Source organism: Streptomyces geranii, from assembly GCF_002954775.1.
GTDB classification, from domain to species: Bacteria; Actinomycetota; Actinomycetes; order Streptomycetales; family Streptomycetaceae; genus Streptomyces; species Streptomyces geranii.
Genome location: NZ_PJME01000007.1, coordinates 1 through 57,671, shown reverse-complemented (window position 1 = coordinate 57,671; position 57,671 = coordinate 1). Strand labels below are relative to the sequence as shown.

Annotated in this window: 45 protein-coding genes (1 of these 45 running past the window's edge); 25 read left to right on the top strand and 20 right to left on the bottom strand. The window is 71.7% G+C overall.

Features of this window, described 5'->3' with window-relative positions; genetic code table 11:
• The 4 genes from CW359_RS12570 to CW359_RS12555 all read right to left on the bottom strand — a co-directional run.
• Positions 1–818: the 5' portion of a cytochrome P450 gene (locus CW359_RS12570; protein WP_105969980.1), read on the bottom strand. 436 nt of this gene lie to the left of the window's left edge; the window shows 818 of its 1,254 coding nt (coding positions 1–818); it begins with the start codon at positions 816–818; the stop codon falls past the left edge of the window.
• 123 nt (positions 819–941) lie between these two features.
• Positions 942–2,357 carry a vWA domain-containing protein gene (locus tag CW359_RS12565; RefSeq protein WP_198655193.1) on the bottom strand — a complete coding sequence of 472 codons (1,416 nt, stop codon included), beginning with the start codon at positions 2,355–2,357 and terminating at the stop codon, positions 942–944.
• Between the two features lie 53 nt (positions 2,358–2,410).
• Complete coding sequence (locus tag CW359_RS12560; RefSeq protein WP_105969979.1) at positions 2,411–3,667, bottom strand: AAA family ATPase; 1,257 nt, start codon at positions 3,665–3,667, stop codon at positions 2,411–2,413.
• 103 nt (positions 3,668–3,770) lie between these two features.
• Positions 3,771–5,273: a hypothetical protein gene (locus CW359_RS12555; RefSeq protein WP_105969978.1), complete on the bottom strand. Its 1,503-nt coding sequence runs from the start codon at positions 5,271–5,273 to the stop codon at positions 3,771–3,773.
• 291 nt (positions 5,274–5,564) lie between these two features.
• Between CW359_RS12555 and CW359_RS12550 the strand changes: the two genes are divergently transcribed.
• From CW359_RS12550 to CW359_RS12515, 8 genes are read left to right on the top strand one after another with little or no spacing between them, the layout of a single operon-like run.
• Positions 5,565–6,878, top strand: coding sequence for an extracellular solute-binding protein (locus CW359_RS12550; RefSeq protein WP_105969977.1), 1,314 nt, complete (start codon positions 5,565–5,567; stop codon positions 6,876–6,878).
• 7 nt (positions 6,879–6,885) lie between these two features.
• Positions 6,886–7,824 (top strand): carbohydrate ABC transporter permease, encoded by a 939-nt coding sequence (locus tag CW359_RS12545; RefSeq protein ID WP_105969976.1) that lies wholly within the window; start codon positions 6,886–6,888, stop codon positions 7,822–7,824.
• Complete coding sequence (locus CW359_RS12540; protein ID WP_232838365.1) at positions 7,821–8,702, top strand: carbohydrate ABC transporter permease; 882 nt, start codon at positions 7,821–7,823, stop codon at positions 8,700–8,702. Before CW359_RS12545 ends, CW359_RS12540 begins: the two co-directional genes overlap by 4 nt.
• A gap of 5 nt (positions 8,703–8,707) precedes the next feature.
• Complete coding sequence (locus CW359_RS12535) at positions 8,708–10,153, top strand: carboxylesterase family protein (RefSeq protein ID WP_105969975.1); 1,446 nt, start codon at positions 8,708–8,710, stop codon at positions 10,151–10,153.
• On the top strand, positions 10,153–11,337 hold the full coding sequence (locus tag CW359_RS12530; protein ID WP_232838364.1) for an ROK family protein: 1,185 nt from the start codon (positions 10,153–10,155) through the stop codon (positions 11,335–11,337). The genes CW359_RS12535 and CW359_RS12530 overlap by 1 nt, the downstream gene beginning before the upstream one ends.
• A gap of 49 nt (positions 11,338–11,386) precedes the next feature.
• Positions 11,387–12,931 (top strand): GMC oxidoreductase, encoded by a 1,545-nt coding sequence (locus CW359_RS12525; RefSeq protein ID WP_198655192.1) that lies wholly within the window; start codon positions 11,387–11,389, stop codon positions 12,929–12,931.
• Positions 12,932–12,960: 29 nt separating this feature from the next.
• Positions 12,961–13,569 carry a tRNA-specific adenosine deaminase gene (locus CW359_RS12520; protein WP_105969974.1) on the top strand — a complete coding sequence of 203 codons (609 nt, stop codon included), beginning with the start codon at positions 12,961–12,963 and terminating at the stop codon, positions 13,567–13,569.
• Positions 13,566–14,519, top strand: coding sequence for a sugar phosphate isomerase/epimerase family protein (locus CW359_RS12515; protein ID WP_105969973.1), 954 nt, complete (start codon positions 13,566–13,568; stop codon positions 14,517–14,519). Before CW359_RS12520 ends, CW359_RS12515 begins: the two co-directional genes overlap by 4 nt.
• A gap of 83 nt (positions 14,520–14,602) precedes the next feature.
• Here CW359_RS12515 and CW359_RS12510 read toward each other — a convergent pair whose 3' ends face one another.
• Positions 14,603–15,490: a LysR family transcriptional regulator gene (locus CW359_RS12510; protein ID WP_105969972.1), complete on the bottom strand. Its 888-nt coding sequence runs from the start codon at positions 15,488–15,490 to the stop codon at positions 14,603–14,605.
• Positions 15,491–15,583: 93 nt separating this feature from the next.
• Between CW359_RS12510 and CW359_RS12505 the strand changes: the two genes are divergently transcribed.
• The 3 genes from CW359_RS12505 to CW359_RS12495 are packed head-to-tail and all read left to right on the top strand — an operon-like array spanning position 15,584 to position 17,588.
• On the top strand, positions 15,584–16,273 hold the full coding sequence (locus CW359_RS12505) for an RraA family protein (RefSeq protein ID WP_105969971.1): 690 nt from the start codon (positions 15,584–15,586) through the stop codon (positions 16,271–16,273).
• Positions 16,270–16,953, top strand: a complete 684-nt coding sequence (locus tag CW359_RS12500; RefSeq protein WP_105969970.1) for an RraA family protein — start codon at positions 16,270–16,272, stop codon at positions 16,951–16,953. The genes CW359_RS12505 and CW359_RS12500 overlap by 4 nt, the downstream gene beginning before the upstream one ends.
• Positions 16,950–17,588 carry an RraA family protein gene (locus tag CW359_RS12495; protein WP_105969969.1) on the top strand — a complete coding sequence of 213 codons (639 nt, stop codon included), beginning with the start codon at positions 16,950–16,952 and terminating at the stop codon, positions 17,586–17,588. Before CW359_RS12500 ends, CW359_RS12495 begins: the two co-directional genes overlap by 4 nt.
• Here CW359_RS12495 and CW359_RS12490 read toward each other — a convergent pair.
• Positions 17,555–18,418: an alpha/beta fold hydrolase gene (locus CW359_RS12490; RefSeq protein ID WP_105969968.1), complete on the bottom strand. Its 864-nt coding sequence runs from the start codon at positions 18,416–18,418 to the stop codon at positions 17,555–17,557. The genes CW359_RS12495 and CW359_RS12490 overlap by 34 nt on opposite strands.
• 185 nt (positions 18,419–18,603) lie before the next feature.
• Between CW359_RS12490 and CW359_RS12485 the strand changes: the two genes are divergently transcribed.
• Positions 18,604–21,609 carry an SdrD B-like domain-containing protein gene (locus CW359_RS12485; protein WP_232838363.1) on the top strand — a complete coding sequence of 1,002 codons (3,006 nt, stop codon included), beginning with the start codon at positions 18,604–18,606 and terminating at the stop codon, positions 21,607–21,609.
• Between the two features lie 105 nt (positions 21,610–21,714).
• Positions 21,715–22,521 (top strand): hypothetical protein, encoded by an 807-nt coding sequence (locus CW359_RS12480; RefSeq protein WP_105969966.1) that lies wholly within the window; start codon positions 21,715–21,717, stop codon positions 22,519–22,521.
• A gap of 83 nt (positions 22,522–22,604) precedes the next feature.
• Here CW359_RS12480 and CW359_RS12475 read toward each other — a convergent pair whose 3' ends face one another.
• Positions 22,605–23,924, bottom strand: a complete 1,320-nt coding sequence (locus CW359_RS12475) for a right-handed parallel beta-helix repeat-containing protein (RefSeq protein ID WP_105969965.1) — start codon at positions 23,922–23,924, stop codon at positions 22,605–22,607.
• A 66-nt stretch (positions 23,925–23,990) separates the two neighbouring features.
• Here CW359_RS12475 and CW359_RS12470 point away from each other — a divergent pair, with 66 nt between their 5' ends.
• Complete coding sequence (locus tag CW359_RS12470) at positions 23,991–25,181, top strand: Dyp-type peroxidase (RefSeq protein ID WP_105969964.1); 1,191 nt, start codon at positions 23,991–23,993, stop codon at positions 25,179–25,181.
• Here the strand turns inward: CW359_RS12470 and CW359_RS12465 are convergent.
• The 3 genes from CW359_RS12465 to CW359_RS12455 all read right to left on the bottom strand — a co-directional run bounded on the left by CW359_RS12465 (position 25,096) and on the right by CW359_RS12455 (position 28,718).
• Positions 25,096–25,881: a L,D-transpeptidase gene (locus tag CW359_RS12465; protein WP_105970176.1), complete on the bottom strand. Its 786-nt coding sequence runs from the start codon at positions 25,879–25,881 to the stop codon at positions 25,096–25,098. The genes CW359_RS12470 and CW359_RS12465 overlap by 86 nt on opposite strands.
• A 292-nt stretch (positions 25,882–26,173) precedes the next feature.
• Positions 26,174–27,379 carry a cytochrome P450 gene (locus CW359_RS12460; RefSeq protein WP_232838384.1) on the bottom strand — a complete coding sequence of 402 codons (1,206 nt, stop codon included), beginning with the start codon at positions 27,377–27,379 and terminating at the stop codon, positions 26,174–26,176.
• 292 nt (positions 27,380–27,671) lie between these two features.
• Positions 27,672–28,718, bottom strand: a complete 1,047-nt coding sequence (locus CW359_RS12455; protein ID WP_105969962.1) for a DUF2278 family protein — start codon at positions 28,716–28,718, stop codon at positions 27,672–27,674.
• Between the two features lie 224 nt (positions 28,719–28,942).
• Between CW359_RS12455 and CW359_RS12450 the strand changes: the two genes are divergently transcribed.
• The 3 genes from CW359_RS12450 to eccCb all read left to right on the top strand — a co-directional run bounded on the left by CW359_RS12450 (position 28,943) and on the right by eccCb (position 34,224).
• On the top strand, positions 28,943–29,383 hold the full coding sequence (locus CW359_RS12450; RefSeq protein ID WP_105969961.1) for an SRPBCC family protein: 441 nt from the start codon (positions 28,943–28,945) through the stop codon (positions 29,381–29,383).
• A 76-nt stretch (positions 29,384–29,459) separates the two neighbouring features.
• Positions 29,460–29,969 carry a hypothetical protein gene (locus CW359_RS12445; RefSeq protein WP_105969960.1) on the top strand — a complete coding sequence of 170 codons (510 nt, stop codon included), beginning with the start codon at positions 29,460–29,462 and terminating at the stop codon, positions 29,967–29,969.
• The gene (gene eccCb / locus CW359_RS12440; protein WP_105969959.1) at positions 29,932–34,224 is read left to right on the top strand and encodes a type VII secretion protein EccCb; all 4,293 of its coding nucleotides are present in this window, start codon (positions 29,932–29,934) and stop codon (positions 34,222–34,224) included. Before CW359_RS12445 ends, eccCb begins: the two co-directional genes overlap by 38 nt.
• A 49-nt stretch (positions 34,225–34,273) precedes the next feature.
• Here eccCb and CW359_RS12435 read toward each other — a convergent pair whose 3' ends face one another.
• The 5 genes from CW359_RS12435 to CW359_RS12415 all read right to left on the bottom strand — a co-directional run bounded on the left by CW359_RS12435 (position 34,274) and on the right by CW359_RS12415 (position 41,064).
• Positions 34,274–35,458 carry an XdhC family protein gene (locus CW359_RS12435; RefSeq protein WP_105969958.1) on the bottom strand — a complete coding sequence of 395 codons (1,185 nt, stop codon included), beginning with the start codon at positions 35,456–35,458 and terminating at the stop codon, positions 34,274–34,276.
• A gap of 48 nt (positions 35,459–35,506) precedes the next feature.
• On the bottom strand, positions 35,507–36,952 hold the full coding sequence (locus CW359_RS12430; RefSeq protein WP_105969957.1) for an NCS2 family permease: 1,446 nt from the start codon (positions 36,950–36,952) through the stop codon (positions 35,507–35,509).
• Between the two features lie 233 nt (positions 36,953–37,185).
• Positions 37,186–39,585, bottom strand: coding sequence for a xanthine dehydrogenase family protein molybdopterin-binding subunit (locus CW359_RS12425; protein WP_105969956.1), 2,400 nt, complete (start codon positions 39,583–39,585; stop codon positions 37,186–37,188).
• Position 39,586: 1 nt separating this feature from the next.
• Entirely contained in the window at positions 39,587–40,174 is a 588-nt protein-coding gene (locus CW359_RS12420) for a (2Fe-2S)-binding protein (RefSeq protein WP_105969955.1), read from the bottom strand.
• On the bottom strand, positions 40,174–41,064 hold the full coding sequence (locus CW359_RS12415; RefSeq protein WP_105969954.1) for an FAD binding domain-containing protein: 891 nt from the start codon (positions 41,062–41,064) through the stop codon (positions 40,174–40,176). The genes CW359_RS12420 and CW359_RS12415 overlap by 1 nt, the downstream gene beginning before the upstream one ends.
• A gap of 274 nt (positions 41,065–41,338) precedes the next feature.
• Between CW359_RS12415 and CW359_RS12410 the strand changes: the two genes are divergently transcribed.
• Entirely contained in the window at positions 41,339–43,024 is a 1,686-nt protein-coding gene (locus CW359_RS12410; protein ID WP_105969953.1) for a PucR family transcriptional regulator, read from the top strand.
• A 216-nt stretch (positions 43,025–43,240) separates the two neighbouring features.
• Positions 43,241–44,014 (top strand): hypothetical protein, encoded by a 774-nt coding sequence (locus CW359_RS12405; protein ID WP_105970175.1) that lies wholly within the window; start codon positions 43,241–43,243, stop codon positions 44,012–44,014.
• Positions 44,015–44,113: 99 nt separating this feature from the next.
• Here the strand turns inward: CW359_RS12405 and CW359_RS12400 are convergent, their stop codons facing one another.
• A complete protein-coding gene (locus CW359_RS12400) occupies positions 44,114–44,986 on the bottom strand; it encodes a GntR family transcriptional regulator (RefSeq protein WP_232838362.1) in 873 nt (290 codons plus the stop codon).
• A gap of 269 nt (positions 44,987–45,255) precedes the next feature.
• On the opposite strand from CW359_RS12400, the gene CW359_RS12395 reads away from it, so the two are divergent.
• Complete coding sequence (locus CW359_RS12395; protein ID WP_105969951.1) at positions 45,256–46,098, top strand: (2Fe-2S)-binding protein; 843 nt, start codon at positions 45,256–45,258, stop codon at positions 46,096–46,098.
• Positions 46,099–46,455: 357 nt separating this feature from the next.
• A complete protein-coding gene (locus CW359_RS12390; protein ID WP_105969950.1) occupies positions 46,456–47,502 on the top strand; it encodes a DUF2637 domain-containing protein in 1,047 nt (348 codons plus the stop codon).
• A gap of 93 nt (positions 47,503–47,595) precedes the next feature.
• On the opposite strand, the gene CW359_RS12385 is transcribed toward CW359_RS12390, so the two are convergent.
• Positions 47,596–48,147, bottom strand: coding sequence for an ATP-binding protein (locus tag CW359_RS12385; RefSeq protein WP_105969949.1), 552 nt, complete (start codon positions 48,145–48,147; stop codon positions 47,596–47,598).
• Between the two features lie 292 nt (positions 48,148–48,439).
• Positions 48,440–49,102, bottom strand: coding sequence for a hypothetical protein (locus CW359_RS45205; RefSeq protein ID WP_157968527.1), 663 nt, complete (start codon positions 49,100–49,102; stop codon positions 48,440–48,442).
• Positions 49,103–49,338: 236 nt separating this feature from the next.
• Here CW359_RS45205 and CW359_RS12375 point away from each other — a divergent pair, with 236 nt between their 5' ends.
• Positions 49,339–50,553 (top strand): helix-turn-helix domain-containing protein, encoded by a 1,215-nt coding sequence (locus CW359_RS12375; RefSeq protein WP_232838361.1) that lies wholly within the window; start codon positions 49,339–49,341, stop codon positions 50,551–50,553.
• 44 nt (positions 50,554–50,597) lie between these two features.
• On the opposite strand, the gene CW359_RS12370 is transcribed toward CW359_RS12375, so the two are convergent.
• Positions 50,598–52,346, bottom strand: a complete 1,749-nt coding sequence (locus CW359_RS12370) for a protein phosphatase 2C domain-containing protein (protein ID WP_105969947.1) — start codon at positions 52,344–52,346, stop codon at positions 50,598–50,600.
• A gap of 351 nt (positions 52,347–52,697) precedes the next feature.
• Here CW359_RS12370 and CW359_RS12365 point away from each other — a divergent pair, with 351 nt between their 5' ends.
• Both CW359_RS12365 and CW359_RS12360 read left to right on the top strand, forming a co-directional pair.
• Entirely contained in the window at positions 52,698–53,180 is a 483-nt protein-coding gene (locus tag CW359_RS12365) for a DUF456 domain-containing protein (protein ID WP_105969946.1), read from the top strand.
• Between the two features lie 121 nt (positions 53,181–53,301).
• Positions 53,302–55,641, top strand: coding sequence for a glycosyl hydrolase family 95 catalytic domain-containing protein (locus tag CW359_RS12360; RefSeq protein WP_105969945.1), 2,340 nt, complete (start codon positions 53,302–53,304; stop codon positions 55,639–55,641).
• Between the two features lie 22 nt (positions 55,642–55,663).
• Here CW359_RS12360 and CW359_RS12355 read toward each other — a convergent pair whose 3' ends face one another.
• Positions 55,664–56,944 (bottom strand): SGNH/GDSL hydrolase family protein, encoded by a 1,281-nt coding sequence (locus CW359_RS12355; RefSeq protein WP_105969944.1) that lies wholly within the window; start codon positions 56,942–56,944, stop codon positions 55,664–55,666.
• A gap of 130 nt (positions 56,945–57,074) precedes the next feature.
• Here CW359_RS12355 and CW359_RS12350 point away from each other — a divergent pair, with 130 nt between their 5' ends.
• Complete coding sequence (locus CW359_RS12350; protein WP_105969943.1) at positions 57,075–57,455, top strand: PPOX class F420-dependent oxidoreductase; 381 nt, start codon at positions 57,075–57,077, stop codon at positions 57,453–57,455.
• Positions 57,456–57,671 lie beyond the last annotated feature (216 nt).

Genomic DNA, 57,671 nt, shown 5'->3' with positions numbered 1-57,671 from the left:
AGCTCGGGCCTGGCGCGGAGTTGGTCGGCGGCGGCCGGGTGGTGGAGCAGGGCGAGGGTGGCGTTGCCGATGAAGTGGGTGGTGGTCTCGTGGCCCGCGATGAGCAACAGGGCGCAGTTGGCGAGGAGTTCGTCGAGGTCCTGGTCGGTGTCGCCGGCTTGGGCGGTGACCATCGCGCGCAGGGTGTGCGGGGCCGGCGGGGTGTCGTCGTGCCGGGTGAGGAGTTCACGGAGGTACGCGAGCATCTCGTCCATGCTCCGCGAGGCGGCCCGGCTGCGGTCGGCGTCGAGCCGGGAGTTGCCGATGGCCTCGGCGACCGGCTCGGACCAGGCGGCGACGGCGGGGCGGTCCTTCTCCGGGACGTCGAGGAGGTCGCAGATGATGGTGAGCGGGAGGGGTTCGGCGAGGTCGGCGACGATGTCCATACGTCCGGTGGGCACCGCGTCGGCGAAGATCCGGTCGACGGCGTCGACGATCCGGGCGCGCAGCGCCGCGACCGCACGCGCGGTGAACGCCTTGCCGATCAGGGCCCGCAGCCGGGGGTGGTCGGGGGCGTCGTTGTAGAGCATCTGTCGGCTCAACACCCGGGCCAGCGGCCGGAGTTCCTCCGGAACGGCCTCGATGTCGGGATAACGCACCGAGGACAGCCCCGGCGCGTTGGCGGCGCTGCTGACCACGGCGTGCCCGGTCGCGATCCAGGCACCCGTGCGACGGTCCCAGAAGAGGTCGTCGGCGGTCCGGAGTTCGTCGTAGAAGTCGTAGAGACGCTCTTGGACTTTGGGCCGAAAGGCCGACAGAAGTGAGGAAGGGGTGCTCATCGGCCCATCCTCGCAGTGTTGTTGAGGCGGAGGACACGGAGGTCTCGGAGGTCGCGGAGGTCGCGGAGGTACGGGATGCAGCGGAGGCACCGGTGACAGCGGTGACAGCGGCTGGGCGCACCTCTAGGTACCGATGGTGACCACTCGGGCCCAGTCGGGCGGCGAGTCGGGGACGTACTCGTCGTCGCCCTCGCTCTCGCCCCAGGACCGGGCGGACGGCTCCCGGGGGAACAGGCCCACCACCGTGCGGCACGGTGGCCGGGTCTCCGGCCAGGGGGTCTGGCCGTCGGTCAGGACCACGACAACGTCGGGGCGCGGGGTGGACCGCAGGGCCGTGGCGAACCCGGTACGCAGGTCCGTACCGCCGCCGCCCATGAGGGGAATGCCCTCGGCCCGGCAGAGCGGGTGCACGATCCGGGCGGAAGCGTCGCAGGGCAGTACGGTGACGAGGTCCCGTCGACCGCCCAGGGCGCGGGAGATCGCCGTGACCTCCAGGAGGGCGCTGCCCAGTTCGGTGTCGCTGACCGATCCGGAGGTGTCGATGACCACGGAGACCCGGGGCGGTCTGCGCCGCAGGCTGGGCAGCACGATGCCGGGCAGTCCGGCGGAGCGGCGCGAGGGGCGACCGTACGAGTAGTCCTCGCCCGCGCCACCGCCGGAGGCCGCCGAGCGAACCGCCGCGCCGAGCAACTCCCGCCACGGCTGCGGCGGATGGAACGCCTCCTCCGCCCAGCGCCGCCACCCTCGTGGGGCGTCGCCCGGCCGGCCGTTGATGCCCTGCGCGACCCGGAACCGGACCGCGTCCCGCTCCTGCTCACTGAGACCGTGCGCCCCGCCCGCCCCCAGATCCCATTCCCGCCCGAGCCCGTCGGCACCGCTGCCGCAGTCCAGCCAGGACAGCCCCATCGTGTTGGCCCCGAGCCGGAACCGTCCCAGGTACTCCTCCATGAGAAGCCCCGACGGCAGCCCCGACTGCCCTGGCTGCAGGGCACCTTCGGGCCGCAGGAGCCCGTCGCCGAACACATCGTCGTTGATCTCGAAGTCGGCGGCGATATTCATCCGAAGCCGCTCTCCAGGCCCGGTCAGCCCATGCTCCCGCGCGTACCGATCACTGCGCCCATGATGATCACGCAGCAGGTGGGACACCTCATGCACCCACACCCCGGCCAGTTCCTCGACCGGGGTCCGATCCACGAACACCGGCGAGACGTAGCACCGCCAGTACCGATCGACGGCCATCGTCGGAACGTGCGACGACTCGACGGGGTGCAGGGCGAACAGGGCGGTGGCGAGGTAGGGGCGAGCCCGGACGGCTTGCAGCCGGGCGGCGAGGAGTTTGGCCAGGTCCAGGGTGGTTGGGCTTGGTGGAGGTGGTGGCGGAAGTGGCGGGGCTGGGACGGGGGCTGGGGCTGGGGCTGGCACGGGAGTTGGGGCTGAACCCGATCCCAGGCTGGAGCCGGAGCCGGAGCCCAGGCTGGAGCCGGAGCCCAGGCTGGAGCCGGAGCCCAGGCCTGAGCCGGAGCCGGAGCCGGAGCCCATGCTGGGGCCGAAACCTGCCCTTGCTCCCGCCCCCTGCCCACGCCCACGCCCGTTCATCGGCCCCCCTCCGCCCCGCTCATGCCCGCGCCTCCCGACCGCCCCGCAACGCGATCCGCCGCCCGGTCCGCCCTCCGGGAGAGGATCACCACCCCCGCCAGTCGTTCGATCTGTGCCGGGACGTCCCAGTCGTCCTGTCTCAGGGAGGCGAGTGTGGTTGCCGGGACGACCACCAGGTCCGGTGGACCGGTTTCCAGGGCCTGGACCAGTACGGTCCATGCCGCGTCCCAGCGGGGCTTGTCCGGGCGTGCTCGGACCGCCGCCACCACTCCGTCCAGTACCGCCTGGCGCAGGTCCCCGCGTTCGGGCAGGTCCGCGTTCGTCGGGTCGGCCAGCAGGGACTCCGGGTCCGGGAGGTCCAAGTGGGCCAGGCTCGCCAGGAGTTCGAGCCCCGGGCCGTCCCCGACCGCTCCCCTGACCAGCAGCGACAGCACCTCCCGGGAGGAGCCCGCGGCGGTCGCGAAGGCGATCAGGCTCAGGGTCATGTCCCAACTCCTGGGCGACGGCCAGGCACCGCCCCGGCGCGTCTCGTTGCTGGGCAACTGGTGCACGAGTTTGGGCCGTACGGTGAGCAGCGCGCACACCGCCCGGCGGGCGAACTCCACCGCCCCCGCCAGCTTTTCGGGGTCGAGCCTCGGCAAAGTGGCCCGGGGCCAGGTCCCGCCAAGGCCGCGTACGACGACCTCGTGGTCGTGGGTCCACCGGAGGTGGACGAAGCGGTTGGCGAGCGGCGGGCTCAGTTCCCAGCCGTCGGCCGCCGAGGAGCGGGGGTTGGCGGCGGCCACGATCCTTACGCCGGGCGGCAGTTGGAGCGCGCCGATCCGCCGTTCCAGGACCAGGCGAAGCAGCGCGGCCTGAACCGCCGGCGGCGCGGTGGACAGTTCGTCGAGGAACAGCAGTCCCCGGCCGGCCCGTACCAGCCGTACCGCCCAGTCCGGCGGGGCCATCGGAACACCGTGCGTCGCGGGATCGTCCCCTACGACAGGCAGCCCGGCGAAGTCGGACGGCTCATGGACACTCGCGATCACCGTGGTGAGCGGCAGGTCCAAGGCCTCCGCCAACTGCGTCAGCGCCGCGGTCTTGCCTATCCCCGGTTCACCCCACAGGAGTACAGGCAGGTCGGCGGCCACCGCCAGTGTCAGGGCCTCCAGTTGGATGTCGGGGCGGGGTTCGGTGCCGGTGTCGCGCAGCAGGGTCAGCAGCTCTGCGGCTATGTCGAGTTGAGGGGTCGTGAAGGTTGTGTCTGTGGGCATGTCTGATCACCTTTGGGGTCGCCAGGAATGTTGGTTGGCTGGGTAGGTAGGTAGTTACGTAGTTGGTTGGCCGGTCGTGCGCCGCGGCTGGTTCGCGGCGGTCCTATCGGCGGTTTCGGGCGGAGCCACGGGCGGCATCAGGGGCGGGACCTGCGCCTGGGCCTCCTCCGGTCAGGCCCGCCCTGAACAGGCCGTACGCGATCCGCCGCTCCGCCGCCCGCTCCAGTTCGTCGCGCAGAGCCCCGCCCCGCAGCACCGCCTCAGGACCCAGCAGTCCTTCTACGACGGCCAGCGCACCGGCGATGTCGCCGTGGTCGAGGCGTTCGCGGACGCCGGTGAGGCAGTCGGGGTGGCGGTGGGCCTCGTCGATGGCGCGGAGGCAGGGCATCGGCGTGCCGCTCAGTGCGGCCAGGAGTTCCTCCCGGCGGATCTCGGCCGGGTCGTGGTCCAGCGGGGCGAGCACCCCGTCGACCAGCCCGATCCGGTGCCGAGCGCCCCGGCACTCCACGAACCGGGGTTCACCCGCCCGGTTCGTGGAGTGCCGGGGCAGGTTCCAGGGCGGGTCCCCCGGCGGACGGCCCGGCACGAGTGCCGAGGCGACCAGCGGGTGCAGCCGGTCCACGTCGATCGCCCCGGCCCGGATCAGCTCCAGGTCGGGCAGCGCCCAGGTCGCCGCGTCGGGCAGCACGGGCAGGTCGGAGGCGGCACCGCCGGAGGGCGCCTTCCGGATCCGCAGCAAGGACGGCCCCCTGCCATCGGGACCCACGGCCACCTCCAGAAGCAGCCGGTGCCGGGCACCGAGCCGCACGACCACGACACCCACGCCCGCACCCACGCCCACGCCCACGCCCGTACCCGTACCGGCGCCAATGCCCGTGCCCGTGGCGACGCCCCGCCCATCTCCCCGAAGAAGCACCCAAGCCTCCTCCGTCCACCGCCCCACCGCACAGCGAAGGCCCGCCCCCGGCTCCAGCCCCTCCAGCCCCTCCAGCCCCTCCAGCAGACCTCGATCCACCTCGGGCTCGGCCGAGCCCCCACCGCCCACCCCAGCCCGAATCCCCAGCTCACCCGCCCTACTCGCATCCCACAAATGCCGATGCAGATCGAAACGGAACCGCCGACTGGGATGAGGATGAGGATGAGGATGCGCGTATCGATAGCTGTGAGCCCCGTCCCCGTCCCCGGCGCCGTCCCACAACGTGAGGCCGATCCGCTGACCCGCGTCCGCCCAGGCAGGCGGGGTTCGGGCCACCAGGTGCACAGGTCGAGCGCCGGGACCCGTGTCGTCGTACCGGGCCAGGCCGATCGTCAGCCCCGGGCGCAACAATCCGTCGGGGGCGATTCTCGGCAGGTGCCAGCGCAGCAGGTCGGGTGCCAAGTGGCGGAGATCGGCGCGGAGTCGGGCCGCGAGTTCCTGGCCGTGGGTGCGTGCGACTGACCGTAGGTTCAGGTCGATGTCGACGCCTGCGGCGGCACACGCGCCCGCCCAGTCCCCGGTCAGACGGCGCGCGGTCGCGGTCTCGATCATGGACGGCGGCACGGCGAACTCTCGTACGCGTAGCCAAAAAGAGAGGTGGGTGTTCCCGGGCGCGTTCTCGGTGAGCATCAGCACTCACCTTGCGCGGACGGGACCCCCGATCTGTCAACGGAGTCGGTAGTCATCGTGCGGGACGGTATCGAGCCCCAGCCGCGTTCCGCCACCGAATTTCCATGCCACCACTCCACGCAAATACCACCAAATAATCCCAAATAGATTTCGCTACAAGTTCCGAAATTATTCGTGACGGCCGTGCCACCGGACCGAAATACCTCACTCATACCTTTTCGCCATCAGCTCATCAGCCCATAGGCCATCAGGCCATCAGTCACCGGCACACCCCCTGCACAGGAGCCCCGAGTGTCCCTACCCTCCCGACGCGGCGCCCTCAAGCTGACCGCCGGCCTCACCCTCGCGGGCGCCTTCGCACTCGCCGGCTGTGGGCGCGGTGACGACACCGCCGCCGCTACCGCCTCCGCCAAGCCCGTGGACGACTCCCCGGCCACCGGCACCGTCACCCTCTGGGCCGCCCAGGGCGACGCCGATGTGCTCGACAAGGTCATCAAGCCCTTCAAGGCCGCGAACCCGGACGTCACCGTGAAGGTGACCCTGATCCCGAACGGCGAGTACTACACCAAGCTGCAGTCGGCGATAGCCGCGGGCAAGGGGCCCGATCTGGCGCAGTTCTTCCCCGAGTCGCAGTCGCAGTTCCTCGATCCGGCGATCCTCCGGCCCGTCCCGGACGGTCTCGTCGACAAGGGGAGCTTCTTCGAGAGCCTCTGGGCGGCCGGAGTGACGGGAGGCGTCGCGTACACGGTGCCCTGGTACGCGTACACCTACGCGCTCGTCTACCGCGCCGACCTCGCCAAGAAGGCGGGCGTCTCGGCGCCCGCCAAGTGGGACGAGACGGTGCCCTTCCTCAAGGCACTCCAGGGCGCGGGGGCCGCGCACGGTCTCGGGGCCGACATCGGCTGGGACATCTTCAACGGTCAGGACGTCGCGATGTACGCCTGGCAGGCGGGCGGTTCGCTGCTCTCCGCCGACGGGAAGTGGACGCTCGACACCCCGGCGATGGTCGACGCTTTCCAGTACAACGCCTCCTTCTTCACCTCGGGCACGGCCGACACCGGTGGGCCCACCTTCCTCGACGCGCAGCCTTACTTCGTGTCCGGGAAGACCGCCATGATGATCACCGGGCCGTGGGTCGTCGGCCAGCTCGACGCCGCCGCGAAGAAGGACGGCTGGACGGCCGCCCATGTCGCCACCGCGCAGCTGCCCGCCGGTGCCTCGGGCAGCAACTCCTTCTCCGCCGGGGGCAGTTGGGGCGTGCTCGCGGGCAGTGGCAACGCGGACGCGTCCTGGAAGCTCGTCCGGTATCTGGCGAAGCCGTCGACGCAGGTCGCGCAGTACAAGGCATACAGTTCACTGCCTGCGGTCATCTCCGCCTGGGACGACTCCGCCATCGCCGGCCAGCCGCTCCTCGACGCCTTCCTCACCCAGCTGAAGAACACCCGGGCGTTCCCCCAGGTCGACACCTGGCAGCAGGTCGCGACCCGGCTCGGCAAGGAGATGGAGGCCGTGGCCAAGGGTACGGAGACGGCCGCGAAGGCCGCCGCGAACGTCCAGGCCTACGCCGACAGCCTCGGCACGGGCACAGGCACGGGCACGAAGTGAGCCGCCGATGACGACCACGATCAGCCCGGGGGCGCCGCGCCGGACGCGCCGCTCCCGGAGCACAAGGAGTCCGCGGGGCACTCGGCGAACCGCCGTCGCCTGGCTGTTCCTCGCCCCGTTCGGCGTCGTGTTCCTGCTCTACACCGCGATCCCCACCGTCGCCGCGCTCGGTTTCAGCTTCACCGACCTCCGGGGCGCCGACCTGCGGCACCCCTTCGCCGTGAACTTCACGGGCCTGGACAACTACCTCCGGCTGTTCCAGGACGACAGCTTCGTGCAGGACATCCTCAACACCGCCGTCTTCGTCGTGGTCGGCGTACCGCTCACCATGGGCATCGGCTTCGCGCTGGCGCTCGCGCTCAACTCCGGCATCCGGCGGCTGCGCGGAGTGTTCCGTACGGTGTTCTTCGCGCCGGTCGTCACCAACGTCGTGGCGGTGGCGCTGATCTGGCAGTACGCCTTCAACGCCGACGGCACCGTCAACAAAGTGCTCGGCGCTGTCGGGTTCGCCGGGCCGAACTGGCTGGACGACCAGCACCTGGCGATGCCCGTCGTCATCCTGCTGGGCGTCTGGCGGAACTTCGGCACCGCGATGGTGCTGTTCCTCGCCGGTCTGCAGGCGATCCCGCAGGACGTCTACGAGGCCGCCGCCCTCGACGGGGCAGGCCGCCGACGGCAGTTGAGGCACATCACTCTCCCCCTCCTCCTGCCGACCACCCTCATGGTCTCCGTCCTGCTGACCGTCTTCTACCTCCAGGTCTTCGACGAGCCGTATCTCCTCACGAACGGCGGCCCGTTGGGCTCCACCGAGTCGATGGCGCTGTACACCTACCGCCAGTTCGGCTCGGGCGAGTTCGGGGTCTCCTCGGCCGCGTCCTTCGTGATGCTGCTGCTCGTGGCGCTGGTGAGCGTCGTCCAGTTCCGACTGCTGAGGTCCCGCTCATGACCGTCCTCGCCGCACCGGCGAAGGCCCGCGCCGCCACCGAAGTGGCCACCGCGCCCCGCCGGTCACTGTCCCAACCGCTGCTGTACGCCGCCCTGTTGCTCTGCGCACTGCTCACGCTGCTCCCGTTCGTGTGGGTGGCCAGCGGCTCGCTGCGCGGTCTGGACGAGATCCGCTCCGACCCCGGCGCCTGGCTCCCGCACCACGTGACCCTCGACAACTTCGCCCGGCTGTTCCGGACCGAGGGGTTCGGCCGGTTCCTGGCCAACAGTGTGGTGGTCGCGGCCCTCGTGGTTGCGGGCAACATCGTGGCCGCCTCGGCCGCCGGTTACGCGCTCGCCAAGCTCGAATTCGCGGGCAGGCGGCTCGCGTTCGGCGCGGTGATGGCGGCGATGATGGTCCCGTTCAGCACGGTGTTCGTCACCCAGTTCGTCCTCACCGTGGACCTGGGGCTCGCGGACACCCTGACCGGGATCGCGCTGCCCGGCGTGGCGTTGCCGCTGTCGGTGTTCATCATGCGGCAGTACGCGATGTCCGTCCCCGACGAACTGCTGGAGGCGGCCCGGATAGACGGCGCGGGCGAGTTCCGGATCTTCTTCCGGATCTTCCTGCCGCTGGCCGGCCCGGCGGTCGCCACCATCACGATCATGTCGTTCCTGTCCTCCTGGAACAACTTCATCTGGCCGCTCATCGTCGCTCAGAGCATGGACACCTACACCCTCCCGGTGGGCCTCGCCGCCACCAGCCAGGCAGCCGCCCACGTCACCGACTACGGCCTGCTGCTCGCGGGCGCGATCGTCGTGATGCTGCCGGTACTGCTCCTCTTCCTGTTCCTCCAGCGCTACTTCGTGCAGGGCATCTCCGGATCGGGAATGCGGTGACCCCCATGGCCGACAGCACCACACACCCGGTCACCGTGCACGCCCCCGCAGGTACGGTCGTCGGCCGGCGCACCGGCTCCGTACAGCGCTTCCTCGGCATTCCGTACGCCCAACAGCCCACCGGTGTACGGCGGTTCGCGGCGCCGGTGCGACGCGGCCGGTTCCCGGAGGCGTTCGACGCGTCCAGGCACGGGCCCACCTCGCAGCGCGTTCCGCTGTTCGCGACGACCACGATCCCGGAGCCGTCGGTACCGGGCGACGACATCCTGAACCTCTCCGTCGTGGCACCGGCTCCCGGAACCGCCACCGATCAGGCACCCTGCCCGGTCCTGGTGTGGATCCACGGCGGCGCCTTCCTCGCGGGCAGCCCGGCGAGCCCCTGGTACGACGGCCGTTCCTTCGCCCGGGACGGCGTCGTCTGCGTCACCGTCGGCTACCGCCTGGGCGTCGACGGATTCGCCCCGCTCCCCGACGCACCCGCCAACCTCGGGCTGCGCGACCTGCTGCTCGCGCTCGACTGGGTCCGGGAGAACATCGGGGCGTTCGGCGGCGATCCGGGCCGGGTCACCGTCGCCGGGCAGTCGGCCGGGGGCGGGGCGGTGCTCGCGCTGCTCTCGTCGCCGGTGTCAACGGGCCTGTTCCAGCGGGCGGTCAGCCTGTCCGGCGGCTTCTTCGAGCGCGACGCGACCATGGCCCGCGACTTCGTCGGGCGGCTCGCGGAGCGGGTGGGGGTGCCGCCCACGCGTACGGGGTTCGGCGGCCGTTCCGTGGAGCACCTCCAGACCGCCGTACTCGCCCTGCGGGACGAACTCAGCACCGGAATCCTCCCGTTGAGCCCGGTCACCGGCGACGACATCCTGCCGGTGCCGCTGCCCGAGGGCCTCGCCCGGCACGGCCTCGACGTGCCTGTGCTGCTCGGTGCGACGGGCGACGAGTTCGACTGCGGTGCCGCACCGGGGAACGCCCACCCGAGCCCGTACAGCCCGGCCGAACTGGCCGCCGCGCGGGCTGCGGGCACCCGGGTGACGGACACCCTGTTCCGCGCCGCCTGTCCCGAGGTGGCTGCCGTGCGCCGGACCGCCGACGCCGGTACGTGGCTGTACTCCTTCGAGTGGCCCTCCCCCGCGCTCGGGGGCGCCGCGCACTGCGTCGACCTCCCGTTCTTCTTCGACCTGCTCGACGCACCGGGCTGCGCGCAGGCCCTCGGGCCATACCCACCAGCGGAGTTGGCAACAGCCATGCACGCGGATCTGGTCGGCTTCGTCCACGGCAGGCAGCCCGGCTGGGCGCGGGCGACCGGCGGGCCCGGCGATCCGGCGCGCGAGTACGGCCGCCCGGGCTCGCCCCTCGTGGCCGACACGACCGGCGTCTTCGACCCCGTCGTACGCGCCGAACCACCTTCCGCACGACCGGCGTCGGGGCCAGGGACGGGGACGGTGGAGGCATGCTGATGTCCGGGACGAAGGGCATGAACGGTCCGAACGGTCTGAACGGCCTGAACGGTCTGAATCAGAGCGCCGTCCGGCGCGTCAACACCTCGGTGATCCTGCGGGCGTTGGCGGTGTCGGCCGAGCCGATGACGCTGACCGCGCTCGCCGAGCGGGCCGGTCTCTCACGCCGGACCATCGAGAGCGTCCTGGACTCGCTCGTCGAGGCGGGCTGGGTCGCGGAGTTGGAACGCGTGCCGACCAGCGGCTGTGCGGGACGCCCCGCCCGGCGCTACGAACTCCGCGCCGATCAGGCCCTGTTGGCGGCCGTGCACTTCACCACCTCGGACGCGTCCGCCGCCGTCGCCGACGTCCGGGGCCGCATCCTCGGCCGCGCGCACCGCCCGCTGCGCGCCTACCAGGACCCCCGGACGACCCTGGACGACGTGGCGGAGCTGGTGCGGGAGGCGCTCGACGACGCGGGCGGATCGGCGGACCGGCTGCGCGCCGGCGCGGTCGCGAGCGGCGGCGCCGTGGACGACGACGGCGTCATCCGGCGCCTGGTGCACACCACCCACTGGGAAGGCGTACACCTGCCGGACGAGCTGGAACGCCGCCTCCGGGTCCCCTGGTTCGCGGACAACGACTCCAACCTAGGCGCACTCGCGGAGCGTTGGCGGGGCGCGGCGGGCGACCACCAGAACGTCGTATGGGCGGTACTGGGGAACCGTACCGGTCTGGGCATTCTCATACGGGGTGAGGTGCACCGGGGGCTCGACGGCGCCGCCGGTGAGATCGTCGAGGCGGCCTCGATCCCGGCGAACTCCGTCGAGAACCACCCGGTGGCCTGGCTCACCTCGCCGGATCCCGCCCAACGCGCGGTCGCGCGCGGCCGGTTCGAGGCGGCGCGGGCGGGTGACGCGGGCGCGCTCGGTGAGGTCGACGAACTGGTGGAGCACATCACGTCGATCCTCACCACACTGTCGTGGACCGTCGCGCCCTCGCTCATCGTGCTCGGCGGCGGCCTTGAGGACGCGGCGGACGTGCTGCTGCCCCGGGTGGAGGCCGCGCTGCGCGCCGCCCGCAACCCGGCCGTCGAGCTGCGGGCCACGCTCCTGGGCCGCGACGCCCCGCTCGTCGGGGCCGTCAAGCTGGCCCTCGACCGGATGGACACCGAACTGTTCGGCCCGCTCGCGCCCAGCGCGTGAACCCCCTCCCTCTCAGCATCAACCGCGGTACAAGACATGGAGCTTCACAGTGACCGACACCCCCCACACCGATGGCCTCGTCACCGATGTCCTCGTCGTCGGCAGCGGCATCATGGGAGCCGTCGTATCCCGGCTGTTGCGGGAGTCCGATCCGGCGCTGCGCATCACGATGGTCGACGGCGGCGAGGCGATCGGCGCGGCGCCCGGTGTGCATCTGCACGACGTGGACGACCCGGTCCTGTGGGCCCGTTACAACGAGCAGGTCACCAGCGGCATCCAGGGCATGTACCTGGGCGCCGAGGTGGTGCGCGAGGTCGCCGACGGTCTCGACGGGCTGATGCCGGGCATGTTCCACGCGCTGGCCTTCGGCGAGGACGCCGAGGCGATGCCCGCGACAGCCCTCGCGTGGAACGCGGGTGGCATGGGCGTGCACTGGACGGCCGCGACGCCGTGGCCCGCCGGGGACGAGGTGTTCGACTTCGGCGACCCGGCGGGCTGGGCGGCGGACCTGGCCACCGCCCACCGGATGCTCGCGGTCACGCCCGCGCCGATCGGCCCGACCGAGGTCGGCGAACTGGTCCTCGACGTCCTGCGCCGCCGCTACGCCGACACGGCGCCGCACGACCGGCGCCCGCAGCCCATGCCCATGGCGGTCACGGCGACACCCTCGGGCGCACTGCCGCGCACCGCCCCCGGGACGATCTTCCGCCCGATCGCGAGCGGCGGGGACCCGGCGTTCACCCTGCTGACCGGCACGCTCGCGACCTCGCTCGTCATGGAGGACGGCGGCCGGGTGGCGGGGGTACGGACCCGACGGGTCTCGGACGGCACCGAGTCCGAACTCCGCGCCGAAACCGTGGTGTTGTGCGCGGACGCGCTGCGCACGCCGCAGCTCCTGTTCGCCTCGGGCATCCGCCCGGACGCCCTGGGCCGGTATCTGAACGAGCACGCGTTCGTCACCGGCCGGGTGCTGCTCGACCTCGACCGGTACGGCATCGCGCTCGACGCCCTGCCGCTGGTCCGCGTCGGCGAGTTCTGCACGGACTCGCTCTGGCTGCCGAGGAACGGCGCGGCACAGCCCTTCCACGGCCAGATCATGAACCGCACGTACGTGGACGAGGCCGGCCGCCCGCTCGCCCACAACGTGGGCCTCGCGCTGTACGTCCCCGTCGAGTCGCGCCCCGAGAACCGCCTCCTGTTCTCGGAGACGGCCACCGACCTGGCCGGACTGCCGCGCATAGGCGTCGAGTTCGAGTACTCGGCCACCGACCGGGCGCTGCTCCGCCGGGCGCTGGACGAAGTCCGGTCGATCGCTGAGGAGTTCGGCCCGTTCGACCCGGCGACCGAGTCGGCCCTGCTCCCGCCCGGCTCGTCGCTGCACGTCACCGGCACGGTCCGCGCGGGCAGGTCCGACGACGGCACCAGCGTGTGCGACCCGGACGGCAGGGTGTGGGGCTTCGACAACCTGTACCTCGCGGGCAACGGCGTGATCCCCACGGCGATGGCCGCCAACGTGACACTGACGGGCGCGGTGACGGCGGTAAGGGCGGCCCGCGCCGTCGCGGCCCACCGCACCGCGCTCACCACCCACTGAACCTCATCACCGCGCAAGGGAGTTGGACCGTGATCGAGATCGCGAAGGAATACCGGGTGGCGCTGCCGGCCTGGATCGACGACGAGTTGGCCGAGGTACCCGCCGCCGTCCCGGACCGCGACGACCGGATGCGCCTCGTGCACCGGCTCGCCGACCGCAACTGGCGTGAGGGCAACGGCGGTCCGTTCGCGGCGCTCGTCGCCGAGCAGGACACCGGCCGGATCGTCTCCGTCGGGGTGAACGTCGTGCTGGCCTCCGGTGTGTCCAGCGCGCACGCCGAGGTCGTCGCCCTCGGGCTGGCCCAAACGGCCGTCGGCGGCTGGGACCTGGGCGGCGACGGACTGCCGACGCACGAACTGGTCGTCAACTGGCGCCCGTGCGTGCAGTGTTACGGGGCCGCCATGTGGTCCGGGGTGCGCGGGCTGGTGGTCGCGGGCGAGGGACCTGAGCTGGAGGAGATCACCACGTTCGACGAGGGCCCGCTCGGTGCGGACTGGGCCGAGCAGTTCGAGACGCGTGGCATCAAGGTCGTACAGGACGTGCTGCGGGAGGAGGCGCTGGCCGTGTTCCGGAACTACCGGGACGCGGTCGACGCCGACGGGGTGGTCGTCTACAACGCGCGCGGCGGTGCGGAATGACTCCGCCGCCCGCCGGCTCCGAGGCCGAACCGCGGTTCGCCACCGACGTCGTCACCTTCTACCATCCGGCGTTCTGGGGCCTCGACACCCCGGACTCCGTAAGGGAGTCGGCCGTCACGAACCCCGGGAGATTCTGGGGGCGGATACTGGACTCACTGGCCGAGGCCGGGGTCTCCGGTATCGAGTTGACCTTCGCGCCCGGGGACATCGGCTCGGCGTTGCGGGCCTTCGGCAGTGCGCCCGGGTTTCGACGGGCCCTGGAGGCACGGGGGTTGGGTGTCGTCAGTGCGTTCGTCGCCGGGAACGACGCGCCCGACTGGCTGCGGGGCGACAACCTGCCCGCGATCGTCGCCGACGCCGAGCGACGCGCCGCCTTTCTCGCCGAGGTCGGGGCCGACCTCCTGATCGCCGGGCTGCCCATGCGGACGACGTTCGGGACGCGCCCGCCCTTCTTCGTCGACGGCGCCTACATGTCCCGGATGGCCGACATCGCCCACGCGGTCGGCGACGCGGTCGCCGGACACGGGGTGCGGCTCGCCTTCCACACGGAGTCCAACAGCACGCTCTGGTACGAGCGGGACATCGACCTGTTCATGGCACTGACCGACCCGCGCTACGTGTGGCTGTGCCCGGACTCGTGCCATATCGCACTCGGCGGCGGCGACCCGGTGGCCGTCGCTCGTCGCCACGCCCAGCGGATCGCGCTCGCGCACTGGAAGGACGCGGTGCGGCCGATCGACGTCGAACTCACCATCGACGACACGGTGTTCGCCCAGCAGCAGCCCTACATGACCGAGCTGGGCACGGGCATCGTGGACTGGCGCGGCTGGGCCGACGCGATGTCCCGTACACCCGGTGCCGGCACCGTACTCATCGAGCTGGACGAGGCGCCCGACCCGGTGGCCGCCCTGCGCGCGGGAGTCGCCGTCGCACGGCGGGCCCGGGCGTAACCCGCCTCCCGAGGCTCACCCATCCCCATCCCCATCCTCATTGCCCTCCCGCTCCGGGGCTTCTCCCATCGGCCGTTCACCAGTCAGGCGACCTTGTCCGCGATGTGCAGGAACTCCCTGGTCAAAGGCTCCTGTGCGTTGTCCCGCGACACCAGGGACAGTTCGACGAGGCCCGCGCGGTCCTTCAACTGCCGGTACGGTACCGGGGGTTCCGTCGAGGCCGCCGTGATGTTCGGGACGAGGGTCACGCCCAGACCGCAGCGCACCATCGCCAGCTGGGTCAGGATCGACTGGGCGTGGTGGCGGGCGTCGGGGGTGAGGCCGGCTCGGCGGCAGGTCGCCATGAGCTGGTCGTGGTAGTCGGGGGAGGCCTCGCGGCGCAGCCACACCCAGGGGTCGTCGGCGAAACGGGCGAGGTCGACCGGGTGCGGGGCGTCGGCCGCGAGCGGGTGGTCCGGCGGCAGGGCGATCACGAACTCGTCGTGGCGCCAGGGACGGGCCCGCAGCCCCCGGACCGGTGCGCTGGGCCGGACGACCGCGATGTCGATCTCGTGCCGGAGCAGGGCCTGTTGGGCCGAGCCGGTGTCCCATTCGGTGATCCGCAGCTCGACGAGCGGACGGGCCTGCCGGAAGGCGGCGAGGGTGCCCAGCAGGGGTTCGCTGAGCGCCGAGGTCACCACGCCGATCCGCAAGGTGCCGACCAGCCCCGCCTCGGCCTGCGTCGCGACCTCCTCCGCGTGCCGGGCGGCGGCCACCAGCGTGCGGCACTCCGCCGCGAACGCCCGGCCGGTCTCGGTGAGCGTGACCTGCCGTCCACTGCGGTCGAACAGCCGGACGCCCAGCCGCCGTTCGAGCTGGAGGATCGCCTGGCTCAGCGGCGGCTGCGACATGGCGAGCCGCTCGGCGGCCCGCCCGAAGTGCAGCGTCTCCGCGACGGCCAGGAAATAGCGGGCCTGCCGTACCTCGATCATCGTTCGCTCCACACGCCGCCAGTCGCTCCGCATATCGAAGGGAGAGGAAATCAGACCTTCAGTATATGAATCGGTCTTGTTTGACTGAGAGCCATGACGACCGCACCGCCCACCGCGCCGCCCCCTGAAGCGACCCTGTTGACCCAGTTCACAGCACTGGACACCGCCACGGTCTCCGATGCCCTGGACGCCTGCGGTCTGCCGCCGGGCCAGGGCGGCCTCCGGCCCATGTGGGGCCGCCCGCGGGTGGCCGGTTTCGCGGTCACCGTCGCGCTGGAGCCACTGGCCGACGGCCCCACCGGCGCCCACATCCACACGGAGGCCATCGCCACCGCAGGGCCGTACGACGTCATGGTCGTCGCCAACGGCGGACGTACCGATGTCTCCTCCTGGGGCGGCATCCTCAGCCTCGGCGCCTCGGTGCGCTCCGTCCGGGGCGTCGTCACGGACGGCGCCTGCCGGGACGTGGCACAGGCCCGTGACCTGCACTTCCCCGTGTTCGCCCGCGCCCGGGTGCCCGCGACCGCACGCGGACGCCTGCGCCAGCGGTCGACCGGCGAGCCCGTCGCCCTCGGCGAGGTGACGGTCCACCCCGGCGACGTGGTGCTGGCCGACGAGGACGGCGTCGTGATCGTCCCCCGCGACCGCGCCCCGCAGGTCCTGGAGACCGCACAACGCCTGGCCGACCGCGAGACGGCCATCGAGGCCGACGTACGCGCCGGAATCCCCCTCCCCCAGGCGATGCGCGACGCCCGCCTGGCCGGAACGGAGACCCCCCGATGACCCACAGCACCGGCGCCGAACCCGAGACCGGTCTCCTCCACCGCCTCCGCGCCCTGCCCACCGCGGCCGTCTCCGACGCCCTCGACCGGGCCGGCATCCCGGGTGCCGTCCACGGACTCACCCCGCTGGCGAACGGCTTCCGAGCCGTCGGCCCCGCCTTCACCGTGCGCTACGCCCCGCTCGACGACGCCACGAGCGGCGGCACGGTCGGCGACTTCCTCGACGACGTACCCCCGGGCGCGGTGATCGTCATCGACAACGGCGGACGCACCGACGTCACCGTCTGGGGCGGCATCATGACGGAGTTCGCGGCCGTACGCGGCATCTCCGGCACCGTGATCGACGGCGTCTGCCGGGACGTCTCGGCATCCCTCACGCACACCTACCCCCTCTTCACCCGGGGCCGTTTCATGCGCACCGGCAAGGACCGGGTCCGCCTGGCGGCCGTCGACGAGCCGGTCACGCTCTCCGGCATCGACATCCGCCCCGGCACCCTCGTGTGCGCCGACGCGGACGGAGTCGTCGCCGTCCCGGCGGCACACGCGGAGCGCATCGCCGAGAGCGCGGAACGCATCGAACGGGTCGAGGCGGACATCGTCGCGGCCGTACGAGCGGGCAGCACCCTGCGGTCGGCCCGCGAGCAGCTGGGCTACCACCGGCTCCAGACGAGGCGGCCATGACCGAGAACTCCAGTACGACGACACCCGACGCCGCGCGCGGCCACAGCACCGCCACGCTCTACGAGGCCTCCTCCTCGTACGCCCGCGCCTGCGACCCCGTACTCCGTGCCGCCTGGCCCGGCGCCCGGGTGGCCGGACCGGCGTTCACCGTGCAGGGCGTCGGCGGGGACAACCTCGCGCTGCACCGCGCGGTCGCCGAGGCGCCGCCCGGCAGTGTCCTGGTCGTCGATCTGCAGCGGTCCGCGCACGGCCACTGGGGCGAGATCCTCGCCGTGGCCGCTCAGCGGCGCGGGCTCCTCGGGCTGGTCGTGGACGGCGGCGTACGGGACGTCGCCGAGCAGGCGGAGCTGGGTTTCCCGGTCTTCGCACCGCACGTCACGGTGGTCGGCACCGGCAAGGAGCACCCGGGCGTACTCGGCGCACCGGTCCGGGTCGCCGGAGTGGTCGTCCGGGCCGGTGACCTGGTCGTCGGTGACGCGGACGGGGTGATCGTCGTACCGTCGGCGGCGGTACCCGCGACCCTCGACGCCTCGGACGCCCGGGTCGCCGACGAACAGCGGGCTCTCGCCGCCATCCGCGCCGGAGCGAGCACCCTGGACCTTTACGGCCTGCGCGAACGGTCCGGGATTTCCTGAGCCGATCCGCCGCCACCGCCACCGCCATGGAACCTGGCGATCCGGTCCCACATGGCCACCGGGTTGGAATACATCGGCCAATGCCCACTGCCCGGAATCTCCGCCAGTTCCACACCCCCGGCGGCCAATTCCGGCAGATAGGAAAGAGCCGCGTTCCGCTCCCCGTACATGAACATGCGGGGAAAGGGCAGAGCCAGGAACTTCTTCAGCAGGTCGCCGTGGTCGGACAGTTCGACCATCGACTCGAAGATTCCGCGTACGGCGGCGGGGCGGACCTTGTGGCGCAGGCTCGACGCGTACAGGGCGCTGCCGAGGGACGGTGCCCGGCGGGCGCGTTCGGTGAAGTCGGTGAGGAAAGTGTCCGGGTCGTCCGTCGGGTGGGCGAGGATCTGCCTGCTCAGGAAGCAGTCCTCCGGGGCGACATTGCCCTCGATGTCGACGAAACTGAGCACCCGGCCAGGTTCCTCGTGTGCCAGCATCAGCGCGGTCAGCCCGCCCATGGAATGGCCGACGAGATGGAAACGTCGAATTCCGAGACCGTCGAGCACGGCCCTGGCGGTCCTCACCAGAAACGGAATCGATATCCGCGCCGGTTCGTCGCAGACACTGTCCCCGCACCCCGGCGCATCGTACGCGACAAACGGCCGCCCCGCGAATTCGGGACGGTACGCGATATCGACGTAGTCCTCCTTCGTCGAACCGAAGCCGTGCAGAAAGACAATGGGGTCGTGACCTTCTCCGGCACGGCGGATCGCGGCGATCTCGACATCGACACCGGATTCGACACCGGAATCGACACCGTCGACCCGTAGACACAGTTTCTCGCTCATCAATTCCACGGCTACGAGTGGACCAGAGACCGCCGACAGACTCCAGGACCGATCCCGACTCCCGCCAAGACGCCCAGCATCTTGATCTGTTAATCCTCTTTTCCTCCGAATGGGCCGATTCGATCTTCTTCGCCATTCCCATACATAGCTCGATGGGGGTGTCGGCTCCACGAGACGAGGACACAGTGTTCAGAACAGCACCAGGCACCGGCACGCCGCCGGGACGGCGGAGACGGCTGGCCGGTCTGACCGGCCTGAGTCTCGCCCTGCTCGCGACCGGTTCACCGGCCGTCGCGGGCACCGCGTCCGCCGCCCCGGGCGACGGCACCGTGACCGTACGGGTCGTCACCGAGGTGGACGCGGACGGCGCGTACGACAGCGTGCTGGAGCAGGGCCTCGCGGGCGTCCGGGTCACCCTGACGGACGACGCGGGTGCCGTGCGGTACGCGACGACCGGGAGCAACGGCCTCGCCACCTTCGCGGCGACGGCACAGCTCACCGGCGGCAAGTACCGCGTCCAGGTCGCCAACCCGGACCCCGGCACCCTCTCCCCCGCCGTCGCGGGCCTGGGCACGGGCGCCGACGTCATCCGCAGCAACGTCGGCTTCGTCGACGTGTCCGGCGGTACGGACGTCACGTACACGACCGGTTTCTGGGAGCCCGGCGTCTACTGCCAGGAGAACCCGGACCTGGTCACCTGCAACCTCACCAAGGGCGACGCCCCGAACACGTACAAGGGCCTGGTGTCCTTCGGCGGGGAGTTCACCGACACCGCCCCCGGCGGGATCGTCACCCAGCTGACCGACAACACGCGGCAGCAGGCCGTGTTCGGCATCGGCGTCGACCGCACCGGCAACAAGTACCTGGGCACGCTGGTCAAGCGGCACACGGCCTACGGCCCCTTGGGCAACACGAACACGATCTACCGCCAGTTCGGCACCGAGAACGCCGTCACCCCCTTCGTCACGCTGCCAGGCACCCTCACCAGGCACGACCCCACGAACAGTTGGCTGCACGACGACGCGGTCTACTCCCGGGTCGGCCGCGAAGGCGTCGGCGACGTGGACGTCTCCGGCGACGGCAGGACGCTGTACGCGGTCAACATCGCCGAGGCCAAGCTGTACAGCGTGCCCATCGTCGGCACCGGCAACGGCGTCACGTCGGGCACTCCGGTCCCGTACGACATCCCGAGGCCGGCGGTCTGCTCCGGTGAGTGGCACCCGTACGGCATCGGTGTGCGCGGCAAGCGGGTGCTGGTGGGCGGGGTCTGCGGCGCCGAGGGGTCCGTCAGCGCGGCTCTTCCGTGGGGCGACCCGGGGCAACTCAGCGCGCACGTCTACGAGTTCGGCAACGGCGCGTTCAGTGAGATCTTCACCCACGCGCTCAACTACCCGCGTGGGTGCGCCTACCGGTTCGTCGGCGCCGCCGGTCCCTACCGCTGCACCAAGCCGTCCACCGTCGGCCAGGTCGTGAGCGCCGAGTGGGAGGCCTGGAACCAGCGGGTCCCGGGCCACGAGACGCACTCCTTCTTCTCGGCCCCGCAGCCGATGCTGACCAACATCGAGATCGCCGACAACGGCGACCTCGTGCTCGGCTACCGCGACCGCTTCGGCGACATGACTGGTACCGCCACCTACGCCCACGGCAGCACGGCGGGACCCCTGCTCACCGGCATTTCCGCCGGTGACGTACTGCGCGCCTGCAAGTCCGGGACGACGTACACGCTGGAGAGCAACGGCTCCTGCGGCGCGCTCGCCGGCAACAAGCCGGCCAACGACGAGGGTCCGGGCGGCGGCGAGTTCTACGACGACTCCGCCAGCGCCGGCCCCGCTCCCGGGACGATCGACGCCTACCACGACCAGATGACCGAGGGCGGCACGGTCCTCCAGCCGTACCGTGGCAAGGTGTGGAGCACCGCCTACGACCCGTACGGCGCCTTCCAGCAGGGTGTCCGCCGCTGGACCGCCGACACCGGGGCGATCGAGGGCAACCTGCTCGTCCAGGAGACCTGGCCCGCGACGACCGCCCTCCGCCAGAACCTCTTCGGCAAGGCCAATGGTCTCGCCGACCTTGAACTCGTGTGCGACCAGGCGCCCGTGCAGATCGGCAACCGGGTCTGGTACGACTCGAACGGCAACGGCGTCCAGGACCCGTCCGAGCCGCCCGTCCCGGGTGTCGTCGTCACGCTGACCCCGCCGACCGGTCCGGCGCTCACCGCCACGACCGACGCGAACGGCGAGTACTACCTGGGCACGGCACAGGGCCTGCTGCCGAACACCGCGTACACAGCCACTTTCGACTACCAGGGCATCAACTCCTCGGCCCTGCCCGGCTCCCCGACCCTGGCCGAGCTGAAGTGGACGCAGTCGGGCGCCGGTTCCGACCGTGCGCTGGACTCGAACGTCGACGCGAAGGGCGCCACCGGCGTGACCGTCGGCGACCCCGGTTCCGTCAACCACACGGTCGACGCGGGCCTCGTCGGCTCCGTCAACCAACTGGGCGACCACGTCTGGTACGACGCCGACGGCGACGGCATCCAGGACCCGTCCGAGCGCGGCGCCAAGGGCATCCCGGTCGAGCTGATCGACCCCGTCACCGGTGACGTGCTCAGGACGACCACGACCGACGCCAACGGGAAGTACCTGTTCACGGCACTGCCCGACGGGACGTACAAGGTCTGCTTCCGCAGCCCGCGCGGCTACCTCTGGACCAGGCCGAACGCCGGCGGCAGGGGCGACGACTCGGTCGTCGACACGGCCACCGGGTGCTCCCCCGTCGTCACCCTCGGCCCGGGCAACCGGATCGACCTCACCCTCGACGCGGGCCTGGTCAAGGAGCTGGGGCTGACCGTCGTCAAGTCCGACAAGAAGTCCGGCAAGCCGTTGCGCGGCGCGGTCTTCCAGCTCTGGCTCGACAGCAACGGCAAGTCCGGCCTCCAGCGGAGCGGCGCGGGCAGGGACCGTATGGTCGGCGACTGCGTCACCAACCGCAACGGCCGGTGCCACTTCGACGACGGCCGGATCGGCACGTACTACCTCGTCGAGAAGGACGTCCCCGAGGGCTACGTCCTGCCGAAGAACCCGGTCTTCGGCCCCTACCGGCTGACCCTGGCCAACGGCACGGGCACCGACGGGCTGGTCGTGAAGATCGCCAACGAGCGGGGTGAGCCCTGCAAGGGCAAGAAGTGCTGACGCCCTGCCCAGTGGGGTGATCGCCGCGCACCCGGCAGGGTGAGCGGGGCGGGCCGCGTACCGGTGTCGACCGGCACGCGGCCCGCCCGCATGTAGAGACGTCCCATGCGACGCATCAGCAAGGCCACGACGGAGAAGACGCGAACGGCAGGGCGGGCCCGGCGGACCTGGCGGGTCCGGTGGGCGGCGGGCGCCCTGGCGGCGGCGGTGGCGGTGGTCTGCGGGGCGCTCCTCCTCACCGGCGGCGACGGCTCCGGCCCCCGGCCCCTCTCCGCCGACGAGGCCCAGCGCATGGCCTTGGCCCGCTTCCGCACATACCGGATCAGCCCCTCGGAGATCACCGTCCGCACGACCTCGGGCGACCGCGCCGACGACGGCACGGCCGTGGTGCGCGCCGTCGTCGACCATCGGCGGCATCGGGCGGTCGGGTGGTACGAGGTGGGGGGTGCGGGGCGTTCGGACGGGAGGTTGCTCGCCTGGGACCGGAGCGGGCTGGCGGTGGCCCCCGCAGACACGGCCTCGTCCGCCACGGGTGCGCTGCGCGCGGCCGGGCGGTTGGAGGCGTCGGCGTGGACTCGGCGGGCGTTCGGGGCGGCGCCGCTGGACACCGCCCTGAAGCTGGCCCTGTCGCTGGGCGCCGACCGGCCCGACAACGCGCAACTGCTGGCGCAGGCCGGGCCGTTGCGGTTGCGGGACGAGCGGGTGGACGGGCGGCGGTACGACGTCTTCTCGGGGCCCCGGCCCAAGGTCTCCCTGGGCGCGCGGTCTCCGTTGTCGTACTGGGTGGGTGATGGCGGGGAGCTGCGGCGGGTTCGGGTGGATCTTGGGGAGGGGCGGGGCATCAGCTTGGATCTGGGTGGGGTTCGGGTGCGGGGGGTTGGTGTTCCGGGGGCGCCTTGGGGGGAGGGGTGAGGGGGTTGGGTGGCGGGTGCGGGTGCGTTGTGGCTGGTCGCGCCCACGCGGCGGAGCCGCAGATCGATACAGCCCCACGCCCCTTAAGGGGCGCTCCTCTCGACCGGCAACTGGAATGCTCCCGGAGTCACCTTGCCCGGTAGGGCTACCGCCGGGCGTGCCGGTGCTGTTCCGGCCTTGGGCATCAAGGGCTGACCGGGTGGCGCGGGTACGTCCTGGAAAGAGATGCCCGGGGGTGCCTGAACCGAGGTGGGGTAGCCCAGGGGCGCGCGGACCAGGCCCGTGTCGGGGGCCCGTCGGGCGGAGTCTCTCGTGGCCTTTCCGCAGTGGGGCAACCGGGCCGGGCTGGTGCGTGACTCCCCGTTGCCGGTGAAGCAGTTGCCCGCCGGGGTGCCGGTGGCGAGGACCAGGTCGGTGCCGTTGCCGGTGACGCGGTTGGCCCGGACCGTGTTGGTGCGGGCCGGGTAGCCCTGTACGTCGCTCAGCAGGACCCCGGCCGAGCTGTTGCCGGTGATCAGGTTGCGCTCCAGGACGTTGGCGCGACCGCCGCCCGCGCCGACCCCGATGCCGAAGCCGCCGTCGGCCTGTTCGGGACTGGCGTCGTCGTTGTTGTCGGTGAGGGTGTTGCCCGCGACGACCGCGCCGTGCTGGGGGCCGAGCGCCTCCAGGTCGTTGGAGTTGAGGGTCAGGCCGACCCGGTTGCGGCTGGCCCGGTTGCCCAGCAGGTAGAGCCGTTCGGAGGCGTTGGTGACCTCCAGGCCGACCGCGTTGTGCTCGACGGTGTTGTGCCGGACGACGGTGTCGCAGGGGCGGCACTGGCCGACGTAGATGCCGGAGTCGGCGTGGCCGGAGGCGTAGGAGCGCTCGATGATCCCGTTACGGGCGTCGAAGGCGTAGATGCCGTAGAGGGCGTTGTTGTACGCCGTGACGTAGGACGCCCGAAAGCCTTGCAGCGGGGGGAACTTGACGGTGTCGAGGGGGTCGTAGGCCGAGCCGCCCGCCCGTCCCGCCCGCAGCGCGGACTCGTCGGTCACGCCGGTGAAGAGCAGGCCGTTGGCGAGGTGGTTGCGGACGGTCAGGTTCTCCACGACGGAGCCCGCGCCGGTGACGGTGATGCCGTTGGCGCGCTCGAACTCCCCGTCGACGACCACCCGGGAGCGGTCCAGGCCGCGCAGTACGACCCGCTGCTGCTTGACGGTCACGCTCTCCCGGTAGACGCCGGGCGAGACCAGTACGAGACCGCCCGCGCGGACCCGGTCGACGGCGTCCTGAAGGGAGTCGGTGTCCTGCGGCACCCGGACGACCGCCGCGGACTCGGCACCGCCGGAGCCTCGGGGCGAGGAGCCGGCGCAGGCGGTGACGCCGGTCAGCAGGAAGGCGGCGACGAGCAGGCCGTGGGACACGGTTCGCCCGATTCGCGAAAAAGGAATGTTCAGCACGATCGCAGATGTATCGTCCCTTTCACTCTTATGACAGCACATGCCTCTTTCCCCACGCCCGACGGCGCGTCGGCCCCCGCTCGCCGGGACGTCCTGACCCGCGCCGCAGCCCTCGCCACCCTCACCGCGACCGCCTCCGGCTGCACGAGCGACCCGCGCTCGCGTCCGCCCGTCGCCGCCGGTCCGCCCGCGTTCCGTTTCCGGGGCCCGCGCCAGGCCGGGGTGACGACCCCGCAGCAGACCGCCGCACTCGTGGTGGCGTACGACCTCGCCCCGGCGGTACGGGGAGCGGGTGGCGTACGGGCCCTGCGTGAGGTCTTCGCCCGCTGGACGCGAGCGCTGGCGGACGCCCTTGACGGCGAACTCCCGCCACCAACTGCCGTACGGGCGACCGAACTTGACGGAGTGTCGGCGAGGGCGCGGCTCACCGCGACCGTGGGGATCGGGCCCCGGCTTCCCCAACTCCTCTGTGTTCCCGCGCCCGACGGCCTGCGCGAGCTGCCGCCGTTCCCCGGCGACCGGCTCGATCCCGCTTACGGCGGCGGGGATTTGGTGCTCAAGCTGGGCGCCGACGACCCGCACGTGACACGGGCCGCCGCGAGCGCGCTGACCCGGCTGGCGGGCGACACCCTGCGCCCGCGCTGGCGGCAGTCCGGCTTCCTGCCGCCGACCCCGGCCGGGCAGACCCCGCGCAATCCGCTCGGCTTCAAGGACGGCACTGAGAACCCGACGCCCGAGGAGTGCGAGCGCTGGGTGTGGTCGCGGGACGCCACCTTCCTTGTCGTACGCCGTATCCACCTCGGTGTGGCCGAGTTCGCGCGGCTCGCGACGGGGCGCCAGGAGGAGATCATCGGGCGGCACCGCGCGAGCGGGGCGCCGCTGGGCCACCGGCACGAGCACGACGACGTGGACATCTTCGCGAAGACCCCGGAGGGCCGGTACGTGATCCCGCTGGGCTCGCACGTACGGGCGGCCAGTCCGCGGCTGGACGCGGGCGCCCGGATGCTGCGCCGGGGCTACAGCTACGACGCCGGTCCGGACGACCGGGGCCTGCTGTTCCTCGCCTTCATGCGGGACCCGGCGCTGTTCGCGCGCGTCCAGCACCGGATGGCGGCGACGGACGAGCTGAGCCGCTTCACCGAGCACCGGGGTTCGGCGGTGGCGTACGTCCTTCCGGGCGCCCTGCCGGGCGAGAACCTGGGGGCACGGCTGCTGGCCTGACCGGTTCCGCCGACCCCAACTTCCGTTCCGTACCCGGCTTTACGCCCCACACGTACACGGCGTCGCTCTCGACAAGGGTGTCCCACAGCCGTCGGGCGTCGTCGAGGCGGAGGTTGACGCAGCCGTGGGAGCCGCCGGAGAACAGGTCGCCGGGGGTGCCGTGGAAGGCCTGCCCGTCGCTGAAGAACTGGGAGTAGGGCATGGGCGCGTTGTCGTACAGGTCGGAGTAGTGGTCGAGGTCGCGCCAGTACACCTGGAACCACCCGGTGCGCGTCTCGTAGCCGTCGCGCCCCGAGCGGATGGGCACCGGCGCGTACATCACCCGGCTCCCCGTCTGCACCCACATCAACTGCCTGGCCAGGTCGACGCAGGCGATGCGGTACGTGCGGACGGGGCACTTCCCGTCGGCGTTCGGGTTGGCGCCGGCCTCGACGACGAGCATCGTGCGGTAGGTCGTGAGGCCCGCGTACCCGTCGGCGGGCCGGACGGCGTTGCGGTCCTGGAAGGCGCGGATCGCCGCGCAGTCGGCGGACGACTGCCGCCCGTCCACCGCCAGCCGCAGATGCTCCTCCAGCTCGCGCTGGTAGGGGCCGGTCCCGGCCGTACAGGGCTCGGCTGCGGACAGCGACGGAGACGGCGCGGCTGTGGCGACCACCGTCGGCGCCAGCAGCCCGAGGACGATTCCCAGGGCCGCCGACAGCCCCGTACGACGGACTCGGGAACTCGCCACAGCGCCTCCTCAGCGGGCCGGCATGCCTTCTCCTCCCAGAGATACGTCACTTCGGTGGCGCGGGGCCGGTCGGACTAGTCCGTGTGGCGTACGGCGGCCGGCCAGTCGGTGCGTGGTGACTTGGGGCGTCCGCAGGCGCGCAGGCCGGTGGCGGCGGCGTGGGTCACCTATTTCGTCAGGAAGCGCTTCCCCCCTTCTCGATGCCAGAACCTGACCCGTGCGTCGGTCACCCGGTTCGCGACCGGGTGTGCGACCGGGTCCGTCACCAGGTCAGGTGGAGGCTCTGCGGGGAGCGGTGGATCATCGTCGGGCGCATGGTGACCGGATGGTCCTCGGACAGTCGCAGGGTCGGCAGGCGGCCGGTCAACTCCCGGAGGGTTAGGCGGAGTTGTTCGCGGGCGAGTTGGGAGCCCGGGCAGGCGTGGGCGCCGAAGCCGAAGGCGAGGTGGCGGGTCGGGGCGCGGGTGATGTCGAACTCGTCCGGGCCCGGGTAGCGGACGCCGTCCCGGTTGGCGGCGCCGAAGGCGACGAACAGGGTTGCCCCGGCCGGGAGTTCGGTGCCCGCGAGGGTGACCGGGCGGGTGGTGACCCGGCGGAATCCCTGGACGGCGGTGTCGTACCGGGCGGCCTCCTCGACGGCGGCCGGGATCCGGTCCGGTTCCGCGCAGAGCAGCTCCCACTGGTCGCGGTGGCGGAGGAGGTGGAGGACCGTCGTGCCGATGAGCGCGGTGGTGGTGAGGTGGCCGGCGATCAGGAGGTTCTGGAGGTGGGAGGCGGCCTCGTGGCGTTGGTCGAGGGTGAGTTCGGCGTCTCCGTCTCCCTCCTGGGCGACGGACGCGACGATCTCCGTGCAGAGGTCCTCGCGGGGTTCGGCGTGCCGGGCGCGGGCGTACCGGTCGAGGATGCGCTGGGTCTCGACCACGTCCTGGGCGACGATGATCTGCTCGTCCTCCGGCAGGGGGCGGAAGAGGAGTTCCTCGGCCCGGTAGCCGCCGTGGACGACGGCCGGGATGTCGGCGGGGTCGAGTCCGACGATGCGGCCGATGACGTCTCCGGGGAGGCGTCGGGCGTACGCGGACATCAACTCGACTTGGCCGCCCTTGGGTTGGCCGTTCATGAACTCGTCGACCAAGGCGGCGGCGCGCTCGGCGGCGTACGGCACGGCTGTGGCGACCCGGGCGGGTGAGAGGCCCCGGACGATCGGGGCGCGCAGTTCCTGGTGGTGGGTTCCGTCCGCGCCGACGACCACGGGCCGGCCGCCGAAGCCGCCGCCCAGTACCGCCAGTGCGGCGGGCGACGGCATGACGTCCGGGCGCAGGGAACCTGCGGACGAGAAGTCCTCGGCGCGACGCAGCACTTCGCGGACGTCGGCGTCCCGGGCGACCAGCCAGGCGTCGAGTTCGGGGACGAAGGTCAGCCCGTCGGCGTCGCGGGCTCGGGTGTAGTGCGGGTAGGGGTCGCGCTGCAACTCGTCGAGTCCGGCGTGCGGTTGGTCGAGCGAGGCGTCTTGAGGCGGGTCGTCATGAAGTGGGTCGTCGTGCGGTTGGTCGCTGTGCGGTTGGTCGTCGTGGGGTTGGGCGAGTGTGTCGTGCGGCTGACTGTCCACGCGGCGCCCTCCGGCCGGAGTACGGGTCATGAGTCACGGATCACGGGTCACGAGGTCGCGCCCATGGTGCCGTACCCCGCGTGGAGGCGGAAGCGGCCTTCAGGGCACAACCGCGTCGGCTGCCGTGCCCTGTCGATCCGCGCTCGGAACCTGCTCAGAACACCACCGTCCAGCCCTCGCGCCCGGCGTCCTCGGCGGTGTACGAGACGCCGTGGACCTTGAGGCCGGCCGCGTCGAGCAGGGTGATCTCGCCGCCGTGGTTGCCGAGTTGGGCGCCGCCGGTGAGCCGGACGGTGAGGGTGGCGCCTGCGGTGAGCGGTCCCGGTGGGACTGGGCTGCCGTGGCCGAGCCGGTCGAGGAGGCGCCAGCCGGTGAGGTCGACGGGGTCGGGCGAGGCGTTGAGGACGGTGACCGTCTCGGCCTCGGGGGCGGGGCCGCGCGGGTTGACCAGGGCGCCGACGATCCGGACGGGCTGGGCGCCCGGTGCGGGACGGCCGCCTCCGGTGCCCGTACCGGGGTCCGGGGCGGTGCCGGTGAGGGCGTGGCCGGTGCTGTCGTCGGTGTGCCACTTCTGGCTCTGGAAGGCGAGGAAGACGGCGACCCACCGCTCCTGGCCGGGCTCCTGCCCCGGGAAGCGGATGAGCAGCCCGCCGTCCTGCCAGACCCCGTCGTCGCCCTGGAAGCGGCGGCTGTTGCCCTGGTTCATATGGATGTCGTGGACGCCGTTGCCGGGCAGGAAACCGAAGATCTTGTCGCGGACGTCGGTCTCGGGACCCCAGCGCTCGCCGAAGACGTACAGGCGGGCGGCCGGGTCCTCGATCGCGCGTCGTACGTAGTGGTCGAGGAGGTCGGCGAGGTCGTTGTCGGGGCCTGCCACGTCCGGTGGCAGGACACGCATCCTCGCCGGGTCGAAGAGATTGCCCCGGACGAAGTCGAGGTTGGGGCCGCCGGGCCCGGACGGGAGGGTGTTCCAGCCGCTCGCCAGGCCCGCGAGGCGGGCGGTGACGGGGTGCCGGAGGTCGTCGTCGACCAGGTAGAGCAGTTCGTTCGGGCGTTCCTGCGACTTCACGTTGACGGAGGCGCGGTAGTGCGTGCCCTGATCGTCGGTCAACTCGATCTGGTAGTGCGGGGTGTTGGCGGAGCCTTCGCGCCGGGCGTCGACAGCCCGTGCGATCAGGACGCCGTAGGACTTCAGCGGCATGACGAACAACTCCCCGTGAGCGTGGGCGGATTATCCGCCCCTGCGGCAAATGCTAGTGCGTCACCGCTCACCGTCCCCCACCGCGACAGGAATTGACCGCCGCTGTCCTTCGTACGTCACCTCGTGAATGCGCGACTGGGCCATCTGTGTGAGTCACCTGTGAACCGGGGTCACAGGGCCCCGGAACGTGCCGTGCGGGCCGCCGGGTTCCCTACGATCGTGCCGTGGTCAACTTCCTCCTCGAACGCACGGTGCCGCTCCCCCTCGACGAGGCCTGGCGCCGGCTCACGGAGTGGCCCCGCCATGCCTCCGTGGTCCCCCTGACCCGCGTCACGGTCCTCACGCCGCCGCCGAACGGCGAGGGCACGGTCTTCGTGGCCCGCTCCGGCATCGGCCCCCTCGCCTTCGACGACCGCATGGAGGTCACCGTCTGGCAGCCCCCGACGGACGACACCCCGGGCCTGTGCCGACTGGAGAAACGCGGCCGGGTCGTCCTGGGCTGGGCGGAGATCGAGGTCCGCCCGGGCCCCGGCGGGCGCTCACGGGTGGTCTGGCGTGAGGAGTTGCGCGTACGACCGCTGCCGTCGGCGTTCGACCGGCCGCTGGAGTCGGCTTCCCGGTATGTGTTCGGGCGGGCGGTGAACAAGCTGCTGAGGACGGCGTGACGGACGTTACGATCGAGGTCGTGTGTCGTGCCGGCGGTACGGTCGACCGGTCGGCCTGTCGGGGGAAGGAAAGAGCTTGTCCGAGGAAAGTGTGCGGCTGGAGCTTCGGATCGAGTCGGGTCCGGAGGCCACCGCGGAGCAGACGGACCGTCAGGTCCGCAGTCTGTACGGCGATCTGCGGACCCTCGGGCTCCTCCGGGTCGAGCGCAAGACGGTGGCCGTGCCCGCCGATTCGATGGCCGGCGTGGGGCACGACCTCGCGGTGCTGGTGGTCAGCGGCGCCTTCTCGGCCGCCGCGCTGAAGGCCGTGAGCAATGTCGTCGTCGCCTTCCTGCAGCGCTCGAAGGCACGGTCGGTGGAGTGGGAGATCGACGGCCAGAAGGGGTCGTTCGCCGCGCTGTCCGCCAAGGACCAGCAGGCGTTGGTCGACGCGGTGACCGCGCGGATCGGCGCGGGGACGGCCGCGGCCGGACAGTCGGGCAGCGCGACCGATCCGGGCACGACCCCAGCCCTCGGCCCGAACACCACCAGCGATCCGGGAGTTGGCGATGGCGGGACGCCGGATCGCACTGCTCGTCGCGACTGACGGCTACCAGGATCCCGGGCTCAACCGGCTCCGGGCGCCCGCCCGGGGCGCCGCCGAACTGAAGGAACTGCTGCGCGATCCGGCGATCGGCCGCTTCGACTTCGTCCGCGAACTGGCCAACCGGCCCAAGGAGGAGATCGAGTCCGCGGTCGAGGACATCCTCAGCGACCGCGACCCCGACGATCTCGTCCTGCTCTACTTCGCCTGCCACGGCATCCGCAACGACTCCGACCGGCTGTTCTTCGCCACGCTCGGTACGCAGTTGAAGCGTCCGCACACCACCGCGGTGCCGGCCGCGTTCCTGCACCAGCTCCTCGACGAGTGCGAGGCCCGCACCAAGATCGTGCTGCTGGACTGCTGTTACAGCGGTCTCTTCCACCGGGGCTCCCCCATGTCGCCCGCTCCCGTGGACGTCGAGGCGGCACTCGCCGGGCGCGGCACGTTCGTCATCACGGCGTCGACCGCCCTCGAATACGCCTACGAGGGCGACCACTTGACCCTCGACAACGGTCTGACGGCCCCACGCTTCACGGCGGCCGTGATCGAGGGCCTGAGCACCGGCCTCGCCGACCAGAACCGGGACGGGGTGATCACCCCGGAGGAGCTGTACACGTACGTCCACGACACGGTGATCAACCAGGCGGGGCCCGACCAGACGCCCACCAAGTCGGGCCAGTGCGAGGGAAACGTGGCCCTCGCCTACGCGCCCTGGATCGACGCGTCCGCCGGTCCCGCCGCCCGGGCCGCGATGGCGGAGGAACTCACGCTCGGCTCCCTCCTGCCGCCGCCCGTGGAGACCGTCGACCGGGGCTTCATCTGCGACGCGTGGGAGGGCTCGGCCCGGCTGCTCGTGCCCGTCGGGCGGCTGGAGAACAGCACCGGGGGCGATCCGCTGTGCGTCGACTTCTCCAGCCGGGACGGAAACGCGGCGGTCGTCGGCAAGTTGGGCAGCGGCAAGACGACTCTCCTGCGCTCCATGATCATGTCGCTGGCCCTCACCCACACCCCGCACGAGGCGGAGTTCTATCTGCTGGAGGGCGCGGTCAACCGGCTCGGGGTGCTGCGCTCCCTGCCGCACGTACGGACGTTCGCGGCACCGCACGAACACAGCGCGGTCGACGGCGCGTTGACGGCGGTCAAGGCCGTGATCTCCACCCGGCGCACCCTGTTCCGGGACCTCGACATCGACTCCATCGAGGCGTTCCGCGCACTGCGCACGACGGACCGGATCGAGTCGGGGGCGGCGAGCGACGTCTTCCTCGTCGTGGACGGCTGGCTCGACTTCACCTATGAGCACCCGGAGTTCGCGGACACGGTCCAGAAACTGGCCAACACGGGCCTGAACTACGGCGTCCATCTACTGGTCACGGCCCGCCGCTGGAGCGACTTCACCACGGACCTGCGCGGGCTGCTCGGCACCCGGCTCGAACTCGCCCTGGACGACCCGGAGGAGTCCTTCTTCGACCCCGCGCTCGCGTCGGGGGTCGCGGTCGGCTGGGCCCTGACCCGGCGCCGGCGGTTCCGGGTAGCGGTGCCGCGCTTCGACGACGGCGGCGCGGGCCCGGTGGCGGCGCTGGAGTCGCTGACGGGGACGGCGGAGTCGGTACGGGCGGGGTGGGCGGCGCTGCGGACCCGGGAGGACACCGGTGCGCCCGTCAAGTACCCCGCCGGCCGCCAAGGGACGGTCATCACCGGCCTGTTGGGCGTGGAGGACCCGGCTTCGCCGAATCTCCCCGCCCTGCGCGCCCGGCCGACCCCCGAGGACCGGCTGAGGGTGCCGATCGGGCTCGGCGAGGACGGCCAGCCGGTGTTCCTCGACCTCAAGGACGGCGCCCACCACGGGATGGGCCCGCACGGCCTGTGCGTGGGCGCGACCGGCTCGGGCAAGTCCGAGCTGCTGCGGTCGATCGTGCTGGGGCTGGCTGTGCGGCACTCGGCGGAGGAGGTGGCGTTCCTGCTGGCCGACTTCAAGAGCGGCGCGACGTTCGCGCCGCTCGCGGAGCTGCCGCATGTCGCCGGGATCGTCACGGGTCTTGAGGGGGATCCGCTGCTCGTGGGGCGGCTGGGCGAGACGATCAGGGGCGAACTGCACCGGCGTCAGGAGCTGTTGCGGGCAGGCAGTCTGCAGAGCATCCACGAGTACACGAAGGTCCGCGCTTCACGGGATGACCTCGAACCCCTGCCGACGCTGTTGCTGGTGATCGACGAGTTCTCCCAACTCCTCGCCGAACATCCGGACTTCATCGAGCTGCTCGTCCACATCGGCCGCGTGGGCCGAGCCCTGGGCGTCCACATGATGCTGGCCTCGCAGCGCTTGGAGGAGGGCAAGCTGCGCGGGTTGGAGACCTACCTGTCGTACCGCATCGGCCTGCGTACCTTCTCGGCCTCGGAGTCCCGTGCGGTACTCGGCTACCCCGACGCCTACCATCTGCCGCCGGACCCGGGCGCCGGGTTCCTCAAGGCCGACACGATGGACGCACTGATCCGTTTCAAGGCCTCATACGTGTCCGCCCCGCTGCCGGACGCAGACGGAACCGAAGGCCCCGCATCGCTGCTGGACGTCGTCGTCGGCCAGTTGTGGGGTACGGAACCGGACGTACGTCAGGTCTGGCTGCCGCCGCTGGGCAGGTCGTTCTCGGCGGAACAGCTGCTGTCCCGCGTACGGGTACCACGGGCCTCGTTCCACAGTCTGGAGGGGCTACCCTTCGCGATGGTCGACGAGCCGTTCCTCCAGACCAGCAGTGTGCTCATGCTGGATCTCTCCGGGGACGAGGGACACGTTCTCGTCGTCGGCAGGCCACAGTCCGGCAAGTCGACCGCGGTGGCCACACTCATCGTCTCGCTCGCCCTCACGCACACCCCCGTCGACGTGCAGTTCTACTGCCTCGACTTCAGCGGCGGACGTCTGGCTCCGTTGGCCGGACTGCCCCATGTCGGTGGCGTCGCCTCTCGGCTGGAAGCAGACCGGGTCCGGCGTACGGTCGCCGATGTGGCAAGGATTCTCGCCGAGCGCGAAACCTTCTTCCGCACCAACGACATCGAATCCATGGACGTGTACCGCCGGCGCCGAGCCCAGGGCGAGTGGCCCGACCAGCCCTGGGGCGACGTTTTCCTCGTCATCGACGGCTGGGCGACCGTGCGAGCGGTCTACGAGGCACTCGAACCGGTCGTCGCTGACATCGCCGCCCGAGGTCTGCACTACGGCGTTCATCTGGTGATCAGTGCCGTCCGCTACTCGGAGATCCGCCTGTCGATGCGTGATCATCTACTGAGCAAGGTCGAACTGCGACTCGACGACCCGATGGAGTCCGAAATCGACCGGCGGCAGGCGGTGAACGTCCCCGTGGGAGTCCCGGGCCGTGGCCTGTCCCATGACAAGCTGCACTTTCTCACAGCCCTGCCGGGCTGGAAGGACGAGGGCGAGTCAGCCACCGAAGCGACAGCCCGGCAGGTCGCGAACGTGCGGAACAACTGGTCGGGGCCCGACGCTCCCCCGGTCCGCACCCTCCCCACCCTGATCCCCCTGGAAGAACTACCCACCCCCATCGATGCCCCCGCCCCCGCCCTCCCCATCGGCATCGACGACACCAGCCTCGCCCCAGTCTCCCTGAACCTCTCCAACGACCCCTTCTTCCTCGTCTACGGCGAGCCCGAGTCGGGCAAGAGTTCGTTCCTACGACTGCTGGTGCGTCAGCTCTGCGCCCGGGTCCCGTCCGACGAGGCGCAACTCCTCCTGGTCGACTACCGGCGCTCGCAACTCGGGGAGGTGCCCGACGAACACCTGCTGGCCTACTGTCCGGCGGGGCCGCGGGTCGCCGAGGTCGTGAAGGAGCTGGCCACCGTCCTGGAGGCCAGGATGCCCGGTCCCGACGTGACCGCCGAGCAACTGCGCGCCCGCAGCTGGTACCAGGGCAAGGACGTGTACCTGCTGGTCGACGACTACGACCTGGTCTCCTCCAGCAGCGGCAACCCCCTCGCCCCGCTCATGGACTACCTGCCGTTCGCACGCGACCTGGGCCTGCACATCGTGCTGGCGCGCAACTCGGGCGGGGCGTCGAGGGCCCAGTTCGAACCCTTCGTGACACGGTTGCGGGAACTGGGCGCGCAGGGGCTCCTGCTCTCCGGCGACCCCACCGAGGGCTTCCTCCTGGGCTCCGTCAAACCGAGCCACCAGCCACCCGGACGCGGCACCCTGGTGACTCGCAAGTCCACCCAGGGCGTCCAACTCGCCTATTCGGAGCCGAAGTCGGACTGAGCCTCTGAGCGACCAGGCGCTGGGCGACTGAACGACTAAGCGCCTGACCTCATGCCACCGACCCGATCCGCCCCACCGTCGCAGACGTCCCGTCGTGGTGGATCGGCGTGTGCGCCCCGGTCAGCGAAACCCCGCTGCCGCCACGCCTGTTGGCGACGATCTCCGACGCGATGGACAACGCCGTCTCCTCGGGCGTACGGGCGCCCAGGTCGAGCCCGATCGGGGACCTGAGCCGCGCCAACTCCAGCTCGGTGACGCCGACTTCGCGCAGCCTCTCGTTCCGGTCCAGGTGGGTCCGGCGGGAGCCCATCGCGCCGACGTACGCCACCGGCAGGCGCAGGGCGAGCCGGAGCAGGGGTACGTCGAACTTGGCGTCGTGGGTGAGGACGCACAGGACGGTGCGGGCGTCCACCGCCGTCCGCTCCAGATAGCGGTGCGGCCACTCGACGACGATCTCGTCGGCCTCGGGGAAGCGGGCCTGCGTGGCGAAGACCGGGCGGGCGTCGCACACCGTCACGTGGTAGCCGAGGAACTTTCCGATGCGGACCAGCGCCGACGCGAAGTCGATCGCGCCGAACACGATCATGCGGGGCGGCGGCACCGACGACTCGACCAGAACCGTGAGCGGTGCTCCACAGCGAGAGCCCTGCTCTCCGATCTCCAGGGTGCCGGTGCGGCCCGCGTCCAGGTAGGCGCGTGCCTCGGCCGCCACCGTGCGGTCCAGCTCGGGGTGGGCGCCGAAGCCGCCCTCGTACGACGCACCGCGCGAGCCGTACGGCGCGTCGTACGAGCCCGCCGGGCCGACGAGCAGCGCGCGGCCCACCAGCTCGGCCGGACCGGAGACGATCCGGGCCACGGCCGCCGCCTCACCACGAGCCGCGGCGCCCAGCGCCGACGCGATCACCTCACGCACGGGATCCGACGCCCGTACCGGCGTCACCAGGATGTCGATGACGCCGCCGCAGGTCAGGCCCACCGCGAACGCGTCCGCGTCGCTGTAGCCGAACCGTTCGACGACCGACTCGCCGTCCGCCAGGGCCTGTTGGCACAGCTCGTACACCGCGCCCTCCACACAGCCGCCGGAGACCGAGCCGATCGCCGTGCCGTCGGTGTCCACCGCGAGGGCGGCGCCCGGCTGGCGGGGCGCGCTGCCGCCCACGGCCACCACGGTGGCCACGGCGAAGTCGCGTCCCTGCTCGACCCACCGGTGCAGTTCTTCGGCGATGTCCAGCATCTCTCGGTCTCCTTAACAACGGTTGCGCGGAACGGCCTGCGGGCCCGGCTAATGGACGCCGAGCCAGCTCTCGATAGGACTGAGGGCGAAATAGACGAGGAAGATGCCTGTCAGGGCCCACATGAAGGCGCCGATCTCGCGCGCCCGGCCCTGAGCGGCCTTGATGGCGACGTACGAGATCACTCCGGCCGCCACACCTGCCGTGATCGAGTACGTGAACGGCATGATCACGACGGTCAGGAAGACGGGGACGGCCGTGGCGCGGTCCGCCCAGTCGACGTGCCGGGCGTTCGACATCATCATCGCGCCGATCACCACCAAGGCCGCCGCCGCGACCTCCCCGGGCACGATCGCCGTCAGCGGGGTGAAGAAGAGGCAGGCCGCGAAGAACAGGCCGGTGACCACGGAGGACAGTCCCGTACGGGCGCCCTCCCCGACACCCGTCGCCGACTCCACGAACACCGTCTGGCCCGACGCGCCCGCGACGCCGCCGATGGCCCCGCCCGCGCCGTCGATGAACAGCGCCTTGGACAGGCCGGGCATCCGGCCCTTGGCGTCGGCGAGTCCGGCCTCCGTGCCGACACCGATGATCGTCGCCATCGCGTCGAAGAACCCGGCGAGGACGAGGGTGAACACGATCATGCCGACCGTCATCGCGCCGACCTCGCCCCAGCCGCCGAACTCGACGTCCCCGAAGAGCGAGAAGTCCGGCATCGACACCGCGCTGCCGTGCAACTCCGGTGCGCCGCTCGCCCATTGCTTCGGGTCGACCACGCCGACCGCGTTCAGCACGACGGCGACGACGGTCCCGCCGACGATGCCGACAAGGATCGCGCCGGGGACACCTCGCGCCTGGAGCATGAAGATGAGCAGGAGGGTCGCGGCGAACAACAGCACGGGCCAGCCCGTGAGTTCGCCGTTCGGGCCCAGGGAGAGGGGAGTTGCCCTGCCCTGGTGGACGAAGCCGGCCTTCACCAGGCCGATCAGCGCGACGAACAGACCGATGCCCATGGTGATCGCGTGCTTCAGCGCCAGCGGGATCGCGTTCATGATCATCTCGCGCAGCCCTGTGACGACCAGCAGCATGATGACCACGCCGTACAGCACGCACATGCCCATCGCCTGCGGCCAGGTCATGACCGGCACCACCTGCGAGGCCAGCACACCGGAGACGGAGAGGCCGGCGGCCAGGGCGAGGGGGACCTTGCCGACGAAGCCCATGAGGAGGGTGGTGACCGCTGCGGCGAAGGCGGTCGCGGTGATGAGGGCCTGCTGGCCGAGGGTGTTTCCGGCGGCGTCCTTGCCCGAGAGGATCAGGGGGTTGAGGAGGAGGATGTACGCCATCGCCATGAAGGTGGTGACGCCGCCGCGGATCTCTCGGGCGAGGGTGGAGTGGCGCGGGGTGATGTGGAAGTAGCGGTCGAGTGGGGAATGGCTGGAATTGGTGCCTGGGGGTGCGTCGGTGGGCCTGGGTTGTACGGACTGTTGGGTCATGGTGCGGTCTCCCAAGGTTCATAGGGGGTTGGGAAGGTGCATGACCCGGGGGACGGCCCGAGGCGGGGGGTGGGGGCTTGTGGGGTTCGTTGTCGGGTGCGGGTCCGGTGGGGCTTCTCGCGCAGTTCCCCGCGCCCCTGAAAAGCAGGGGCTGCGCCCCGTGCTTTTCGTCTTTAGGGGCGCGGGGAACTGCGCGACCAGCCACGACGGCGCCGCACCCGACAACGAACCGACTACGCCGTACCGGTCAAATGCTCTGGCCTGACCGGCGTCTTCGTCAGCTCCAGACCCGTCGCGTTCCGGATCGCCGCCAGCACAGCCGGAGTTGACGACAAGGTCGGAGCCTCGCCGATGCCCCGCAACCCGTACGGCGCGTGCGCATCGGCCAGTTCGAGGACGTCGACCGGAATGGTCGGGGTGTCTAGGATCGTGGGGATCAGATAGTCCGTGAAGGACGGATTCCGTACCTTCGCCGTCTTCGGGTCGACGATGATCTCCTCCATCACCGCGATGCCGAGGCCCTGCGTCGTACCGCCCTGGATCTGCCCGACCACCGACAGCGGATTCAGCGCCTTGCCGACATCCTGCGCGCACGCCAGCTCGATCACCTTCACCAGGCCCAGCTCCGTGTCCACCTCCACGACCGCCCGGTGCGCGGCGAACGAGTACTGCACGTGCCCGAAGCCCTGCCCGGTGCGCAGGTCGAACGGTTCGGTCGGCCGGTGCCGCCACTCCGCCTCGACCTCGACGGACTCGTCGCCCAGGACGTCGACCAGGTCGGCGAGGACCTCGCCCGCGTCGGTCACCACCTTGCCGCCCTCCAGCAGCAGCTCGGCCGTCGCCCAGGCCGGGTGGTACGAGCCGAACTTGCGGCGCCCGACCTCCAGCACCTTCTCCCGGACCAGCTCGCACGAGTTCTTGACGGCGCCACCGGTGACGTACGTCTGCCGGGAGGCCGAGGTCGAACCCGCCGAGCCCACCTGCGTGTCGGCCGGATGGATCGTCACCTGGGCGACGCCCAGCTCGGTCCGGGCGATCTGGGCGTGGACGGTGACCCCGCCCTGCCCGACCTCCGCCATCGCCGTGTGGACCGTGGCGACCGGTTCCCCGCCGACAACCTCCATGCGGACCCGGGCTGTCGAGTAGTCGTCGAAGCCCTCCGAGAAGCCGACGTTCTTGATGCCGACCGCGTAGCCGATCCCGCGCACCACGCCCTCGCCGTGGGTGGTGTTGGAGAGGCCGCCCGGCAGCTGACGTACGTCCGCGGCCTCGCCCGCCGTCAGCCACTGCTGCTCCGGCGGCAGCGGCATCGCCTTGACTCGGCGCAGGAGTTCGGCGACCGGGGCCGGGGAGTCGACGGCCTGGCCCGTCGGCAGCAAGGTGCCCTGTTCCATCGCGTTGAGGCGGCGGAACTCGACCCGGTCCATGCCCACCGCGTCGGCGAGCTTGTCCATCTGGGCCTCGTAGGCGAAGCACGCCTGGACCGCGCCGAAGCCGCGCATCGCGCCGCAGGGCGGGTTGTTGGTGTAGAGGGCGATGCAGTCGATGTCGACGTCGTCGACGACGTACGGGCCGGCGCCGAGCGAGGCCGCGTTGCCGACGACCGCCGGGGAGGCGGAGGCGTAAGCGCCGCCGTCGAGGACGATCCGGGCCTTCAGGTGGGTCAACTTGCCGTCCTTGGTGGCCCCGTGCTCGTAGGTGAGCTTCGCGGGGTGCCGGTGGACGTGACCGAAGAAGGACTCGAAGCGGTTGTAGACGATCTTCACGGGCTTTCCCGTGCGCAACGCCAGCAAACACGCGTGGATCTGCATCGACAGGTCCTCGCGGCCCCCGAAGGCGCCGCCGACGCCCGACAGCGTCATGCGGACCTTGTCCTCGGGGAGGCCCAGCACCGGCGCGATCTGGCGCAGGTCCGAGTGCAGCCACTGGGTGGCGATGTAGAGGTCGACGCCGCCGTCCTCCGCCGGGACCGCGAGGCCCGACTCCGGGCCCAGGAACGCCTGGTCCTGCATGCCGAAGGTGTACTCGCCGGTCACGATGAAGTCGGCCCGGGCGCGGGCCGCTTCGACATCTCCCCTGACGATCGGCTGGCGGTGGACGATGTTCGGGTGGTCGACGTGGCCGATGTGGTGGTCGGTGCGGTTGTCGTGGATGAGGATCGCGTCGGGGGCCGTGGCCGAGGCTTCGTCCGTGATCACCGGCAGGTCGCGGTACTCGACCCTGATCTTCGCCGCCGCCCGGCGCGCGGTCTCCGGGTGGTCGGCGGCGACGATGGCGACCGGTTCGCCGTGGTGGCGGACCCTGCCATGGGCGAGGACCGGGGTGTCCTGGATCTCCAGGCCGTAGTTCTTCACGTCGGTCGGCAGGTCGTCGTACGTCATGACCGCGTAGACGCCGGGCAGGGCCAGGGCCTCCGCCGTGTCGATGGAGACGATCTCGGCGTGGGCGGTCGTGGAGCGCAGGATCTGGCCCCAGAGCATGTCCTCGTGCCACATGTCGGAGGAGTACGCGAACTCGCCGGTGACCTTGAGGGTGCCGTCCGGGCGGAGCGTGGACTCGCCGATGCCGCCCTTGGTCTTCGCGCCCTGGGTGACCTTGGTGGGCGTCCCGAGGGGAGCGCTCTTGCCGGGCATGTCAGACCGCCTCTCCCTGTCGGGCCGCCGCCAGCCGGACCGCGTCCATGATCTTCTCGTAGCCCGTGCAGCGGCACAGGTTGCCCGACAGCGCCTCGCGGATGTCCGCGTCGGTCGGGTTGGGGTTCTGCTCCAGCATCTCGTCGGCGGCGACCAGCAGACCGGGTGTGCAGAAACCGCACTGGACGGCGCCCGCGTCGATGAACGCCTGCTGGATGGGGGCCAGTTCGACCCCTTCGCCGGTCTGCGAGTCGGTACTGCCCTTGGGCTGCCAGCGCTTGGCCGCGTCAAGTGACGTACCGCAGGCGTCCGTTGCGCAACCGCCGTGTTCCGTACGCTGTTTGGCGTACTCGGCGAGCCCCTCGACCGTGACGACCTCGCGGCCCTCCGCCTGTCCCGCCGCGACGAGACACGAGCAGACCGGTACGCCGTCGAGGCGGACGGTGCACGATCCGCACTCGCCCTGCTCGCACGCGTTCTTCGAACCCGGCAGGCCGAGCCGCTCGCGCAGGACGTACAGCAGGGACTCGCCCTCCCACACGTCGTCCGCCTCCTGCGGACGCCCGTTGACCGTGAAATTGACGCGCATCAGGCGACTCCCTCCGAGTGGGCGGCGGTGCCGCGGTACGACTCCCAGGTCCAGGTCAGCGTGCGGCGGGCCATCACGCCGACCGCGTGGCGGCGGTAGCTCGCGGTGCCCCGGACGTCGTCGATGGGGTTGCAGGCGGCGGCGCACAGATCGGCGAACTGCTTGGCCACCGACGGGGTGATGATCTTGCCGTTGTCCCAGAAGCCGCCCTCGTCGAGCGCCGCGTTCAGGAACTCCTCGGCCGCCTTCGCCCGGACGGGTGTGGGCGCCGCCGAGCCGATCCCCGTACGGACGGTCCTCGTCTGCGGGTGCAGCGCGAGGCCGAAGGCGCAGACCGCGATGACCATGGCGTTGCGGGTGCCGACCTTCGAGTACTGCTGCGGCCCGTCCGCCTTCTTGATGTGCACGGCGCGGATCAACTCGTCGGGCGCGAGCGCGTTGCGCTTCACGCCGGTGTAGAACGTGTCGATCGGGATCAGCCGGGTACCCCGTACGGACTCGGCCTCCACCTCCGCGCCCGCGGCGAGGAGCGCCGGGTGGGCGTCGCCGGCGGGGGACGCGGTGCCGAGGTTGCCGCCGACGCCGCCCCGGTTGCGGATCTGGGGGGAGGCGACCGTGTGCGAGGCGAGGGCCAGTCCGGGCAGTTCGCCGCGCAGGTTCTCCATGATCCTGGTGTACGGGACCGAGGCACCGAGCCGGACGCTGTCGCCGCCGGTCTCCCACTCGTAGAGATCTCCGATACGGGTGAGGTCGAGCAGGTACTCGGGCCGACGGTGGTCGAAGTTGATCTCGACCATCACGTCGGTGCCGCCCGCGATCGGCACAGCGGTGGGGTGCTCGGCCTTCGCGGCGAGCGCCTCCTCCCAGCTGGCGGGGCGAAGGAAGTCCATGACCGGCTCTTTTCCTCTTCGTCGCGTGAGTCGTAGCAGTGGGGCGCGCCAGTGGCTCGTTCATGTGCTGTTCACGGGGGACTACATCAGTACACAGCCCCGTACTCCGCCTGGGTCAGTCACGGAAACCATGAAGGAGTTGGCTGGCCAGGGGGAGCGTCTTGTAGATTCGTATGAACAGAGGCCATCAGTAACCTCTCTGATTTTCCCCGGAAACAGTGAGCGCCGCGCAGGCGGAAAAGCGCGGCTCGCAAACAGAACGGCGGCGACGAGAATGCGGCTGCGCGCACTGCTGGACACCGACGCGCTGGGCCTGACGCTGCTCGGCGGCGAGGACGAGCTGGACCGCACCGTCCGCGGGGTGATGACCACCGACCTCAGGGACCCCAGCCGCTATCTCTCCGGCGGCGAACTGGTGCTCACGGGGCTGGCCTGGCGCCGCGAACCGGCGGACTCCGAGTCGTTCGTACGACTGGTGGCGGGGGCCGGGGTCGCGGCCCTGGCCGCCGGTGAGGCCGAGCTGGGGGCCGTGCCGGACGACCTGGTCGCGGCCTGCGCCCGGCACCGGCTGCCGCTGTTCGCGGTGCACGAGTCGGTGGCGTTCGCGACGATCACCGAGCATGTCGTCCGGCAGGTGTCGGGCGAGCGGGCCGGGGATCTGGCGGCGGTCGTGGACCGGCACCGCCGGATGATGACCTCGGGCCCGGCGGGCGGCGGCCCCGACGTGGTCCTGGACCTGCTCGGCTCCGACCTCGACCTGCGCGCCTGGGTCCTCTCCCCCGCCGGACGCCTCATCGCGGGCTCGAAGGTCTCGGGCCCCGCCCCGGCCCCCGAGGTGTGCGCGGCGCTGGCGGCCGAGCAGCTGACGGCGGCCCGCACCGGCAGGCGCGGCCCCCACCGGGTGACGGTGGGCGGTACGACGTACTCCCTCTTCGCCGTCCGGGGCAACAGCCGTACGACCGCCGCCGCGCAGGGCGGCTCGCGGGACGTGCGGGAGACCCTGCTGGCCGACTGGCTGCTCGCCGTGGAGGCGGACGCCGGGGAGTGGCCGGCGGAGCGGCTCGACCTCCTCCAGGGCGTCACCCAGCTGATCGCGGTCGAGCGCGACCGGCGCGATGCGGCCCGCACGGTACGGCGGCGGCTCGCCCAGGAGGTGCTTGAGCTGGTGCAGTCGGGCGCGGCGCCCGCCGAGATCGCGGCCCGGCTGCGGGTGGCCGCGCCGGTCCTGCTGCCCGGCCTCGGCGCGGCCCCGCACTGGCAGATCGTGGTGGCCCGGGTGGACTGGGCGGGCGGCGAGATCGAGGGCGGCCCGGTCGCGCAGGCGTTGCTGGAGGAAATCCTCGTCGACCCGCTGCTGACCGGACCGGAGCACTCCGACCGGATCGCCGTGGCCCATACGGGCGACGAGGCCGTCGCACTCGTACCGCTGCCGGCGGTGTCGTCGGAGCACGACGGCTCGGAGACGGGAATCCTCGCCGAGGAGCTGCTGGCCGCCGTGCGGGAGCCGCTGTCGGCGGGGCTGGACGACGACGGGCGGCTCACGATCGGCGTCAGCGCGGCCGTGCACTCGGCGGAGGGGCTGCGCGGGGCGCTGGAGGAGGCCCGGCACGCGCGCCGGGTGGCCGGGGCGCGGGCCGGCCGGGTGTGCGCGGCGGGCCACCAGGAGCTGGCCTCGCACGTCCTGCTGCTCCCGTTCGTCCCGGACGACGTCCGCCGCGCCTTCACGGCCCGGCTGCTTGACCCCCTGCGCGACTACGACCGGCGGCACCGGGCCGAGCTGATCCCGACGCTGGAGGCGTTCCTGGAGTGCGACGGCTCGTGGACCCGGTGCGCGACCCGGCTGCATCTGCATGTGAACACGCTGCGGTACCGGGTGGGGCGGATCGAGCAGCTGACGGGGCGTGATCTGTCGCGGCTTGAGGACAAGCTGGACTTTTTCCTGGCGTTGCGGATGAGCTGAGTCCGTCCGGGCGGGCAGAACCGCTTCGCGCGGCAATCAGTACGGGGCGTGCGGTTCCCGCGTGCGCCGGGTGGGCGTGGCTGCGTGGCAACACGGGCACCCGATCTTCCCCGACTTTGTGAAATCCTTCACCTACCCCCTTGGCCGGGCACCGCGATTCGTGTTGAGATGCCGCCACCACTCAAGAAGCTCGATGGCGTGCTCGGGGAGGGCAACGTGGCGTATACCGCCATGTCTGGTTACGGAACGACCTCTGGTGACGATCCCCTCCAGACCGCGGTATGGCGGCTGCGCTCACGCGCCTGCTGGGCCGACGCGGCGGCACTGCTCGACCCCACCACGGCCGACGCCTCGCTCCAGCGGGCCGCGCTGCTCGTGGAGCGGTGCCTCTACACCGAGCAGGGTTGGGGAGAGGCCGAGGACGCGCTCCGTACGGCGGAGGCGCTGGCCCAGAGCGACGACGAGCGGGGCGCGGCGGCCTGTGAGCGCGGGCAGCTGGCGTACGCCTCGACGCTGCTCGGCGTACGGGACCGGGCCGACGAGGCGCGGGCCGCGCTGGGGCGGGCGGCTGCGCTGATCCCTCCGGGGGCTTCGGGGCGGGCCGTGCTGGACTTCCGGCGGGGGTTGCTGGCGGAGAACCTCGCGGGTGCGCCGCAGGCGGCTCGGGCGGCGTACCGGCGGGCCCACGCGGGGGCCACCGCTCATGCCGATCCCCTGCTGCTGTCGTTCACCTGGCGGCACCTTGCCGGACTCGCCCTGCGGGACGGGGAGTTGGCCGAGGCGCGGCACGGGTTCGGTGAATCTCTGCGGATTCGGGAGGAGTTGGGGTACCTGGTGGGAACTGCGCCCGCCTTGGCCTCACTTGCCGATGCGGAGTCCGAGCCGGAGGCTTCTCGGTTGCGGGCGGAGGCCGGGCGGTTGTTCCGGTTGCTGGGTGGGGTGCCTACGTGGTTGGCGCGGCAGTTGGCTCCGCCGGCCGCGTCCGCGTAGTCCCTGTCCGCGCCCAGCGGGTGGGGTGGTTTCGGTTCGTCGGCGGCTGCCGGTTCGATGTGGCTGGTCGCGCCGTTCCTCGCGCCCCTTGGGGGCGCTTCAGTGGGCGCCTGCCACGTGGTTCCGTACCAGCGACTGGACCATGGCCACGTCTCCTGCCGTCAAGGCGTCCAGCAAGGTGGCGTGGTCTGCCGCGTCCGCCATGAGGGGCGCTCGCCCCAGGGGTGACTTCGCTCCCACCAGGGGCCACTGGGCCCTGCGGTGGAGGTCCTCCGCGATCTGGACCAGTTGGGTGTTGCCCGACAGGGACAGGACCGCCCGGTGGAAGGCCCGGTCGGTTTCGGCGTAGGTGGCCCGGCAGCCGGTGGAGGCCGCCCGGGAGGTCGCCTCGGCCAGGGGGCGGAGTTCCGTCCAGCGTTCCGTCGGGACCGTGCGGGCCAGGCGGAGCATCACCGGGAGTTCGATCAGGGCACGGATCTCGGCCAGCTCGGCCAGTTCGCGGGCGCCGCGTTCCACGACGCGGAAGCCTCGGTTCGGGACGACCTCGACGGCGCCCTCCAGCGCGAGCTGCTGCATGGCCTCGCGGACGGGCGTCGCGGAGACGCCGAAGCGGTCGCCGAGCGCGGGGGCCGAGTAGACCTCGCCGGGTGCCAGCTCGCCGCCGACGAGCGCCGTGCGCAGCGCGTCCAGGATCTGGCCGCGCACGGAGGAGCGCTGGACGACGGGACGGGTCCGCTCGGCGCGCGGGAGGGGGATCGGCGCCTCGCTGTGCGTGTGCTCGCCCCGGGCCGCGACGGGCGGAGTACGGGCGCCGGCGTCCGGGCGGACCGTCGGGCCGCCCGCCCCCGAGCCCCACCCGCGGTCCACGTCCGCGGCCGTGGCCTGCGGCGGAACCCGTACGGCAGCCGGGCGCGCGGCCGGGACCCTGGTCTCGGGCGAGCCGTGCGCGCCCTGTGGGACGGCGTGCTGCACGGGGGCCTCCTCCGGGCTAGATGGCACCTTGACGGCACATGGGGTCATTACGGCGGGTTGTTACTCGCCCGTCAAGCACCATAGGCGCACATTCCGTCAGTTCAAATCCCGATTCGAGTCCGGGTTCGGTTCCGGGCCAGATCCGGTGTTAAATCCGGATCACATCACGGGCATGATGGGTAAGGTAAGCCTTACCTTTGATCTTCGTCCTCGTCTTCGTTTCCGTCTTCGGCTTTCGAAGCCGTCCATCGAGATGCGGTGGTCCCTGCATGTCCGCTCCCGCCCAGGCCCGGTCCGCCGTCGCGGACTCCTACGACCGGCTCGCCGAGGCCTACTCGCATGCGACCGTCGTCGAACTGGGCCCCGGGCAGGACCATCCGCGCGGCGAGGGCTGGGTCAGGGCCGCCGGGCTCGCGGCCGGTGACGAGGACCTCGACGCCTTCCTCGCCTGGGACCACGAGCAGGTGCTGCGGGACTACGGGACGCCGGGCCGCCCGGACGCGGTCGCCGGTTTCGGGCTGCACCGGTACGCGTGGACGGCCTGCCTGCTGATCACCGTGCCCTGGTTCCTGCACCGCAGGGTGCCCCGGCTGCCCGTCGAGAACGTCTCCTACCACCGCGTCGACGGGCGCTTCCGGGTCCGCCCCGGCGCGTTCGCCTGCCTGCCCGGCGATCCGGCTGCCGGACTGCCCGGCGCCCGGGTCGTCGACGACGAGGAGGCGCTGCGCACGGAGGTGCGGGCGGCGCTCACCGAGCACCTGGAGCCGGTGCTCGGCGGTTTCGGGCCCCGGATGCGGCGGCGCGGCCGGGCCCTGTGGGGCGTGGTGACCGACGACGTCGTGGAGGGCCTGCACTACGTGGGCCAGGTCCTCGGCGAGGAGGACCGCGCCCGGCGCGAGCTGGAGCTGCTGCTGCCGGGCTCGACCCGGCCGTTCGTCGGCTCGGCGGGCTTCCGCGAGGTGACCGGGACGGACGGCTCGCCGCTGGCCATCAGGGACCGCGCCAGCTGCTGCTTCTTCTACACGATCCGCCCGGACGAACTGTGCGCCAACTGCCCGCGCAGCTGCGAGAGCGAACGCATCGCCAAGCTCTCGGCCGCCGCCGCGAGTTGAGGAACACTCAGCGAACTCTCGGTAGTACCCCCCTCTCGCACGGGCCCGTATGACGTGCCGTAGGATCCCCGCCGTAAGATCACGTTCGACAAGATCGCGTTCGACTGGGTCTCCCTACGGTTACAGCCACTTCACAAGTTCCTCACTTGTCGCAGGAACTTTCCGTGGAACCACCCGTACGGGTAGTCTTATTCGAACTCAACTCCCGCCCCTCAAGCGGCAGTTCGAGCAGAATGTCGCCCTGAGCATCCCCTTGCACCTCCTTAGGCGGCCTCTTGCCCCGAAACCCCCTGAGGGCTGAGGGGATTGGGCCACTATGGCGGGCGTTACGCCCTATCCCAATGCAAGGGACCCCAGATGAGACTGACCGACATATCGCTTAACTGGCTGCTTCCGGGCGCCGTACTGCTCCTGGGCGTGCTGGCGGCGGTTGCGGTGCTCGCGCGCGGCAAGCGCTCCTCCGGGGCGAAGGCCGGCCAGGACGACTCGTGGGAGCGCACGGAAGAACGCCGCAGGCGCAAGGAAGCCATATTCGCCACAGCTTCCTACGTACTCCTCTTCTGCTGCGCCGCGGTCGCCGCCGCGCTCTCCTTCCACGGTCTCGTCGGCTTCGGCGAGCAGAACCTGAACCTCACCGACGGCTGGCAGTACCTCGTCCCGTTCGGTCTGGACGGCGCGGCGATGTTCTGCTCCGTGCTCGCCGTGCGTGAGGCCAGCCACGGTGACGCGGCCCTCGGTTCCCGGATACTCGTATGGATGTTCGCGGCTGCCGCGGCCTGGTTCAACTGGGTGCACGCGCCCAGGGGTCTCGACAACGCGGGTGCCCCGCAGTTCTTCGCCGGCATGTCCCTGTCCGCCGCGGTGCTCTTCGACCGCGCGCTGAAGCAGACCCGCCGGGCCGCCCTGCGCGAGCAGGGTCTGGTGCCGCGTCCGCTGCCGCAGATCCGTATGGTCCGCTGGGCGCGTGCGCCGCGTGAGACGTACAAGGCCTGGTCGCTGATGCTCCTTGAGGGTGTGCGCAGCCTGGACGAGGCCGTCGACGAGGTGCGCGAGGACCGGCGTCAGAAGGAGCAGGCGCGACTGCGTCGCCGGGAGCAGGAGCGGGCCGAGCGCGCGCACCTCAAGGCGATCAGCCGGGGTCACCGCGGCCCGTTCGGCGGCGGTGGCGGCGGCGGTGGCCACCAGCAGGTCGAGGTGGAGCGGGCGCCCGCCCAGGTCACCTCGGAGCCTGCCATATCCACCGCGGAGCAGCTGCCCCTGCGCGCTCGTCCCTCCCTCCAGCCCGTGCGGGGCAGCAGTGACTCGATCACTGTCGACCTCACGGCGGAGGACGACACGATGGCCCTGCCCCGCCTCGACTCCCTGGAGCGCAAGCTCCGGGACCTGGAGAAGCAGTACGGATGATCCGTCCGTACCTCGGTACATCCGGACGAACCAGCACGGCCGTTGAGCCGTACGGCTCGATGTGAGCGCGACCGACACGGGGGCGCGGCCTGTTCAGGCCGCGCCCCCGTTCAGTTCGAACCACACCGCCTTGCCCACGCCGTGTGCCCGGACTCCCCACGCGTCGGCGAGGGACTCCACCAGCACCAGACCTCTACCGTGCGTACCCTCGTCGGCGTCCGGTACCCGCGGCCTCGGCCTGCGGCCCACGAAGTCCCGTACCTCCACGCGCAGTCCGCGCGGCGAGACGGTGGCGGTCAGCACCGCGTCGCGGTCGGTGTGGACGAGCGCGTTGGTGACCAGTTCGCTGGTCAGCAGCTCCGCTATCTCGGACATCTCCGTCGTCTCCGAGCTGCCTGGCTCTCCCCAGTGCCGCAGCAACTCGCGCATGGCTCTGCGGGCCTCCGGTACCTCCCGCAGATCCGAACAGCCCAGCCTGCGTCTCAACTGAGACGCCTCCCCCCGGTACCCGCCGTCGCCGTGGCTCTCGCCGCCGCCGATGTCGTGGTTCCTGTCGTTGTCGCCGCCTTTGCCGGCCTTTTCCTCCGCTTTCGGCGAGAAGGCCCCTATGGTTACGGGACCGCCTCCTCGTGCCTGCCTCTCCATGACCCCCGCCCGACGCCGGTGTGCTGTCCCCTCCTGACCGAACGCGTTCACGGGATCCATGCCCGCGACCTGAACACGGCAGTCATGTCGAATCATCAACGACCGGATGTACGGGGATGGTTGGACCGTTCCTGGCCGGATCAGGACGTCGGGCGCCCCCGTCGGGCGCTGCGGGAGGGACTTCTGGAGCGGACGCTGCGGCAGTTCACGCGCCCGTCCAGCCGGAGGACGGGCGCGTGGCGGCGGTGGTTCGGCCCGGCCGTCCAGTGCGGGCTGCCGATCCGGCCGTAGGTCAGTAGAGCTTCTTGACCGCCGTGGTCGTCGTCTTCTTGAAGGCCGCCACCGGGACACCCCTGAAGTCGCCGAGCCGGCTCCAGTCCACCACCGTCACGGTGCGGCCGTCGCGGCCCACCGACTGGAGACGGACGTCGTTCGCGCCGTACGAGGTCCTGGTGTGGAGCCCGTACACGTGTGCGCCCTCCTCGACCGCGAGCGAGCCGTAGTCCCTGAACTCTGCCTCGGTCTCCGGGTCGGACTGCTCGATGCGTGTCGCGCAGGAGCGGAAGTCCTTGTCGAGCCGGGTGGCGAGCGCCTTGGCCTTGGCCTCGGTGCCGACGACGATCGTCAGCTGGCGGGCGCTGGTGTCCAGCTCGGTGCGGAAGGCGCGGTAGCGGGAGTCGTAGCCCGGCATCGTCCCGCCGATGCAGGACAGCAGCTCGTCCGGCACCCCGTCCTTGACCCGGTCCGCCGTCCAGGGGGAGGCGGCGTACGGCGGCAGTTCGGCGGCCGAGAGGAAGACGGGGGCCGGCGGGGTGGCCGCCTTCGCGGCGGCGGCGTCGGCCGGGGCGGTGAAGGCGAGGGCTCCGGCGGTGAGGGCGGTGAGCACGGACAGCGCGGTGAGCGTGCGGGCCCTGGCGGCGGTGGCCGTGGCGGTGCGGATGTCGTTCCTGGGCATGGGTGTCCCCCGTGTCTGGTGAAGAGTGGGTGATGTCGGCGGGCGCCGCGCCGGGTGGTCGGTCCGGCGGCGGTCGCCGCGACACCCAGAGCATCCGCCGCCGCTCGGGGCATCCGCAAGCGACGACACGTGATCCACGACCGTGGAACCATCCCATCCCTTCTGACGTGCAGATATATGGAGTGCCTGGGATGCCGTCCAGGACCCGGCGGAGCACGAGAAACGGGGGGAAGAGCGTGTCGACGCACGACGACGTGGCCGAGTTCGCGGCGCTGCTGACGCGACTGAAGGGACGTACGGACCGCAGTTACGGCGCACTGGCCCGCCGCCTGGACATGAACACCTCCACCCTGCACCGCTACTGCTCCGGCGACGCCGTCCCGCTGGACTTCGCCCCGGTGGAACGGTTCGCCGCGCTCTGCGGGGCGTCACCGGAGGAGCGCGTCGAACTGCACCGCCGGTGGATCCTGGCGGTCGCGGCACGACAGCGGACGCGTACGGCGGCCGAGTCGGGGGCGCCCGCCGGGCCGGATGCGCCGGCGGAGTCACGTACACCCGAGTCGCGAGCGTCCGAATCGCAGGTGTCCGAGTCGCACACGTCCGACGTGCCTGCGGCTGACGTGCGGGACGCGCCCGTCGAAGCCGCCGCCCCGGACCTTCGCCCTCGCCCTCCCGCTCCCTCCGCCCGGCCCTGGTACCGGGGCCGGCGGATGACGGTCGCCGCGGCCGTGGTGGGTACGCTGCTCGCCGCGCTGGGGACCCTCGGCAGTCTGTCGGCCCTGTCCGACGGCCGCTCCCCGGCCGCCGACGCCTCGCCTGCGCCCACCGAATCCTCCCCCGCGCCGATCACCTGGACCGCGAACTCCCAGGCGTGGCAGCTGGGTTGCGACCACGACTACCTCATCGCCAAGTCGCCGGAGCAGGTGCCCCCGCCGCCGGTCGAGCAGGACGCGGGACCCTGGGCGGCGACCCAGCGCGCGGTGCACGGAGGTGACACCAACGTGGAGATCTCGGTGCAGGGGCGGTCCTCGACACCCGTGGTCCTGGAGGCGCTGCGGGTCCGGGTGGCCGGGCGGGCGGCTCCGGCCGAGGGTGCCGTGTACGCCATGGACCTGGGCTGCGGCGGCGCGATCACGCCCCGGTCCTTCGCCGTGGACCTCGACAAGGACCGGCCCGTCGCCCGCCCGCTGGCCGGGAACGACACGGGGACCCCGATCCCGGCGGTGCGCTTCCCCTACCGCGTCTCCGCCCGGAACCCGGAGGTGCTGCTGGTCACCGCCCGGACGAAGGCGTGCGACTGCCGCTGGTACCTGGAGCTGGACTGGTCATCCGAGGGCCGCACCGGCACCGTCCGCGTCGACGACGCCGGACGCCCCTTCCGGACCAGCGGCATCGAGGGCCTGCCTCACTACGAGTACCTGACGCGCGAGTGGGTCGCGCGGACGGACTGAGCAACTCCCTTGCGGCCGGGCCCTGTTCCCTTCCCGTCTGTCTCTCAGCTGTCCCAGACGGCGGCGGCCGTACGGTCGTCCGCGTACCCCTTGACCCGTACCTGCGTGTCCGCGAGGAACGCGGCGAGGCCGGGCGGGGTACCGCCCGACCAGCGTCCCGTGAGGTACTCGCACAGCTCGGGCTCCCCGCGGAGCGGCTCGGCGAGACCGCCGGTGCAGAGCAGGAGCGTGTCCCCCGGGCGGGCGACGGAGGCGCGGAACCGGAAGGGTTCGCGGGGCGGTTCAGGGGCGGGCTCGTACGGACTCGGCGGGGTCGTGATCCCGAGGTCCATGGTGAGCCGGTCGCCGTCCGGGGTCTCGTGGGGCGTAGAGCCGAAGCCGACGACGGGCTCACCGGCCGGGATCTCGGTGATCCGGGGTTCGATGTCCTGCCATTCGCCGTCCCGGAGCCGGAACAGTCCGCCCGCGCCGACGCCGAAGAAGACGCGCGTACGGCAGTCGGGGTCGGCGGGGAGCAGCAGACAGCGCAGGCCCGCGGTGTACTCCTCGGGCTCGATGCCCTGCTCGGCGGCGCTCGCCCGGAGCTTGCCGAGGCTGCGGTCGGTGAGCCGGTGCAGTCCCGACTTGAGGTCGCCGCGCCGGGCGGCCCGGATGTCCTCGGCGAGCCGCACATGGCTGCGCCCCACCGCGCGCCCGATCCACTGGCACGCCTCGGCGGCGGCCCGGTGCGCGCCGGGTGTGGCACGGGCGCCGGTGGCCATGGCGATGAGGACGAGCGCGGAGTCGCCCGTCCCGAAGCGGGCGGTGAGGAGGGAGTCGCGGCGCGGCTCGCCCCGGAAGCGCGCGGAGTCCCCGCGCAGGGAGACGGCCCGGAGCGTGCTGGAGCCGTAGTGCGCCCCGTCGAGCACGGTGTCCGCGACGAGGTCGCCCAGGTCGTCGGGGTCGGCGGGCGGGAGGGCGGTGGGCTCGGAGGCGTAGGTGGGGGGACCCGAGCCGACGTGGTCGACGGCGGTGGGAGGGCCGTAGACGGTGATGGCGGAGGGCGTGGAGAGGGCGGAGGGGGTGGCGGAGCCGGGTTCCGAGGAGTCGGCGCCCGCCTGCCGCGCCCCCGGCCGGTCCAGGGGCTTCGGCGCCTCGGACGGGAGGGCGGGGATGTCCCGGCGGGTGGGCGTACGGCGGATCGGCGTCCGGAGGACCGAGGAGTCGGCCGGGGGCTCGCCGGGCCCGGAATCGCGTACAGGGTCAACAGGGTCACCGGGGGCATCGGTCGTCGGCGTGGCCCAGACGGAGTGCGGCGGCTGCGTACGGTCCCGGAAGCCCGCGGGCTTGGGGCCCGGCGGGAAGCTCGCGGGGCCCGCGGGCATGGCGGGCGGCGGCTCCCAGGGGGCGCGGGGCCGCCCGGGCGCGCTGCCCGACGGTCCGTCCCACGCCCCGTAGGGGACGCCACCGCGCTGCGGCGGAAGCGCGGCCGGGGGCGGCGGGACCGGCACCGCGGGCGGCACTGGCCGCGACGGCAAGGGCGGCAGGGCGTCGGCCGTACCGGCGGAGCCGTAGCTGTCCCTGCCGCTGCCGCTGTCGCTGCCGGAGGGGTCGTAGCCGTCGTCCTCGGCACCCCCGTCCCGTACCGGAATCGCGTCGGTCGGCGACGCGTCGACCGTACCGGCCGCCGAGGCGAACCGGTCGTCCAGGGAGTCGCCCGCGGCCGTGGGCCCGGTGTCCTCGGTGGAGTCGTCGTACAACTGCCCCCACCAGTCGTCCTCGTGACCGGTGGACCTCTCCCCCTGCTGGCTCATGCCCCCAATTGTCCACCGCGCGGGCCGGATGAAAACGGGGCATCAGGAAAATCCGGCGGGGCGTTCTGTCGTGAACGGCGTGTTCGACGGCGTGTCGGACGAGATTCGGACGGCATTCGGACGATGTGGCGAACAACCGTACGAAACAAGTCGCCGGGCAGCCCCACCCCCCACGGGAGAACCGCCCGGCGACGCCGGGGTGAGTGACCTGAACCGGTCTGCTCCGACCCGAGTGTGACCGGTCTTCCTTGCGTTCCGCTGTGGAGGCCGCATGGCGGGACGCGCCGCCTCCAGCCCTGAGTGACCTTTCACTGACCTGCGGTTTCCCTCGCGTTCAGTCACTCTTGGCAGATGGGAGCGTGGGATCTCCTGCTGATCGGCCTGGTCATGCTGTTCGGGCTGTGCGGAGTTCTGTTGCCCGGGGTGCCGGGGTCGTGGCTCGTATGGGCCGCGGTCCTGTGGTGGGCGCTGAAGGATCCGCGGGCGGTCTCCTGGTGGGTGCTCGTGGGGGCGACCGTCGTCCTGTTCCTGTCCCAGGTGGTGCGCTGGCAGCTGCCCCCGCGCCGACTGCGCGCGAGCGGCGCCACCCCCCGAATGGCGGTGTACGTCGGCACGGGCTCCCTGCTCGGCTTCTGCCTGCTGCCCGTGGTGGGCGCGATCCCGGGTTTCGTGGGCGGTGTCTATCTCTACGAGCGGCTGCGCCTGGGCCGGCACCGTGAGGCGGTGGCGGCGGTACGGACGGTGATGCGGGCGGGCGGCACCAGCGTCCTCGTCGAGCTGTTCACCTGCCTGCTGATCGCGGGCGCGTGGCTGGGCGCCACGCTCTGGGGCTGACACACCGGACCGACACATCGGATCTCTCCCAACTCATTGACGGAATCTCGCGCCTTCTCTACGTTGCGTTCCGGGATAGCTCCGATGAATGAGCAGGTAACCCGAGCCGCCGGGAGGCAGTGTGCCCAGCCCGTCCAGACGTACCGTCCTCGCCACCGGATCCGCCGTGGGCGGCGGCCTCCTCGCCGGAGGCCTGCCCGCCCAGGCACAGGCCCACGACCTCCAGTCCTCCGCACCCCGGCCCGCCGACCCCTGGCGTACGGTCCTCGACGACGCCGACCTCGTCTGGCAGCGGATGCCGACCACCTGGTACGAGGGCCCGTACCTCGGCAACGGCTTCCTCGGCTCCGGCGTCTACGCGGACCCCGACGCGCCCACCAGGGCCGTCCGTTTCAATGTCCAGCACTCCGAAGTGCAGGACCGCAGGCCCGAGTTCGGGTCCCTCTTCGGGCTCGCGCGGCTGCCCATCGGGCACTTCACGCTGGAGCCGGTGGGCGCGATCACCGGAATCGACTGGCGGCTCGGGCTGGGCGAGGCCGAACTCACCGGCACCCTCACCACCGACCGGGGCACCCTCACCCTGCGCGCACTGGTGCACAGCGACCGCTCGGTGCTCGCCGTCGAGGTCACCCCGAGCCCGGGCGAGCGCGGCTTCCGCTGGGTGTTCCATCCGGCCGACGCGATCAGCCCGCGCGCCGGCTTCAAGCCGCTGCCGGACGGCTACCGGGCCAACGAGCCCGCCCAAGTCGCGGAACACGACAGACAGTTCGGCATCCGGGCCGCCGTACAGCCGCTGCTGGCGGGCGGTGAGCATGTGACGGCCTGGCGGGAGCGCCGGGGCCGGGGTGCGACCAGAACGCTGTACGTCCATGTGGCGCACTCGTATCCGAGGCGTACGGCACTGGGGCGGGCGCTCAAGGAGATCCGCTCGGCGTCCCGACTCCCGTACTCCGCACTGGCGTCGACGCACCGGACCTGGTGGCACGCCTACTACCGCAAGAGTTTCCTGTCCGTCCCGGACGCCCGGCTCCAGCGCTTCTACTGGATCCAGCTCTACAAGACGGCGTCCGCCGCCCGCCGGGACGCGCCCGTGATGGCGACCTGCGGTCCCTGGCTGGAGCCCACCCCGTGGCCCAACACCTGGTGGAACCTCAACGTGCAGCTGGAGTACTGGCTGATCCACGGCTCCAATCACCTCGAACTCGACGCCGTGACAAGGGCGTTGAGCGAGTTCCGGGACAACCTGGCGCAGGAGACGGCCCAGCCGTACCGCGCCGACTCGCTCGGCATCCCGCGCACCACCGACCCCCAGCTCGTCAACGGCGCGGTGAGCCCCCTGATGGGCTACGGCGTCGGCGTCCCTGGCCAGGACCCGCCGACCCCCGAGGTGGGGAACCTGACCTGGGCCCTGCACAACGTCTGGCTCAGCTACCGCCACACCATGGACGAACGCGTCCTCCGGGACGTCCTGTACCCGCTCCTGCGCAAGGCGATCAACTACTACCTGCACTTCCTGGAGCCGGGCCCGGACGGCAGACTGCACCTGCCGGCCACCTTCTCCCCGGAGTACGGCGGCAACTCCCGCGACTGCAACTACGACCTGATGCTGCTCACCTGGGGCTGCCGCACCCTCCTCGAAACGGTCGAACTGCTGGGCGTCAAGGACAGGTTGGCGCCGCGCTGGCGCGAGGTGCTGGCCAGGCGGGCGGCGTATCCGACCGACGCGAACGGCTTCATGATCGGCGCGGACATTCCCTTCGCGAAGTCCCACCGCCACTACTCGCACCTGCTCGCGGTCTACCCCCTCTACGAGCTGACCGGCCGCACCCCGGACGAACGGGCCCTGATCGAGCGGTCGTTGGCGCACTGGGTGGGCTTCGAGGGCGCTCTGCAGGGCTACACCTTCACGGGCGCGGCCTCGATGTCGGCGCTGCTCGGCAAGGGCGAGGACGCGCTCGCCTACCTGGGTGAGCTGATGTCCCGTTTCATCCAGCCCAACACCATGTACAAGGAGTCGGGCCCGGTCATCGAGACCCCGCTGTCGGCCGCGCAGTCCCTGCACGACATGGTCTGCCAGTCCTGGGGCGGAACCATCCGCGTCTTCCCGGCGCTGCCGGCCGCGTGGTCGGACCTCACGGTGCACAACTTCCGTACGCAGGGGGCGTTCCTGCTGAGCGCGGTCCGCGAGGACGGTGTCACCCGCTGGGTGAGACTGGTGAGCGAGGCGGGCGCACCCTGCGTCGTACGGCACGGGATAGCGGGCCGGATCGAGGTCCGGGACGAGCAAGGTCGTACTCGGCACCACACGGACCTCGGCGAGGGGACGATCCGACTCACCCTGCGGAAGGGTGAGTCGGCGATCGTCACGGCTCGGGGCGACCGCCCGGACCTGACGATCGCCCCGGTCCGCGCGAACACGGAGGCCCCGCGCTGGGGCCTGCCGCTACCGCCGATCGCCTGAGACCTCGCACTGGACCGACCGCTCAAAGGCGCCTGAGATCCGCCAGGTTGATCGCGTCGGCCATGGCTCGCATGCCGGCGTCGTTGAAGTGGAGGTGGTCGCCGGGGTCGTAGGCGGCGCGCATGCGGTGCGGGAACCGCGGGTCGCGGACGGCGGCGTCGAAGTCGACGACCGCGTCGAAGAGGCCGCTGGTGCGGATGAAGGTGTTCACGCTCCGGCGTACGGACTCGCGGGCCTCCCGCCACTGACCGTGGCCACCGTACGGGGTGATGGTGGCGCCGATGACCCGGATACCGCGGGCGTGGGCACGGGTCACGAGGGTCCGGTAGGCCTTCTCGAAGGCGCCGGGGTCGGTCTCGGCCGGGGTGCCGTTGATGTCGTTGATGCCCTCGAAGACGATCACCGCACGGACCCCGGTCCGGGAGAGGACGTCGGCGTCGAAGCGGGTCAGGGCGCGCGGGCCGACGCCGTCGAGGAGGAGCCGGTTGCCGGAGATGCCCGCGTTGAGGACGCCGAGGCGGCGGTTCGGGGGCAGGGCGGCCATCCGGTCGGCGAGGCGGTCGGGCCAGCGGCGGTTGGTGTCGGAGGTGGTGCCGCCGCCGTCGGTGAGGGAGTCGCCGAGCGCGACCACGCTGCCGGCGGCGGGTGCGTCGAGGACGTCCACGCCGGTGACGTAGTACCAGGAGGTGGTGGTCCTGGTGTAGGCGTCGCCGTCCTCCACGTCGGCCCAATCGCCGCTCGGGGCGATGAAGTTGGTCTGCTTGGCGGTGCGGTGGTAGGTCGCGGGACCGGAGTTGTCCGGGGTGTGGACGGTGACGAGCAGATTGGCGCCGTACGGCACGACGAGGTCGACGGCGTCGGTGACCCGGTCCTGGCCCGCCGGGATGGTCACCGTGCGGGCGCCCGCGAAGGTGGCTCTGCGCATCGAACCGGGTTCGGCGTCGGGGCTCTTGGGCTCGCCGGACTCCTGGAGCGCGACGGTGACGGCGCCGAGGCGCAGCGGCTGGGTGCCGAGGCGGTTGGTGAGGCGGACGCGCAGTCCGTTGCCGCCGACGCTGAGGTGCAGGACGTTGCGGATGGAGGCGCCGGGTCTGGCCGCGACGGTGCCGGAGGCGGCGGCCTCCCAGGTGCCGGTCCAGAGCCGCCGTACGGGGGTCTGCTCGGCGGCGGGGACGGGAGCGGGGAGCGGGGCCTGGGGCAGGAGAACGGTGGGCCCGTCGTCGGCCGTCGCCGCGGGCGGGACGATGGCCAGGGCGGTCACCAGGGCCGCGAGGATGTGCCGAACCATGATCGCGCGGGTCATGGGCGCATGGTTCCCCGAACGATCACTCGCGCCAACGCCCATGTCACACCCATGGCGGCACGCACTTACGTTCGCACGTACACCCGCGTTTCCGCTGCGCCCGCCCGGGCGGCCGTGTTTGGCTGCCGCCATGACCGAATTCAGCGCGGCCGAGCGCGCCTACCTACGGACCCAGCGGCTGGGCCGCCTGGCCACCGTGGACCCGAACGGCCAGCCGCAGGCGAACCCCGTCGGCTACTTCCCGCAGGACGACGGCACGATCCTGATCGGCGGCCTGGCGATGGGCCGTACGAAGAAGTGGCGCAACCTGGAGCGGAACCCGAAGGTCGCGCTGGTCGTGGACGACGTGGTGAGCGTCCGCCCGTGGAAGGTACGGGGCGTGGACATCCGCGGCGAGGCCGAACTCCTCACGGGCCCACACGAGTTGGGCCCGCACTTCAGCGAGGAGGTGATCCGTGTGCATCCGAGGCGGATCCACAGCTGGGGGTTGGAGGAGGGGGCCGGGGACTGACTCCGGCTGGAAGTGGGTGAGTTCAGAGGCGAGACAGGCGACGACGTCGGACACGTCGACACGCCGGTCTTTCGCCCCCGCCGCCCCTACCCGTTCCCATCCCTGGGGGCTGCCGCCCCCGGACCCCCGCTTGTCCTCAAGCGCCGGACGGGCTGGGGGGGGGGCCGGGCCGGGGGTGGGTGGGTGAAGCGGGGGGGGGGGGGGGGTGGATCGGCC

Coding starts and splice junctions, on each gene's coding strand:
- CW359_RS12435 (WP_105969958.1), bottom strand. CDS start 35,458: ATGCTGGACATCGCCGAAGAACTGCACCGGTGGGTCGAGCAGGGACGC.
- CW359_RS12355 (WP_105969944.1), bottom strand. CDS start 56,944: ATGACCCGCGCGATCATGGTTCGGCACATCCTCGCGGCCCTGGTGACC.
- CW359_RS12470 (WP_105969964.1), top strand. CDS start 23,991: ATGACAGCACATGCCTCTTTCCCCACGCCCGACGGCGCGTCGGCCCCC.
- CW359_RS12390 (WP_105969950.1), top strand. CDS start 46,456: ATGAGACTGACCGACATATCGCTTAACTGGCTGCTTCCGGGCGCCGTA.
- CW359_RS12535 (WP_105969975.1), top strand. CDS start 8,708: ATGGCCGACAGCACCACACACCCGGTCACCGTGCACGCCCCCGCAGGT.
- CW359_RS45205 (WP_157968527.1), bottom strand. CDS start 49,102: ATGCCCAGGAACGACATCCGCACCGCCACGGCCACCGCCGCCAGGGCC.
- eccCb (WP_105969959.1), top strand. CDS start 29,932: ATGGCGGGACGCCGGATCGCACTGCTCGTCGCGACTGACGGCTACCAG.
- CW359_RS12505 (WP_105969971.1), top strand. CDS start 15,584: ATGACGACCGCACCGCCCACCGCGCCGCCCCCTGAAGCGACCCTGTTG.
- CW359_RS12515 (WP_105969973.1), top strand. CDS start 13,566: ATGACTCCGCCGCCCGCCGGCTCCGAGGCCGAACCGCGGTTCGCCACC.
- CW359_RS12490 (WP_105969968.1), bottom strand. CDS start 18,418: ATGAGCGAGAAACTGTGTCTACGGGTCGACGGTGTCGATTCCGGTGTC.
- CW359_RS12425 (WP_105969956.1), bottom strand. CDS start 39,585: ATGCCCGGCAAGAGCGCTCCCCTCGGGACGCCCACCAAGGTCACCCAG.
- CW359_RS12545 (WP_105969976.1), top strand. CDS start 6,886: ATGACGACCACGATCAGCCCGGGGGCGCCGCGCCGGACGCGCCGCTCC.
- CW359_RS12365 (WP_105969946.1), top strand. CDS start 52,698: ATGGGAGCGTGGGATCTCCTGCTGATCGGCCTGGTCATGCTGTTCGGG.
- CW359_RS12565 (WP_198655193.1), bottom strand. CDS start 2,357: ATGGGCTCCGGCTCCGGCTCCGGCTCAGGCCTGGGCTCCGGCTCCAGC.
- CW359_RS12385 (WP_105969949.1), bottom strand. CDS start 48,147: ATGGAGAGGCAGGCACGAGGAGGCGGTCCCGTAACCATAGGGGCCTTC.
- CW359_RS12530 (WP_232838364.1), top strand. CDS start 10,153: ATGTCCGGGACGAAGGGCATGAACGGTCCGAACGGTCTGAACGGCCTG.
- CW359_RS12455 (WP_105969962.1), bottom strand. CDS start 28,718: ATGCCGCTGAAGTCCTACGGCGTCCTGATCGCACGGGCTGTCGACGCC.
- CW359_RS12540 (WP_232838365.1), top strand. CDS start 7,821: ATGACCGTCCTCGCCGCACCGGCGAAGGCCCGCGCCGCCACCGAAGTG.
- CW359_RS12415 (WP_105969954.1), bottom strand. CDS start 41,064: ATGGACTTCCTTCGCCCCGCCAGCTGGGAGGAGGCGCTCGCCGCGAAG.
- CW359_RS12555 (WP_105969978.1), bottom strand. CDS start 5,273: ATGCTCACCGAGAACGCGCCCGGGAACACCCACCTCTCTTTTTGGCTA.
- CW359_RS12420 (WP_105969955.1), bottom strand. CDS start 40,174: ATGCGCGTCAATTTCACGGTCAACGGGCGTCCGCAGGAGGCGGACGAC.
- CW359_RS12370 (WP_105969947.1), bottom strand. CDS start 52,346: ATGAGCCAGCAGGGGGAGAGGTCCACCGGTCACGAGGACGACTGGTGG.
- CW359_RS12395 (WP_105969951.1), top strand. CDS start 45,256: ATGTCCGCTCCCGCCCAGGCCCGGTCCGCCGTCGCGGACTCCTACGAC.
- CW359_RS12495 (WP_105969969.1), top strand. CDS start 16,950: ATGACCGAGAACTCCAGTACGACGACACCCGACGCCGCGCGCGGCCAC.
- CW359_RS12430 (WP_105969957.1), bottom strand. CDS start 36,952: ATGACCCAACAGTCCGTACAACCCAGGCCCACCGACGCACCCCCAGGC.
- CW359_RS12560 (WP_105969979.1), bottom strand. CDS start 3,667: ATGCCCACAGACACAACCTTCACGACCCCTCAACTCGACATAGCCGCA.
- CW359_RS12410 (WP_105969953.1), top strand. CDS start 41,339: ATGCGGCTGCGCGCACTGCTGGACACCGACGCGCTGGGCCTGACGCTG.
- CW359_RS12500 (WP_105969970.1), top strand. CDS start 16,270: ATGACCCACAGCACCGGCGCCGAACCCGAGACCGGTCTCCTCCACCGC.
- CW359_RS12510 (WP_105969972.1), bottom strand. CDS start 15,490: ATGATCGAGGTACGGCAGGCCCGCTATTTCCTGGCCGTCGCGGAGACG.
- CW359_RS12480 (WP_105969966.1), top strand. CDS start 21,715: ATGCGACGCATCAGCAAGGCCACGACGGAGAAGACGCGAACGGCAGGG.
- CW359_RS12350 (WP_105969943.1), top strand. CDS start 57,075: ATGACCGAATTCAGCGCGGCCGAGCGCGCCTACCTACGGACCCAGCGG.